Origin of the sequence: Streptomyces sp. NPDC048473, from assembly GCF_043200155.1 — a bacterium.
Taxonomy (GTDB): Bacteria; Actinomycetota; Actinomycetes; order Streptomycetales; family Streptomycetaceae; genus Streptomyces.
In genome coordinates this window covers 1-57,671 of the sequence record NZ_JBICXE010000026.1, presented here as the reverse complement: position 1 = coordinate 57,671, position 57,671 = coordinate 1, and the positions used below count along the sequence as shown (strand labels likewise).

37 protein-coding genes and 7 pseudogenes are annotated in these 57,671 nt (G+C 67.5%); 25 read left to right on the top strand and 19 right to left on the bottom strand.

Annotation, left to right across the window (positions count from 1 at the left end):
• Positions 1 to 939: 939 nt before the first annotated feature.
• From ACGFU7_RS32190 to ACGFU7_RS32175, 4 genes and pseudogenes are all read right to left on the bottom strand, one after another.
• Complete coding sequence (locus ACGFU7_RS32190) at positions 940 to 1,683, bottom strand: dienelactone hydrolase family protein (protein WP_393700497.1); 744 nt, start codon at positions 1,681 to 1,683, stop codon at positions 940 to 942.
• A gap of 79 nt (positions 1,684 to 1,762) precedes the next feature.
• Positions 1,763 to 2,091: pseudogene (locus tag ACGFU7_RS32185) on the bottom strand (CbrC family protein).
• A gap of 113 nt (positions 2,092 to 2,204) precedes the next feature.
• Positions 2,205 to 2,294 (bottom strand): annotated as a pseudogene (locus tag ACGFU7_RS32180) (CbrC family protein); the annotation flags it as partial.
• Positions 2,295 to 2,326: 32 nt separating this feature from the next.
• Positions 2,327 to 2,581, bottom strand: a complete 255-nt coding sequence (locus ACGFU7_RS32175; RefSeq protein ID WP_393700496.1) for a hypothetical protein — start codon at positions 2,579 to 2,581, stop codon at positions 2,327 to 2,329.
• A 164-nt stretch (positions 2,582 to 2,745) separates the two neighbouring features.
• On the opposite strand from ACGFU7_RS32175, the pseudogene ACGFU7_RS32170 reads away from it, so the two are divergent.
• The 4 genes and pseudogenes from ACGFU7_RS32170 to ACGFU7_RS32155 all read left to right on the top strand — a co-directional run bounded on the left by ACGFU7_RS32170 (position 2,746) and on the right by ACGFU7_RS32155 (position 6,335).
• Positions 2,746 to 3,167 (top strand): annotated as a pseudogene (locus ACGFU7_RS32170) (winged helix-turn-helix domain-containing protein).
• Positions 3,164 to 3,688, top strand: coding sequence for a transposase (locus ACGFU7_RS32165; protein ID WP_393700605.1), 525 nt, complete (start codon positions 3,164 to 3,166; stop codon positions 3,686 to 3,688). The pseudogene ACGFU7_RS32170 and the gene ACGFU7_RS32165 overlap by 4 nt, the downstream one beginning before the upstream one ends.
• 136 nt (positions 3,689 to 3,824) lie before the next feature.
• Entirely contained in the window at positions 3,825 to 5,093 is a 1,269-nt protein-coding gene (locus tag ACGFU7_RS32160) for a cytochrome P450 (RefSeq protein WP_393700494.1), read from the top strand.
• A 149-nt stretch (positions 5,094 to 5,242) separates the two neighbouring features.
• Positions 5,243 to 6,335, top strand: a pseudogene (locus tag ACGFU7_RS32155) (WD40/YVTN/BNR-like repeat-containing protein).
• 82 nt (positions 6,336 to 6,417) lie between these two features.
• Here ACGFU7_RS32155 and ACGFU7_RS32150 read toward each other — a convergent pair.
• Positions 6,418 to 6,594 carry a hypothetical protein gene (locus ACGFU7_RS32150; protein ID WP_393700492.1) on the bottom strand — a complete coding sequence of 59 codons (177 nt, stop codon included), beginning with the start codon at positions 6,592 to 6,594 and terminating at the stop codon, positions 6,418 to 6,420.
• A 236-nt stretch (positions 6,595 to 6,830) separates the two neighbouring features.
• Between ACGFU7_RS32150 and ACGFU7_RS32145 the strand changes: the two are divergent.
• The 6 genes and pseudogenes from ACGFU7_RS32145 to ACGFU7_RS32120 form a co-directional block, all read left to right on the top strand.
• Positions 6,831 to 7,832, top strand: a pseudogene (locus ACGFU7_RS32145) (AIPR family protein); the annotation flags it as partial.
• 930 nt (positions 7,833 to 8,762) lie between these two features.
• Positions 8,763 to 9,533, top strand: a complete 771-nt coding sequence (locus ACGFU7_RS32140) for a transposase family protein (RefSeq protein WP_393700603.1) — start codon at positions 8,763 to 8,765, stop codon at positions 9,531 to 9,533.
• A gap of 123 nt (positions 9,534 to 9,656) precedes the next feature.
• A complete protein-coding gene (locus tag ACGFU7_RS32135; protein ID WP_393700490.1) occupies positions 9,657 to 11,027 on the top strand; it encodes a serine/threonine-protein kinase in 1,371 nt (456 codons plus the stop codon).
• 1,592 nt (positions 11,028 to 12,619) lie between these two features.
• Complete coding sequence (locus ACGFU7_RS32130; RefSeq protein ID WP_393700601.1) at positions 12,620 to 13,213, top strand: ATP-dependent Clp protease proteolytic subunit; 594 nt, start codon at positions 12,620 to 12,622, stop codon at positions 13,211 to 13,213.
• Positions 13,214 to 13,277: 64 nt separating this feature from the next.
• Positions 13,278 to 13,934: an ATP-dependent Clp protease proteolytic subunit gene (locus tag ACGFU7_RS32125; RefSeq protein ID WP_393700488.1), complete on the top strand. Its 657-nt coding sequence runs from the start codon at positions 13,278 to 13,280 to the stop codon at positions 13,932 to 13,934.
• 544 nt (positions 13,935 to 14,478) lie between these two features.
• Positions 14,479 to 15,204 carry a dienelactone hydrolase family protein gene (locus tag ACGFU7_RS32120; RefSeq protein WP_393700487.1) on the top strand — a complete coding sequence of 242 codons (726 nt, stop codon included), beginning with the start codon at positions 14,479 to 14,481 and terminating at the stop codon, positions 15,202 to 15,204.
• 182 nt (positions 15,205 to 15,386) lie between these two features.
• Here the strand turns inward: ACGFU7_RS32120 and ACGFU7_RS32115 are convergent, their stop codons facing one another.
• Together ACGFU7_RS32115 and ACGFU7_RS32110 are read right to left on the bottom strand one after the other, a co-directional pair.
• A complete protein-coding gene (locus ACGFU7_RS32115) occupies positions 15,387 to 17,693 on the bottom strand; it encodes an Rv1355c family protein (RefSeq protein ID WP_393700485.1) in 2,307 nt (768 codons plus the stop codon).
• Between the two features lie 7 nt (positions 17,694 to 17,700).
• Positions 17,701 to 18,417 carry a hypothetical protein gene (locus tag ACGFU7_RS32110; protein WP_393700483.1) on the bottom strand — a complete coding sequence of 239 codons (717 nt, stop codon included), beginning with the start codon at positions 18,415 to 18,417 and terminating at the stop codon, positions 17,701 to 17,703.
• A 641-nt stretch (positions 18,418 to 19,058) separates the two neighbouring features.
• Between ACGFU7_RS32110 and ACGFU7_RS32105 the strand changes: the two genes are divergently transcribed.
• The 9 genes and pseudogenes from ACGFU7_RS32105 (at position 19,059) to ACGFU7_RS32065 (ending at position 33,018) form a co-directional block, all read left to right on the top strand.
• Positions 19,059 to 20,126, top strand: coding sequence for a methyltransferase (locus ACGFU7_RS32105; RefSeq protein ID WP_393700482.1), 1,068 nt, complete (start codon positions 19,059 to 19,061; stop codon positions 20,124 to 20,126).
• Positions 20,127 to 20,367: 241 nt separating this feature from the next.
• On the top strand, positions 20,368 to 21,114 hold the full coding sequence (locus ACGFU7_RS32100) for an SDR family NAD(P)-dependent oxidoreductase (RefSeq protein WP_393700480.1): 747 nt from the start codon (positions 20,368 to 20,370) through the stop codon (positions 21,112 to 21,114).
• Positions 21,115 to 21,184: 70 nt separating this feature from the next.
• Positions 21,185 to 22,285 (top strand): SIS domain-containing protein, encoded by a 1,101-nt coding sequence (locus ACGFU7_RS32095; RefSeq protein WP_393700478.1) that lies wholly within the window; start codon positions 21,185 to 21,187, stop codon positions 22,283 to 22,285.
• A 54-nt stretch (positions 22,286 to 22,339) separates the two neighbouring features.
• The gene (locus ACGFU7_RS32090) at positions 22,340 to 29,584 is read left to right on the top strand and encodes an amino acid adenylation domain-containing protein (protein WP_393700477.1); all 7,245 of its coding nucleotides are present in this window, start codon (positions 22,340 to 22,342) and stop codon (positions 29,582 to 29,584) included.
• Entirely contained in the window at positions 29,581 to 30,756 is a 1,176-nt protein-coding gene (locus ACGFU7_RS32085) for an FAD-dependent monooxygenase (RefSeq protein WP_393700476.1), read from the top strand. The genes ACGFU7_RS32090 and ACGFU7_RS32085 overlap by 4 nt, the downstream gene beginning before the upstream one ends.
• A gap of 96 nt (positions 30,757 to 30,852) precedes the next feature.
• Positions 30,853 to 31,194 (top strand): hypothetical protein, encoded by a 342-nt coding sequence (locus ACGFU7_RS32080; RefSeq protein WP_393700475.1) that lies wholly within the window; start codon positions 30,853 to 30,855, stop codon positions 31,192 to 31,194.
• Positions 31,187 to 32,257, top strand: coding sequence for a pyruvate dehydrogenase (acetyl-transferring) E1 component subunit alpha (pdhA, locus tag ACGFU7_RS32075; RefSeq protein ID WP_393700474.1), 1,071 nt, complete (start codon positions 31,187 to 31,189; stop codon positions 32,255 to 32,257). Before ACGFU7_RS32080 ends, pdhA begins: the two co-directional genes overlap by 8 nt.
• A 15-nt stretch (positions 32,258 to 32,272) precedes the next feature.
• Positions 32,273 to 32,617: pseudogene (locus tag ACGFU7_RS32070) on the top strand (alpha-ketoacid dehydrogenase subunit beta); the annotation flags it as partial.
• 191 nt (positions 32,618 to 32,808) lie between these two features.
• Positions 32,809 to 33,018, top strand: a complete 210-nt coding sequence (locus ACGFU7_RS32065; RefSeq protein ID WP_393700473.1) for a hypothetical protein — start codon at positions 32,809 to 32,811, stop codon at positions 33,016 to 33,018.
• 323 nt (positions 33,019 to 33,341) lie between these two features.
• Here ACGFU7_RS32065 and ACGFU7_RS32060 read toward each other — a convergent pair whose 3' ends face one another.
• The 7 genes from ACGFU7_RS32060 to ACGFU7_RS32030 all read right to left on the bottom strand — a co-directional run bounded on the left by ACGFU7_RS32060 (position 33,342) and on the right by ACGFU7_RS32030 (position 42,588).
• Complete coding sequence (locus ACGFU7_RS32060; protein ID WP_393700472.1) at positions 33,342 to 37,607, bottom strand: trypsin-like peptidase domain-containing protein; 4,266 nt, start codon at positions 37,605 to 37,607, stop codon at positions 33,342 to 33,344.
• 78 nt (positions 37,608 to 37,685) lie between these two features.
• A complete protein-coding gene (locus ACGFU7_RS32055) occupies positions 37,686 to 38,015 on the bottom strand; it encodes a CU044_2847 family protein (protein WP_393700471.1) in 330 nt (109 codons plus the stop codon).
• Positions 38,016 to 38,122: 107 nt separating this feature from the next.
• Entirely contained in the window at positions 38,123 to 38,599 is a 477-nt protein-coding gene (locus ACGFU7_RS32050) for a hypothetical protein (protein ID WP_393700470.1), read from the bottom strand.
• 554 nt (positions 38,600 to 39,153) lie between these two features.
• A complete protein-coding gene (locus tag ACGFU7_RS32045) occupies positions 39,154 to 40,311 on the bottom strand; it encodes an NUDIX domain-containing protein (RefSeq protein WP_393700469.1) in 1,158 nt (385 codons plus the stop codon).
• A 113-nt stretch (positions 40,312 to 40,424) separates the two neighbouring features.
• Positions 40,425 to 41,699, bottom strand: a complete 1,275-nt coding sequence (locus tag ACGFU7_RS32040; protein WP_393700467.1) for an MFS transporter — start codon at positions 41,697 to 41,699, stop codon at positions 40,425 to 40,427.
• The gene (locus tag ACGFU7_RS32035) at positions 41,696 to 41,923 is read right to left on the bottom strand and encodes a hypothetical protein (RefSeq protein ID WP_393700466.1); all 228 of its coding nucleotides are present in this window, start codon (positions 41,921 to 41,923) and stop codon (positions 41,696 to 41,698) included. The genes ACGFU7_RS32040 and ACGFU7_RS32035 overlap by 4 nt, the downstream gene beginning before the upstream one ends.
• A gap of 275 nt (positions 41,924 to 42,198) precedes the next feature.
• Entirely contained in the window at positions 42,199 to 42,588 is a 390-nt protein-coding gene (locus ACGFU7_RS32030; RefSeq protein WP_393700464.1) for a hypothetical protein, read from the bottom strand.
• A 936-nt stretch (positions 42,589 to 43,524) separates the two neighbouring features.
• On the opposite strand from ACGFU7_RS32030, the gene ACGFU7_RS32025 reads away from it, so the two are divergent.
• A complete protein-coding gene (locus ACGFU7_RS32025) occupies positions 43,525 to 43,995 on the top strand; it encodes a hypothetical protein (RefSeq protein WP_393700463.1) in 471 nt (156 codons plus the stop codon).
• The gene (locus tag ACGFU7_RS32020) at positions 43,992 to 46,784 is read left to right on the top strand and encodes a TIR domain-containing protein (RefSeq protein ID WP_393700461.1); all 2,793 of its coding nucleotides are present in this window, start codon (positions 43,992 to 43,994) and stop codon (positions 46,782 to 46,784) included. Before ACGFU7_RS32025 ends, ACGFU7_RS32020 begins: the two co-directional genes overlap by 4 nt.
• A gap of 10 nt (positions 46,785 to 46,794) precedes the next feature.
• On the opposite strand, the gene ACGFU7_RS32015 is transcribed toward ACGFU7_RS32020, so the two are convergent.
• The gene (locus ACGFU7_RS32015) at positions 46,795 to 47,475 is read right to left on the bottom strand and encodes a hypothetical protein (RefSeq protein ID WP_393700459.1); all 681 of its coding nucleotides are present in this window, start codon (positions 47,473 to 47,475) and stop codon (positions 46,795 to 46,797) included.
• 29 nt (positions 47,476 to 47,504) lie between these two features.
• Positions 47,505 to 50,312, bottom strand: coding sequence for a toll/interleukin-1 receptor domain-containing protein (locus tag ACGFU7_RS32010; protein ID WP_393700457.1), 2,808 nt, complete (start codon positions 50,310 to 50,312; stop codon positions 47,505 to 47,507).
• Between the two features lie 157 nt (positions 50,313 to 50,469).
• Here ACGFU7_RS32010 and ACGFU7_RS32005 point away from each other — a divergent pair, with 157 nt between their 5' ends.
• The 4 genes and pseudogenes from ACGFU7_RS32005 (at position 50,470) to ACGFU7_RS31990 (ending at position 53,554) form a co-directional block, all read left to right on the top strand.
• On the top strand, positions 50,470 to 51,342 hold the full coding sequence (locus ACGFU7_RS32005; protein WP_393700456.1) for a hypothetical protein: 873 nt from the start codon (positions 50,470 to 50,472) through the stop codon (positions 51,340 to 51,342).
• 117 nt (positions 51,343 to 51,459) lie between these two features.
• Positions 51,460 to 52,236 (top strand): hypothetical protein, encoded by a 777-nt coding sequence (locus ACGFU7_RS32000; protein WP_393700454.1) that lies wholly within the window; start codon positions 51,460 to 51,462, stop codon positions 52,234 to 52,236.
• 343 nt (positions 52,237 to 52,579) lie between these two features.
• Positions 52,580 to 53,306: pseudogene (locus ACGFU7_RS31995) on the top strand (IS5 family transposase); the annotation flags it as partial.
• A 17-nt stretch (positions 53,307 to 53,323) separates the two neighbouring features.
• On the top strand, positions 53,324 to 53,554 hold the full coding sequence (locus tag ACGFU7_RS31990) for a hypothetical protein (RefSeq protein ID WP_393700453.1): 231 nt from the start codon (positions 53,324 to 53,326) through the stop codon (positions 53,552 to 53,554).
• 179 nt (positions 53,555 to 53,733) lie between these two features.
• Here the strand turns inward: ACGFU7_RS31990 and ACGFU7_RS31985 are convergent, their stop codons facing one another.
• The 3 genes from ACGFU7_RS31985 to ACGFU7_RS31975 are packed head-to-tail and all read right to left on the bottom strand — an operon-like array spanning position 53,734 to position 57,577.
• Positions 53,734 to 54,297, bottom strand: a complete 564-nt coding sequence (locus tag ACGFU7_RS31985; RefSeq protein ID WP_393700451.1) for a DUF6262 family protein — start codon at positions 54,295 to 54,297, stop codon at positions 53,734 to 53,736.
• Positions 54,294 to 56,813: a tyrosine-type recombinase/integrase gene (locus ACGFU7_RS31980; protein WP_393700449.1), complete on the bottom strand. Its 2,520-nt coding sequence runs from the start codon at positions 56,811 to 56,813 to the stop codon at positions 54,294 to 54,296. Before ACGFU7_RS31980 ends, ACGFU7_RS31985 begins: the two co-directional genes overlap by 4 nt.
• Positions 56,810 to 57,577: a tyrosine-type recombinase/integrase gene (locus ACGFU7_RS31975; protein ID WP_393700447.1), complete on the bottom strand. Its 768-nt coding sequence runs from the start codon at positions 57,575 to 57,577 to the stop codon at positions 56,810 to 56,812. The genes ACGFU7_RS31980 and ACGFU7_RS31975 overlap by 4 nt, the downstream gene beginning before the upstream one ends.
• Between the last annotated feature and the right edge of the window lie 94 nt (positions 57,578 to 57,671).

Below are 57,671 nucleotides of genomic sequence, written 5' to 3'. Positions count from 1 at the left end.
CGGCCGTCCGGAAATACCCTTCGAGTAGGGGCACATGGTGGCGGTGGACCATCCATGATGCGGGGGATCGCCGGTTTGGCTAACCGGCGATGCCGGGCTATATTGCTCCGCTTCGAATCGCCAGAGATGCGGCGCCGTCGTTGGCCGGGGGAGCTTCCGTGTGGATGTCTTTGACCTGTTCGCGATGACTTCGCACGTTGAGTGTGTGGCGATTCTTGAACCGGCTGCAAAGGGTGTCTGACCTGGTGTTTCTTCAGGATTTCGTAGGTTTCGGCTGGGCTGGCCGATCTGTTTTCCAAAGTGCACCACGTGGAGCGCCTCGCAGGCCTTGAACGGCCCGCAGAGGGTGCCTGGCCTGCTAGTTCGAGAGATGTGGCTTTTGGGCGGTGTGGTCGTTACACGCGATACCGCCTTGCCGAAGTGATGTTCTGTCGCGAATGGTGACGCTCGTTTGACGCATATGCTGATGGGCCGTCAGGTGGATGGTCGCAGCGTGACTAGCGTGATCGTTGGGGTTGCGGCTGAGGGGATTGCTGCAGAGCCAGGCCGAACCGCCACCGAGTGTGGTCGACAGGCAACCTTTACGGTCGCAGGACACTGGCCTTGAGCTTCACTCCAAAGGAACGGCACCCAAAGCCGATCCGACCTGCACCTATCGGGACTCCGAGAAGGAACTCGTGATCCGGCACTTCGGCTCATTCTGCGAGACAAGGGCATCAGGCTGGAGGGCCAACGCGGCGTCTCGGGCTTCGGGGCCGACGCTTCACTCGACCGGGCGCTTCTTCGAGACGTCAACGGCGCTCACCGCATCCAGCACACAACAGGTGATGCCCACCCGTCCGCGATCGGGTACACCCCCACATCCGCGACAGAGCCCGAAATTTGTGCCAGACCCCAACTCAAACCGTTAGAGCCAAGAACGCTCACGACTCGGCTTACTCAGGTGCGGGGAGCGTGAAGGTGAGTGGCAAAAAAGGTCTCGATGCGCTGCCAGGCGTCCGCCGAAGCGTCCGGATCCGGACGGATGTTCATGACGCGGAACAGGGGGCGCAGCGGCCTGGGGCCGGCCTCGGCGTCGTTGAGAAAGGCGTGGCCTGCTTGCGGGTACTCCTTGACGTCGTGCACGACTCCATGATGTTCGAGGGCCGCGCTCAGCTTGCCGGCCGCCCCCTTCAGGGTGCGGTCCTTCCCGCCGAAGCTGGCGACGACGGGGCAGGCGTCGGCGAGGACATCCAGGTCCTTGGGAAGCTGTCCGTAGTTGGCGGACGCCGCGTCGTAGCCACCGCGTCCGGCCGTCATCAAAGCGAACGCGCCTCCCATACAGAAGCCGATGATGCCGACCGCGCCGGTGCAGTCACTCTGGGCCAGCAGATGGGAGCGGGCAGCCTCCAGGTCCTGGTAAGCACGCCCGGTCCCGGACATGGCCGCGCGGATCGTAGGGATCAGGCAGCGCCGTGCGCCGCCCTCGGTGAACAGGTCGGGCATCAGCGTGAGGTACCCGGCGCCGGCCAGGCGCTCGGCTTGGCGGAGCATGACGTCGTCAACGCCGAGTACCTCGTGTGCAATGACCACGCCCGGCCAGGGTCCTGGGCCTTCCGGTCGGATGAGATGCCCCTTCAGCCTCTGCGAGCCCCCGGCCGGGGCACTCAGGCTGCTCAGGTCAATGGCTTCAACAGCAGACATGGAGCTTCTCCCGATGCTAAGTGCGTTGGGTGCGGTTCTTTTGAAGGGATGATCAATTCGATCTCGCGAGCCGCCGAGCTCAGTGGTCGTTATGAGGCGTCGGCGTAGGTGAGATGGGTGTCGCAGTCGGTGCAGCGGAACAGCACCGCGGTGGCACCTTCAGGTGGGCGAGGAACTGCTCGAGTTGGGCGGCGTCGTGCCGGCCGTCGATGCGCAGGTCTTGCCTCAGTTGGTTGAGGGCCTCGGGATGGGCTGCCAGCTCGCTGTAGCTGACCTCGCCGATGAAGGCGGCCACGTCGTGGCAGTGGGCGAGCCAGGGGGGTCCTGCCAGGCGTGGAAGCCGGGAGTGCGGCGGGTGACCCTGTGCAGGATCTCCTTGCTGACGCCAGCGAGTCCATAGGAGTCCATGAACTCCCCCGTGAACCGTTCGGCCGAGCTGCCGTCGGTATGAGGGGCGGAAGCGTCCGTTGACCTCTTGGGCGGTGTAGAAGGTCGCGGTGTAAATCCACCGTGGCGCGATTGCAGCATGCGCAGGTCTCGGCGCTTTCACGGATGGACCCGCTGGCGAGCGGATCGGGGTGGTAGCGGAAGGTAGAAAGATTTGAGCTCACCGGTGCAGTCTGTTCGTAAAACAGCCTCGCGATCAAGCAGTTGGGATGAATCCCCGCTGGTCGGGTCCATCCCTGGTCGCCAGTGGGGCTACCGCCAGCACCCCCACTTTCTGCCGCTCGGCTCCGGCGTACGCAGATGACTCCTTGGTCTCGTCCGGCCCGACGGCTTCCGGCTCCGCATCCACTGCGGCAATTGCGTTCGCCGACACCTCAGCCATCACCTCGGACACCATCTCCCGAGCGATCCGCAACCGATCCAGATTTTCCCGAGCCTCTTCTACCGACATTCAAAGCGTGGTGTCGGCAGGGCTGACGAGTCGTGATCCCTGCGCTATGCCGGTTCATGAGGTATGCGCAGGGCGGCGGGCTGACCGATGAACGGTGCGTCTTCCGGGAGAAGTTGCGGATGGAGGCGGCCATAGGGTAGGGCCGGGGCGAGGAAAACGCGGTCATCGCCCATGACCTGCGGGTCAGTGTGCGCTCGGTCCAGCGGTGGCGCCGGGCCTGGTCCCAGGGCGGGCCCAGGTCGCTGGCCTCGAAGGGACCGGCGTCGCTTCCGCTGCTGAGCGATGAGCTGTTCGTCGTGCTGGAGATCGAGCTGTCCAAGGGGCCGATGGCACACGGCTGGCCGGACCAGACCTGGACGCTGTCACGGATCAAGAGGTTGATCGGGCGCCGAGCTTCACCGTGCAGGGAGTGGCGATGCTGCTCAAGCGGCACGGCTGGAGCTGCCAGATCCCAGCTCGTCGCGCGGTGGAACGGGACGAGGAAGCGGTGGCCGGCTGGATGAAGGAGACCTGGCCCCAGGTGGGAGGACGGTGGCGGCGCTCGGAGCCTGGCTCGTCTTCGAGGACGAGGACGGATTCTCGATGACGCCGCCTACCACCCGCACCTGGTCCCGCCGCAGACGCACCCCCGTGGTCCGCGTCCGGGGCCGCTCCCGCCGCCGTCTCTCGGTCGCGGCCCTGTCCTGCTCCAAGTCCGGACAACACTCACGCCTGATCTACCGGCCCTGCCCGGACGCCCGGCCCGACGGACGCAAGAGCTTCTCCTGGCAGGACTACCGAGACCCGCTCCAGGACGCCCACCACCAGCTCGGCGGGCCGATCGTGCTGGTCTGGGACAACCTCAACACCCATCTCGCCGCCGGAATGCGCCGCTACATCGCCGACCGGGACTGGCTCACCGTCTACCAGCTACCGCCCTACGCACCCGACCTCAACCCGGTCGAAGGCATCTGGTCCGTCCTGCGCCGCACCACCACTGCCAACCGGGCCTTCAAGACCCCATCCGACCTGATCACCGCGATCCGGCACAGCCTCCGCCAACTCCACTACCGACATGACGTCCTCGACGGCTGCCTCACCGGCACCAGACTCCTCGATTCACCGTGACGAGCGCACGCATTCAAGGTCAGTAGCAAGGGGAGCGGGTAGTTGTGCGGGTGGGGTAGCGGGATTAAAGTGACGGCCGTGCTCGGAGTGGTCGGCGGGGGCCGGTAACCCGGGCCTGAGGGAAGGGAATTCCGTCGTGACCGAGACCGAGAAAGCCGCCGCCGATCCCGCGATACCCGACAGAACCGACTGGCCCGACAGCCTCGGCGGGATCGAGGTGCTCGCCTCGCTCAGCCCCGACTTCGACGCCGACCCGTACACCGCCTTCGCGCGGCTGCGCGAGCGCGGTCCGGTGCACCAGGTAGTGGGGCCCGATAGGGGCCGGGTGTGGCTCGTGGTCGGGTACGAGGCCGCGCGCGAAGCCTTCACCTCCCCGCTGCTCAGCCGGGACTGGCAGCGCGAGTGGCGGCAGCCCGGCTGGAGCCCGCCGTACGCCCTTAACATGCTCGGCAACGCCAACATGCTGATGAGCGACCCGCCCCACCACACCCGGCTGCGGAAGCTGGTGGCGCGGGAGTTCACGGCCCGGCGGGTCGAGGGGATGCGGGGGCGCATCCAGGAGATCACCGACGAGCTGCTGGACCGCATGACGGCGGACGGAGCGCGCCGCACCGACCTCATCGAGGCGTTTGCCTCCCCGCTCCCCATGATCGTCATCTCCGAACTGCTCGGCGTCCCCGGCCTGGACCGCGCCTCCTTCCACGCCTGGTCCAACGAGACCCTCGCGCCCACCAGCCCCGAGGCGGAGAAGGAGGCGTACGAGCAGGTCATGCCGTATCTCACAGGGCTCATCGCCGCCAAGCGCGAGAGCCCCGGGGAGGACCTGCTCAGCGCCCTCGTCCACACGGTCGACGAGGGCGGCGACCAGCTCACCGAGGACGAGCTGGTCTCGTTGGCCTTCCTGCTGCTCGTCGCCGGGCACGAGACGACGGTCAACACGATCGGCAACGCGGTGCGCGCGCTCCTCGCGCACCCCGAGCAGCTGGCGGCCGTACGGGCCGATCCGGCGGGGCTGGCGGCGGGGCTGGTGGAGGAGACGCTGCGCTACGACGGGCCGGTGGCGACCACCACGCCGCGCATCGCCCTGGAGGAGACCGAGATCGGCGGCGTACGGGTGCCGCGCGGTGCCATCGTGCTGATCGCCATGGCCGGCGCGGACCGTGACCCGGCGCGCTTCCCCGATCCGGAACGCTTCGACGTACGGCGCGAGGAGGCCCGGGGCCATCTCTCCTTCGGACACGGGATCCACTTCTGCCTGGGCGCCCCCCTCGCCCGCCTCGAGGGCGAGGTGGCGCTGCGCGCGCTGCTGGAGCGCTGCCCGGATCTGACGGCGGACGGGGAGCCGGGGGAGTGGCTCCCGGGGATGCTGATCCGGGGGAGGCGGAGCCTGCCGGTGCGGTGGTGATACGCCCGCCGCGGGCGGGCTGACGGGCGGGTGAGCGGTCGCGGCACGCCGTTCGCGCAGGTCAGCGGGGACTGTCAGTGGCGGGGTCCACACTGTCCGCAGTGCTGCGACAGAGGCGTCACGCACCGGACAGGAGTGAGGCGATCGTCATGACCGCGACCCTGCTGCTGGCGAGCACCAGGAAGGGGCTCTTCCTCGCCCACCGGCGCGACGGGGCATGGGAGTTCGAGGAGCCGCACTTCCCCGACCAGGCCGTGTACGCCGAGGCCATCCACGCGCGGCACCCGGGCGGGCCCCGGCTGCTCGTCTCCGGGGACAGCGCGCACTGCGGCCCAGCGTCTTCCACTCCGACGACCTCGGCGCCAGCTGGCAGGAGCCCGAGCGGCCCGCCGTGCGCTTCCCGGAGGGGACCGGGGCCTCGCTCGAGCGGGTGTGGCAGCTGATCCCGGCGCCCGCCGAGGGGCCCGAGGTGGTGTATGCGGGGGCGGAGCCCGCCGCGCTGTTCCGTTCCGCGGACGGGGGCGAGACCTTCGAGCTCGTACGCGGCCTGTGGGACCACCCGCACCGCCCCCGGTGGGTGACGGGCGGCGGCGGGCTCGGACTGCACACCATCCTGCCCGCCCGCGAGAAGGAGGACGCGAGCGCGCTGACCGTCGCCATCTCGGCGGGCGGCACGTACTGCACGCACGACGCGGGCGCCAGCTGGCAGGCGTCCAACGAGGGCATTGAAGCGCGCTTCCTGCCGGAGTCGTATCCGGAGTACGGGCAGTGCGTGCACAAGATCGCGCGGGACGCGGACGATCCGGAGCGCTTCTCTCTCCAGAACCACTGGGGGTCTACCGGAGCGACGACGGCGGCGGGAGCTGGCAGGACATCGGCGCCGGGCTGCCGTCCACCTTCGGCTTCCCGGTCGCCGCGCACCCCCGGCGCGGCTCGGTGGCGTACGTCTTCCCGCTCAACGCGGACACCGACCGCGTCCCCGCAGAGCGCCGATGCCGCGTCTACCGCACGCGGGACGCGGGCGCCAGCTGGCAGCCGCTCACCCGCGGCCTGCCCGACGACGCGCACTTCGGCCCGGTGCTGCGGGACGCGCTGTGCACGGACGACGGCGACCCGGCGGGGATCTACTTCGGCACCCGCAACGGCGAGATCTACGCCAGCGCGGACGACGGCGACACGTGGACGGAGATCGCCCGCCACCTGCCGGACGTGCTGTGCGTACGGGCGGTGCGGATCGGATAGGTCGGATAGGGAGGCCCGGCGAGCGGGATCCGGGTGCGGGGCGCAGGATGGGAGGTATGTGCGACGACTTCTCCTAGGTCACCTACATCAAGGCCGCGCCGGAGCGGGTGTGGCGGGGGCTGACGGAGCCGGGGGAAACGGAGCGTACGCGGCGGGCGATAAGGACGAGGCAGGACGGATCGCCGTCGGACACCGCGCCGACCTCGCGGTCCTCGCCGCCGATCCGCTCACCCTGCCGCCACCGAACTGGCCGACGCACCGGTGCTGTTGACCGTTCTCGACGGCAACCCCACGCATCGCGCCGCGGGCCTGTGACACGACGGGAGGGCCGCTGACCACCGCCGGGCGAAAACGCGGGGACACGCGGTCAAGCCGCCGAGGTTGTCCCGGGACTTCCTCACCCGTGAGTACGCCGGGCTCATCGACCTCGGGGACACGCTGCAGCGGTCGGCCTTCGAGTCCGAACTGGTCTTCGCCTCCCGCGCGTTGGCCGCCATGTCGCTCCAACTGCTTACCGGTTGCTCGCCGGACGAGGCCGCGGCATCGGTCACCGACGGCCGGGACGACCAGGGGATCGATGCCATCGGGTACTCCTCGTCGGCACCCGGCCTGTGGCTCGTCCAGGCCAAGTGGAGTGGCAAGGGCACCGCGAGCTTCGGGGTGCTGCACGGTCTTCGGCAGCTGGACAACCGCGACTTCGACCGGTTCAACAACCGGGTGCAGCGGCACGCCGCCCGTGTCCGGGACATCCTCGAATCACCGGAGTGCCGTGTGCACCTGGTCGTGGCCGTCATGGGCGAACAGGCGACGAAGGAACAGGCCCGCCGGCTGATCGAGCAGGCCGCCGCGGACTTCGGCTCCGAGGTCGAGTGTCACGTCCTGGCGCTCCCCGATTTCCACGCCGCCGCCCACCGAAGTTCCCTGCCCCGGAGCATCGAACTCGTCGCCACCCTGATCGGCAGCTGGTTCGCGCGGGACTTCCCCCAGCGGACGGTCTACGGGCTGCTCGACGCCGGCGAGGTCGCGCTCTGGTACGAGGAGCACGGGGTCCGCCTGTTCGACCGGAACATCCGGAACCCCCTCGGCATGACCCCGCCCAACCTCGGGATCGTGGAAACGCTGCGGACCGCCCCCGAGAACTTCTCGTACTTCAACAACGGCATCACAGTGCTGTGTGACGCCATCGAGACCGAATTCTTCTCCCGCCCCGTCGAAGGCGCTCCCGTACGACTGCGGCTCACAGGAGCCACGGTCGTCAACGGCGCCCAGACCATCGCCTCCGTCTACTACGCACACCAGAAGCATCCCGAGAACGTCGTGCGGGCCGGTGTCCCGGTCAGGTTCATCTCCCTGGCGAACGCGCCCGAGGGATTCGCCCGGTCCGTCGGTGTCGCGACAAATACCCAACACCACACCGGGTCGCGGGACTTCGTCGCACTCGACGAAGTGCAGGGAAGTATCCGGGACGACTTTCGGACCAGCCTCGACAAGGAGTACGTGTTCAGGCGGGGAGAGTTGATCCCCACTCCTACCGCGGGCTGCTCGATGGAGGAGGCGGCCGTGGCGCTCGCCTGCGGCCCACCCCGACGCCCCCTCAGCGCCTTGGCCAATGCGTCGACGGAGCGCCTGTGGGAGGCGACGTCGGAGGGGCCCTACACCCGCCTGTTCGGACGGCAGCCGAGCGCGCTTCAGATCTGGCGCTCCGTCCTCCTGCTCCGCGCCGTCCGAGAAGCCCTCCACGAACTGAGACCCCGTCTGAACGGGCGCTCGGCTGCCATCGCGGAGCGCGGAACCCTGCCTGTCACCCATCTCGTGTTCCGGCTCCGCGGAGCCGAGGGGATCGACGATCCCGATGCCGATTGGGAGCAGCTCCTGGACGAGGTGCCCGGGCTCGTACGCCCGGTGCTGGCTGCTCTGATCCCGCTGGTGGACGACCTCTTTGGCAGCAACTCCTTCGTCGCCACGACCTTCGGGAGACCGGGCGGTGCCGCCAACTCGCAGAGGCGGCCCTGCACGCCCTCGCCGACGTGGAGCGGACCCCACAGCTTGTGGTCGCGTCCCCGCCGAAGCCACGGAGGAGGTCCGGATCCGCCCGGCTTCTCGTTGACCACCGGCGGATCCCTGATGGAACGCAGGTGTTGTACCAGCCGGGGGGAGTGGAAGAAGCGGCCATCGGCCACTGGCTCGACGAGGACCCTCTCCGCTACCTCGCGACCTGCAACAACGATGCCCGGCAGCCGCTGCGTTGGGCAGCGGACGGCGCCTGTACTCGATCAACGGACTGATCCGGCAAGTCTGGCAGCGTGCCGACTGGCGCGAGGCATGGAGCGCTGTCCAGGGTCCTCGCTATTGGGTGGTCCCCGGCGAAGGCAGTCTCTCCGACCTAAAGCGTGTTGCAGAAGGCTGCGGGGCGGGTATTTCTCTTGTATGGGTGGGGTGTTGCGGGCTGAGGCGTTGTGGGTGGAAACGTTCACTGGGCTGCGGATGCGGCAGTTCGACCGGCTGCTGAAGGTCGTGCGTGAACGAGGGGGGAACGGGCCTGGCGGGGGTCGGCCGTGGTGCCTGCCGCTGGCGGACCGAGTCCTGCTGGTGGCCGTCTACTACCGGACCAACCTCACGATGCGGCAGCTCGCCCCGCTGTTCGGCTGCTCTCCAGCCACGGTGTGCCGGGTCATCCAGCGGCTGCGGCCGCTCCTGGCGATCGAGCCGGCCACCCGCCCGGCTGATGCCGTGGAGCGGTTGTGGATTGTGGACGGCACCCTGATCCCGGTCCGGGACCGGAAGGTCGGCGCCTCCTCCCGCAACTACCGCTTCTCATCGAACGTGCAGGTCATCATCGACGCCGACACCAAACTCGTCATCGCGGCGGCCCGCCCCGTCCCCGGCAACACCGCGGACGCCAAAGCATGGCGGGACTCAGGACTCGCCGACATCTGCCACGGCGTGACCGTGCTCGGCGACGGCGCCTACACCAACACCGGGCTGGTCATCCCGCACCGCAAACGACCCGGCCGCCCCCTCCTGCCCGGCCAGGAAACGGACAACGCGGCCCACCGAAAAGTGCGGGCCCGCGTGGAACACGCCTTCGCCCGCATGAAACACTACAAGATCCTCCGCGACTGCCGGCAACGTGGCAATGGCCTCCACTACGCAGTCCAAGCCGTCGCCACACTCCACAACCACGCCCTAGCCGTATGATCCACAAGGCCACACAACCCGGCCTCGCCTGCCCAGCCGCAGCCTTCTGCAACACGCTTTAGCCGAAGCTCTCTGGGACTTCGAATCCCCCCAGGATGTCGAGGTTCCCCAGGACACGGGCGAGTGAGCGTGCCGGGGGTACGCCGTCGCTTGGGTCGCTGCGAACTCGGAGAACTCATCGGCAGGGGAGGGACGGGGCAGGTCTGGGCGGGACGCGACCCCGAACTGGGCCGGCACGTCGCCATCAAGCTCATTCACCCCCGGGAGGGCTCCACCCGCTCCGATGCCGGAGTCGCCCGTTTCCGCCGCGAGGCCCAGATCATGGCGCGGCTCGCCCACTCGGGCATCCCGCAGATCTACGACATCGTCACCGATCCCGCGGGCGGTGGGCGCCTCTACATCGTCATGCAGCGGCTGTTCGGATCACCGCTCAACGACATCTGCCGGGACTTCGGCCGACTGCCCATCCCGTGGGTGGCCTGCCTGGGGGCCCATCTGTGCTCGGTGCTGACGTACACCGGGAGTGTGCCGCTCGTCCACCGCGATCTGAAGCCCGCCAACATCATGGCCGCGGACAGCGGTCTCGCGATGGTGCTGGATTTCGGTGTCTCCGCGCTGCTCGAAGGCGACCACAACCCCTTGACCCCGGAGGGCTTTCCCGTCGGCACGCCCCGGTACATGTCCCCTGAGCAGGCGCGGGAGGCCGAGGTCACCCCACGGAGCGATCTCTACGCACTGGGCTGCATCCTCTACGAACTCCTCACCGGGCGAACACCGTTCAGTCAGGACAATGCGGCCGGTCTCCTCTACCACCATGTGCACGAGCCTCCTGTTCCCGTGCGGGAGCTGCGTCCGGAGGCCGGTCCCGAGCTGGACCGTCTGGTGCTGGACCTGCTCGCCAAGCGCCCGGAGGACCGGCCCGCGACTGCTCAGGAGGTCTTCGAGCGTCTTCTCCCGTTCTTCCCGAGGGGGGCACCGGTCGGTCGGCACAGGGGTTGCGGGAGGGGAGCCGTCCGGGCTCAGCCCTCTCGTACATCCGGAGCCCGCGTGGTTCGCCGTGCCTTCGGCCGGCAAGGGGGCGCCGGCTGTGGACGCGGACAGTCTTCGGGAGGCGGACGCCCTGTTCGAGGAGGAGGAATACGGTCGTGCGCTGCCGCTGTACCGCAAGTGCGCGGCCCCGCTCGCCGCCCGAGGGGCGGAGAACGGCACGGGAGGGCTGAAAGCCCGTGGTCAGATCGCCTATTGCCTGATGAAGCTGGGCGAGATGGCGCAAGCGCTGGAAGCGTTCGAAGCCGTACTGAAGGCGGCGGACGAGGCCTTCTCGCCCACCGACATGTTCGTCCTGACCACCCGTCGTCGGTACGGTCTGCGGCTGCACTCGGCCGGCCGGCCGGCTGTCGGAGGCGTTCAACGTACTGGTTGCCCTCTACCCCGACCTGCTCCGCACCCTGGGGACGGAATCCCCGGAGACGGTCCGCGTACGCGCGGCACTGAATCAGCTGCGCCGTCAGATGCGGGCCGGCTGAAACGACGGTCGGTCGCCGGGCCCGTCTGTACTGCCCCGACGCATCGCCGGGGCAGTACCGAGGCCGGTTGAAGGGCCCGCTTACGGCTGGTCGGAGAACTGCGGGTCGTTCTGATGGTTGTAGATCTCCTCGCCGTATGCGTTGAAGGCATGGACGTGGGGTCGAGGCCCGGATCGTCCTGGGCGGGGTTGTCGGCGGAGAGTTCCGCCGCGCAGACGAACGCGCCGTCCCGGTCCTCCGCGGAGACGGGTGCGCGGACCAGTCCGTACACAGTGCGGCATTCGCCGTCCGCGATCCGGAGCTGTGGGCGCTGCACTGCGCGGTCCGCCTCGGCGACGCGAGCCGGGCCACGGCACAGCGGCTCGCGGAACTGGCGGACGAGCTGGACAGTCCGGTCGGGCACGGTGCCGCCCGGCCCGCGGCGGCACTCTGCGCGGGCGACGGCGAAGCACTGTCCGCGGCCGCCGCCTTGGCCGAAACGGCGTCCCCGCCGCAGCAGCAGTCGCCCACGCCCAGGCCGCCGACGCCTTCCCACAAGCCCGCCGTGCGGGTTCCGCGAACACCACGGCCGCCGCCGACCGCCTCGCCACGGAATGTCAGGGCCTGCGCACCCCGGCCCTGCTCACCTGGGCCCGCCCACTGCCACTGACCCGCCGCGAACGCGAAAACGCACTCCTCACCGCAGCCGGTGGGAGCGAAGCGCCGGGGGCTGCGAGCCGGGAGGGCTCACCGACGAAGTGCCTGCCGCGAAGAATTCATGACGTGCTTCCTTTGCCAGGAGCAGAAACCCACGCGCAGGGTGGTCCTGTCCAGTTGCCCAGGGTACTCGCACACTACTGCGTCGGTGACGGGTCACCGCGCCGGATCGCCTGCTGGTGCAGGGCCACCCTGTCGCACGCCTCGGAGTGCATTGGCAGTCGCCAGCTACCGACCAAGCGGTCTACCCGCGCGTACAGCTCAAGCAGTTGGGCATCGCTGCTCACCTTCACAAGCGCCACCCCGTACACCTTCCAGCAAAGCAAGGCCATCACCCCGCTTTCACCAAACCGACAAAGATCTGTCAACAGAATTCGCTTACCAGAGCCACATGCGCGAGTGCGCCGGCAACGTGCCTGTGCGAACAAGCCAACTCCGTTCCTGTGCTTCGACGTGGGGTTCCGCCGCATCGTCTGCGCTGTCCACAGGAGGACAGGGCAGCCGCTTTGCACCTGGCCGGATTCAAGCGCCGATTATTTCCTTATGCACCATTTTTTACGGACGTCGTCTCGGTTCCGACGCTTTCCCGGCCACCCATGGGGCGGAACTCTGCCTGGTTTCCAGCCATTGGGGCTCAGTCGCATCCTCCGCTCTGAGCGAACGGCTTCTCAGCTCCCCCTGGATAGGGACGGAGTGCGTGTTAGCTTCGTTAAGCGCGAGGGGGCGAGTGGAGTGCTGCTTCCGGCTCTAATTGGTCGGATAGCAGCTGAACGGACTCGGTCCAGGCCCTTTAGCGGACACGCAACGACAGAGGAGTGGAATCGCATGAGCTCTCGGCAGTTGCCTCTCGAAGCAGGCCAGATGATGCCTTACGCCCGCGGCGGTGCCGGTGATGGGGTCAGCGTGGATGCGGTTTACAACCGTCTTCTCGAGGACCGCATCATTTTCCTCGGCAAGGAAGTTGACGATGACATCGCCAACCGCGTTACCGCGCAGATGCTGATGCTCGCCACGGATCCGACCCGTGACATTTACTTGTACATCCACTCACCGGGCGGCTCGGTTACCGCTGGCATGGCGGTCTACGACACCATGCAATACATCAAGAATGACGTCGTGACCATTGCGATGGGATTCTGTGCCTCCATGGGCCAGTTCCTTCTCACCGCCGGTGCGAAGGGAAAGCGGTTCGCATTGCCGCACACCAAGATCCTCATGCACCAGCCCTCGGCCGGTTTCGCCGGCTCGGCCTCGGACATCAAGATCTACGTGGACCAGTTGGTCCGCACCAAGCGGGAAATGGCTGAGCTCATCGGGCACCACTCCGGCCAGGACACCGAGACGATCACCCGTGACTCTGACCGGGATCGCTGGTTCACTGCCCAGGAGGCCAAGGAATACGGCCTGATCGACGAGGTGATGACCGCTGATCATCCGGGCCTTGGCGCTGTCGGCTAGTCCTCTGCCCCACGGACCAGCACATCCATCCACCTCGGGAGGACCACGCCCAGTGAGCACTTCTATGCCCACATCAGCCTCGCCCCCGTTCGGGTCCGGTCACTTGCGTCCGGAAAGCCGTTATGTCGTACCGCGTTTCGTGGAACGTACGTCGCAGGGCACCAGGGAGTACGATCCCTACGCGAAACTCTTCGAGGAGCGCGTCATCTTCCTCGGCACCCCGGTCGATGACGTCGTGGCGAACGACATCATGGCCCAGCTCTTGTGCCTCGAGTCGCAGGACCCTGACCGGGACATTTCTCTCTACATCAATTCGCCCGGCGGTGACCTCACTCCGCTCACCGCTGTCTACGACACCATGCAATTTGTGCGGCCCGATATCCAGACGGTCTGTCTCGGACAGGCCAGTTCGGTGGCCGCCGTGATCCTGGCGGCGGGCACCCCCGGGAAGCGTCTGGCTCTGCCGAGCGCTCGGATCCTCCTCCAGCAGCCGCACAGCGACGGCACCCAGGGCCAAGTGTCCGACCTGGAGATCCAGGGCCGTGAGGTCCAGCGTCAGCGGGAGTTGATCGAAGGGCTTCTCGCCAAGCACACCGGCCGGGACGTCGCACAGATCAACAAGGACGTCGACCGAGCCCAAGTCCTTACCGCCGATCAGGCACTGAAGTTCGGACTTGTCGACCAGGTGGTTGCTCCTCGCACCATCGCGGGTGTGCATTGACGCAGCAGGATGCAGCGGCCTGAGGTTCGACTGCGAAGGCAGGCCCAGGAGAGTACTGACGTCGAGGTGATCACCTTCCACAGGTGATTCTCCGCGGAAAATTCTCCAGGGCTTCCTGCCGCCGGAGAGGTGCTCTGTGCGGCGCTGATCTGTTGACGGGGTTGGTCATGGGCCTTCCTCCGCTGTGCGCGTTCTTTCCCTCCTCCTTGCTTCCCTTGTACACGGAGGCTGCGGCACATGCCGGGCCCGGTTGTCTGGATGGCCGTCGTCGGCGATCGTCACGATCTTGCCGACGACGGCCATTGTGCTGAACGAGCCCCTCTCATGTCCTGCAGTCATTGAGGTTGTCGGCGGACGGCGCGGCGAGTCGTGACGTCGACCGTTGCCGAGGTCAACAGCGGCCTGTACTCCATGCTGGTGACGTGCCGGGACCGAGATCGGCGACCTGCCGACCAATCAGCGCACTTCAGAGACGTTCCAGCGTTGTCCGGTCGGCCCTGTCGGTTCGATCGTCCTGGCCCGGAGGTCGCTACAGTTCGTTCCCATGATCACGGTTACCACACGCTCGGTCGCCTACCCGGCCGACGGTCTGACGATGGTCGGGCACCTGGCGCTCCCGGCCGGCGCCGACCGGCGGCCCGCAGTTCTGGTCGGGCCCGAGGGGACTGGACTGAACGACTTCCAGCGCAGCAGGGCCGACGCCCTGGCCGAGATGGGGTACGTGGCGTTCGCCTTCGACATCCATGGCGGGCGGTGGTTCACCGACCCCGAAGAGATGATGGCCCGAACAACTCCCCTGCTCGCAGATCCCGACCGGATGCGGGGGATCGGTCACGCGGCGCTCGACGTGTTGCGTGCCGAACCGCGGACCGATCCCGACCGGATCGCCGTCATCGGCTACGGCACCGGGGGCGCCATCGGGCTGGAACTCGGGCGGGACGGTGTCGACCTGCGTGCGATCGGGACAGTCAACGCCCTGACCACGGGCCGACCGGGTGAGGCGGCGCGCATCCGCTGTCCTGTGTGGGCAGGGGTCGGATCGGAAGACCCGATCATGCCGCCCGCGCAACGGGACGCTTTCGCCGCCGAAATACTGGCCGCGGGAGTCGACTGGCGTCTCGTGGTCTACGGCGGTGCCTTGCACGCCTTCCACCACCCTCCGGTGGACCAGCGCGTGCGCCCCGGAGTGGGCCACCACCCTCGACACGCGCGACGTGCCTGGAGTGACGTCGTCGGTCTGCTCGACGAGTGTCTGCCCGTAACGGAGTGATGCTTCCAGGAGTGCCGGTTGGGGGCTGCGAACCAGCAGGCGTCTTGTCCCGCGGCCGGGTCAACAAGGGCGAACCTCCTTATGACGCATCCGTTGTTGCGGACGCTCTCGGCATCACGCGCTGTCGAAACATGGCCGCCTGAAGACCACCAACAGCGTTCCGCGGCCGTGCCGGAGCCACGTCACGCCCTGCTCCGTGAAGGCGGCCCTCCGAATTGAAGCACCGAGTCGACGGTGCGGCGCAGCGAGCGGGTCGTTGGCGGCGACGCGTAGGAGAGCCGAAAGAGCATGAGTTCGGCCTCGTCCGGCTTGCTGGGGATGACGGCGGTGAACCTGGTGCGCAGAGTGCGTAGAACGTCGGTCTCGGTGGCATCGAGTCCCGTCTCGCTGCCACCTTCCACGCGGGCGAACAGGTAGAGCAGGGAGGTGTGGGGCTGCAATCCCAAGCCGAGGGAGGTGGCGGTGAGCCAGAGCCGTTGCAGGGCGCGGCCGCCGTTGACGAAGGCGTGAGTGCCCTTGCCCGGGATGGTGAGGCAGCCGACGGCCGAAGAGGCGGCAAGGGCCTTTCCGGCGCTCTCCTCGAAGGCTTTGCCGCCGCCGATCCGGCGAACGAAAGCCAGACCGGCCCATTGTCGTGCCAGACGGATGCCCGCGAGGTCGATGTCGTCGAACCCCAGCGTGGCGACGTCGATGCCGTCCCGCGTGCGCAGCGTCTCTTCGGGGTCCCAGCGCAACTCGTTCATCATTTCCCGATGCAGTTGCGGGTAAAGCATCCGCAGCCGGTCGCCCGCCCCCAGGACCCGGCCCATCTCGTCCAACTGATCGCGTTCGGTGACGAGGTGGAGTCGGGCGCCGCTCTCGGCGGCGCAGTCCGTCAGCGCTGCGGCGTGCGACTCGACGAGTGGGCGAACCGGGCCGGGACTGCGGTTGGTGGTGCGGTGCTCGATCCAGTCGAACAGTGCGGGGCGCGGGACGTCAGCCGCGCTGGAGAAGGTGAGTCGGCAGACCAGGCCGGGGTCGGCCGGGGTGGGGAAGTACTGCACATGGCATGCCCAGCCCGAGGCCCCGGCCGCGAGGTGAATGTTCTCCACCGCCGCGCCGATGGCCAGATGGGTGGCGCAGCCTTCGAAGTCGAGCAAGGTCTGCGGCTGTGCGGCGTCGATGCGGCAGTCCAACGCCTCGTCATGGGCTATGAACTGCCAGGGCTGGCTGTTGCCGCCGGACGGCGCCAGGATGCCGTGGGCGACCAGGCGGCGGATGCCTTCTTCACCCAGGGTGGCGCCGGCGTTGCTGGGCGGCGGCAGGAGGAGGGGAGGGGAGGCCACCTCCGCAGTGGGCTCGGACGTGGGCTCCGCTGGTGCCAAGGGGGTTTCCGCGCCCTCGCGGATCAGCGTGCCGGGATCAACGAAGTACCGTCCCGAGGCAGTGAATTGACCGAGCAGGAGGCGGCGAGCGGTATCTGTCACCAGCGCGGCGCCCAGGCTGACTCCCGAGGCGAGCTGTGGCCATGAGGAGATGGTCTTGCCTGTCTCGACGAGGGAGGAGACCAGACGCTCGGAGGGCTCGTCCTGACCGAGGATGCGGAGGAGGTGCGGGAGTTTTTCGCGGGTCGACATCGCCTTGACTCCGGCGGCCGCCACTCCCTGCAGAAGGCCGTGCAGGAGGGGACGTTCCGGTTCGAGGTCGAACCGCTCCACATCCAGCATGCCGCGCTCGTTGGTCTCCATCAGGACGGGGATGCCGAGCGCGCGGGCGCGTTCACGGACGTGGACCTTGAGATACATGTCGTCGCACTCCTCGACGAGGAGGTCGGTGCGGCCACCGCCCGCGAGGAAGGCGTCGGTGTTCTCCTCGGTCAGTCCCTCCGGCCAGACAGTGATGTCGAGGTAGGGGTCGATCTCGTACATCTGCCGTGCGGCGATGACGACTTTGGGCAGGCCGACATCGGCGACCGAGGCGCGGAGCCGGTTGAGGTTGGAGAGGGAGAGGAGGTCGAAGTCGGCGAGCCGGAAACGGTCGCCCACACCCTCCTGAGCGAGGGTGACCGCACTTGCGGCGCCCACGGAGAGGCCGACCACGGCCACGGTCTTCCGCGACAGGAGGTTCTGCTCCTCCGCGGTGATCTTGTAGCGGTTACGGGACTGACGGAGCTCGCGGTGCTCGGCCGGCGGTAGGACGTGGACGAGCTGCCGCGACCAGGCGTACCACGCCCATGTGCCGTACTCCGCCGGGGGCCTGCCGCCGAGGTGGTCAGTGACCGCAGAGGCCAACTCGTCGGCGTCCGGACGCCAGTCGGGGCGCCGAGCGGAGAGGAGCTCTGCCAGCTGGTCGGCGCACGTGTCGTGGACGGAGTCGACGACACCGCTTTCGAGGAGCTCTGTCAGGGCAGAACGTTGCTCGGGCTCAACCGGTGCGTACAGCCTCGGTCGCCATGGAGCCATGTTGCCGGCGGTCTGGGTGAGGGTGCCGAGATGCGCTTCCAAGTTCATTGATCTCCTAACGTGCGTTGTCTACGGATGCCGAGGAGGTGAAGTACCTGAGGCCGAGATTCTCGGCGACGGCGCGGGCCACGTCAGTGGGGATAAGGGGCGCTTCGTCCAGGGCGCGGTCCAGCAGCACCGCCGCATTGGTCAATCGCTCCTCGCGATGGCGGATGGCCTCGGCCCGGTTGATGAAGTAGTACGCCGTGATGCCCGGAAAGGGGCGGTCGTGCAGGGGGCGGTCATGCCGGAAACGGAGACCGCCCCGTTCGTATCCCTTGATTCGTTTAGTGGGGCCGCTGCCACAGATCACGGTTGCCCCCAGTCGCTGAGCCGCCACGGCGGAGGCGAAGCACAGCAGGGACGAGAGGTTGCGGCCCCTCCAGTCGTTTTCCGCCCAGGTGCCGCAGATCTCTGCCACCGACTCGCCGGCGGCGACTTCGTCCGCCAAGGCATCGTTGAAATCTTGGCTCGCGAGGTGGATCTCGGACGGCAGCTGGCCCGCTATTTTCCGGTGGATGCGGATACCGCCGACGAGCCTCTCGCCCTCGTCGCCTGCCGTCTCGTCGAAAACAGCAAGGTAACTCAACGGGTCGCGAGTAGTGCGCGGGTCCGTGCTTCCGTACTTCGTCACCGTCTCGTAGCCGGTCGCGGAGTAAGCGCGCTGCTGGGCTTCGAGATAGGCGTCGTAGGCGGGATCATTGAACTGTGCGTCGAGTAGCCGGAGGTACATCAAGAATCCTTGTGGGTTGGGTCGACTCCGGATCATGGATGTGGCTGCGGACGGCATCCAAAAGTACAGGACGCCCCATGGTCGGCCAAATACTTTTTGGTCATCTTCGACGCTTGCGCGTCTCGCAGACATATTCCGGAACGGGTCCTCGACTCTAAGCGTCGCGGTTCCGGCGCCCCTGTCCGTTTTGGAAAGATGATCCAGCTACCTGCCGCTCTATTCAATGGGTGATTTTCAGCCCCTTGATTGCTCGGGCCGGGGCCAGGATTGGGGCTCCTTCGGCCAAAAATGGAGGGGTGCAGAGGTGGAAGCGATCGATTCACGCCATCAACGAGGGGGGTGGGGCGTGAATGGTCTTGTGCGGTTTTCGGGTTTGGTGTTGCCTCGTGGTGCATCGCGACATGGACGATTCGTCATTCGGACAGGACGCGTCAACGGGGAGGAAATTTTCGATGATGCAGGTGAAGGCGGCGATCTAGCCCCGCCCACTTGGTGCCGCGTCCCCGGGACAGGGTGCGGCACGCTGCGGGGATCTCGCTTCCACTGTCTGTCTCAATGCCGCCAATCGGTTAAACCGGACGTTGTTGGATTTCGCCACGCCACGACACGGCCGAGGGTGCACGCCCGAGGCTCGTAGCACCGTGAAGGAGATCGTCATGACCAAACCGTCAGCGACCGCCCTGGACGAGCTGTGGAAGCTGGTTTATACCAGCTTTCGGTTCCCATTCCTGCACGCCGCACTGCGCCTGAAGTTGTTTGCTCTGCTCAAGGAGCGGCCCGGCAGTACTCTCGAAGAGATAACCCAGGCACTGGAGTTGGAGGAGCGCGCGGGTCACGTGCTGCTGCTGGGGTGTAGCACATTCGAGCTCGTGCGCAAGGAAGACGGTGGGTATCACAACACTGCCGCGACCGATATCCTCGCGGGCGATCCGGACGAATTCATGCCGGTCATTATCCGTTACACCCACGAGATGTTGTATCGCCCGATGGGTTGGCTCTACGAATCGCTGGTGGAGAACGACAACTTGGGGCTGGACCGTGAGCTGCTTGCCGGCTCGTCGGCGACCACGCTCTACGAGCTGCTTGGCGAGGACAAGAACCTCGAAAAGGTATTCACCGCCATGATGGAACATCAGAGCCGCTCGGTGGTCGAGGACTTCGTCAACTCCGTGGACTTCTCCTCCTACCAGCATGTACTGGACGTCGGCGGCGGCACTGGAACAAATGCCATCGCCTTCGCCCAGCGGTGGCCGCACCTCCAGGCGACCATCCTCGAACTCCCCAACGTGGCGAAGATGGCGGAAGAGCAGATCGCCGAGGCGGGTCTTGTCGACCGTGTTCACGCAGTCGGAGCCGACATCTGGCAGGAAGAGTTCCCCACTGCCCACGACTGCGTCGTATTCTCTCGATTCCTTGAGATTTGGTCGCCGGAGCAGGTTCGCGACCTTTTCGCGAAGACCTACCGGGCGCTGAAGCCGGGCGGACACCTGGTGATCGTCGCTTGCGCCCAGGACGACGACGAGACCGGTCCCGCCCACGCCGCGTTCATGTCGGCGTACGTGCACACGATTGCGTCGCCCGAGGGTCGCATCTACACGCCGCAGGAATTCGAGCAGTGGTACACCGAAGCGGGGTTCGAGCCGATGGACCGGCAGTATCCCGGGCGGTTCGACGTCATCCTGCGCGCCCGTAAGCCCGACGCCGGCTGAGTCGTCCCACAGCTGAGGGCAGTTGTCGCGTTGTTCGGTGGGGGCGTGCGTCAGGCCGTGCGGCGGATTCGCCGCACGGTCTCTGTCCGGCGCCATCCATTCGTCCTGCGACGGTCCCACCGGCGCGAGCCGCGGCAGCGCCCTGGCGGTCGGCGGTCGGTTCGGCGGGGTACGCCTCCCCGGCCGCTGTGATGTCGCCACGGCAGGGGAAAGAGTGAACAACCCACTATGCGGAGCTTGAATGAAATCTCCTGACAAACTGGCTATAGTTACCGGTGGAACCAAGGGAATCGGGCTCGAATTCAGCCGCAGGCTCACTCGGATGGGATATCGAGTAGTCGCAACTTTTCGCAGTGACGAGGATTCGGCGAACCGGGCTGCGCAGGAGATGAAGAAGGGTCTCTCGGTCATCCAGTCCGATGTGTCGGATCCCGATGACGTGGCGCGGCTGGCCGACCTGGTACGTACCGGTCACGGAACTCCCCAAGTGCTGGTCAACAATGCTGGACTGAACATAGACCGGCCGGTGCTTGAGATCTCTGACACGGACTGGCGCCAGGTGCTGGACACAAATCTTTCGGGGCCCTTCTACATGACCCGGGCATTTGCTCCGCACATGTTGGAGGCCGGCGGCGGTTCCATTGTCAACATCGGTGCGACCACGGCGATCCGCCCCCGGCTGAACGGTGCCAACTACTGTTCGAGCAAAGCGGGGCTGCTCCACCTGACCAAGTGCCTGGCCATGGAGCTGGCCCCCAGTATCCGGGTAAATTGCCTCATTCCGGGAATGATCGATACGGAGGAGATGCGGACTCGATTCCGCCTCGCCGAGCCGGAGCACATGAACTCGCTCCTGGATGAAATTCCGCAGCGGAGGATCGGCTCCACCGATGAGATGGCGGACGCTCTGGAATTTCTCGTGAGCACAGGAGCCACCTATGTAACGGGACAGAAGCTCATCGTGGACGGTGGCCAGTTCATGTGGTAGAGGCCTCGGCCGCCGACTGAAGATCGTGAATCAATCGCTGACATGAGAAACCATAGAGAAGGAGAAGCTCATGCGATCGCGCCTTGAACGCTATCAGGAATTCCTGGAGCAGGAGTACCGCTCCGGTTTCACGAAGTCGGACGAGTACGACATCTCCGGGATCTCGGAAGATCTCACGAAGAAGATATGGAGCGGTCATTTCACCCGCATCGTCTTCAGTGGCATGGGCTGCTCGGCCATCGTGTCGGACGTGATCAAGGTCTTCTTCAACTCGATCAGGAGCGACCTCGAAGTACATGTCTTCAACGACTACGACTTCGAGTACCTGATCCCGCGCTCAGTGATCGAGGACGACCGGACGCTCATCATCCTGAGTTCGTACAGCGGCCACTCCAACGAGCCGGTCCGGGCCTTCCACGCGCTGAGCCCGATGCACGACCGGGTTCTGCTGCTCACCTCGGGCGGCCGACTCGGCGAGCTGGGGGAGGAGCACGGTGTGTCCATCGCGCGCTGGACCCTGAGCAAGCCGGACCGTGAGTACCCGCTGTTCCACGTCGGCCAGTACTTCTCGATTCTGGTCGACATGTTCCTGAAGCTCGGGCTCCTGGACAAGGACCACGGTCCGGAAGTCCGCGCCCTGGCCCAGACCTTGGAGACCGACTTCACGCCTTCTCTGCGTGAGTTGGCGGCCGATGCCGCTGTCCGGAGCGAGAACTCCAACATCATCATGCTCGGCTCGCCCAAGTGGCACGAGAGCCTGTTGAAGCTCGCCAAAATGCACTTCAACGAAATCGCCATGGTGCCCGCGACGCGGAACTACTTCCACGAGTTCTGCCACAGCGAGGTGGCCACGCTCTCGGATCCCGTGCGTCGTCACAGCGTCCTCATCTTCTCCGACCCGGAGGAGGACGACTACACCCGCGCCAAGCGCAAGAACCTGGTGTCGTTGCTGACCGCGCCGATCCCGCAGAACGCGAACGTCACGGTGACCGAGGTCGAGCTCGACCAACCGACCTTCATGCGCCAGTACTTCACCGCTCTGGAATTCGTCCAGTATCTGACCCTGGACCTCGGAACGGCGCGGGAGACGGCGTCACGGAATCTCATTTCAGAGGCAGCGGGAAACCCCTGGTACCACGGCACCACGATTGACGCGGAGAACGCCGGCTGACGCATTTGCACAGCCCAGGGATCGAAAGCGACAGCCGAGGAAAATGGAGCGATCGTGAATTTCCGGGGGCGTAGCACTCTCACGGCCTATCAGCAGGACATCTGGGCGGCGAATTCTCTCTTCCCCGACCTCCCGCAGTTCAACTGTTTCATCGCTGACCGGTTCACCGGCGAGGTTGACGTCGATCTGCTCAAGGAGTGCTTACGCCGTGCGGTCGACCGCAATGATGCGTTCCAGCTCCGGATCGACCCCGAACTGGACGGGACTCCGAGCCAGTGGGTCGAGCGCGAGACGTTCGACATTCCGACGATCGACCTGTCCGGAACTGACGCGCCGCGTGCGGCCTGTGAGGCGTGGATCAAGGATGCGTTCGACGTCGCGTTCGAGGTTGAACGTCGTCGGTTGTTCACGATCGCAGTGCTCAAAGAGGGCGAGGGCACCGTCCATGCCTACGTCAAGGTGCATCACATCGTTGCGGACGCCTGGGGCCTGAACCTGTTCATGTCCCAGGTACGCGCTGAGTACGACCAGGTGCGGCGGACCGGGAGGTTCGACGACCGGCCCGTGCCGTCCTACCTGGACTTCGCCGAGGACGAGCGCCGCTACCGGGACTCGGCCGGCCACGAGGAGGACCGCGAGTTCTTCCAGGAGCAGTTGAAGGGCGTCGCACCGGCCTGCTTCCGCCGCACCGCACCGGCCGGGTCCCGCGGGAGCGCCCGCCACAGCTTCCTGATCGAGCGCTCTCTCATCGACCGCATACGTGAACGCGGGCATTCGGTCTTCGCGTTCGTCGCGAGCGCCTTCTCCGTCTATCTCTCCCGGATCCACGGCAGCGACGAGGTCGTTCTGGGCGTACCGCTGCTGAACCGGCCCACTGACGGGCAGAAGCGGACCGTCGGGCATTTCGCCAACACGCTGCCCCTGCGGGTGAACCCGCGCAAGGACCTCTCGATGGGCGAACTGGTCGCAGATGTGCAGTCCGCCACCCGGGCGCTCAAACCCCACGAGCGATTCTCCTTGGGCGACCTGTTGCGCGCGGTTCCGCTCCAGGACAGCGGCCGCAAGCGGCTGTTCGACACCACCATCGCTTACCTGCGCTGGCCGAGCCCGGCCGGTGTACAGGGCATGACGTATGAAACCGTCGTGCAGGCTCGGGCCCATGACGATGACGTGCTGGCGGTCGTCGTGAACGAGCTGGACGATGTCAGTGACGTCCTGGTCGACATGGACTACGCCGTCGACGTCTTCGACGCGGATTTTCCCATCGAGTCGGTGGCCGCCCACCTGGAGGCGATCCTCAAGGGCGCGCTCGACCGGCCGGACCGTCCCCTGTCGGAGATATCCATGGTCGGCGCCGCAGAGCGCGCCGCCCTGGTCGCAGTGGGCAGCGGTCCGGTGACCGACTACACGCGGGACTCCACGGTCCATGCTCTCTTCGAGAAGCAGGCGGCCAGGACGCCGAACGCGGTGGCCGTCATGGCGGAGGATCCCGCCGATTCGCTCACCTTCGCTCAGCTGGACGCCTGGGCGAACCACGTCGCACACCAGTTGCAGGGCGATGGCGTGGCCACTGGTGACCGGGTGGCCGTGGCGGTCGAGCGCGGCCCGCAACTGGTCGTTGCGGTGCTGGGGGCGCTCAAGGCGGGCGCCGCGTATGTACCGGTCGACCCGAGCCATCCCGCGGAACGGGTCAGGTTCCTGCTGACCGACAGTGGGGCCAAGTCTGTACTGCTGGGCACCACCGTGTCCGAGCGAGTGGTGGGCGACACCGTACCCGTGCGCCGCCTGGAAGCCGCCCCGAGCGCTGGGCCCGCGCCGCTCGTGCCTGCCGGCGGCCCGCACGATCTCGCGTACGTCATCTACACCTCGGGGTCCACGGGGCAGCCCAAGGGCGTGCAGGTCGAGCATCGGTCCGTGGTGAACCGGCTGGAGTGGATGCAGCGCGGCTATCCGGTCGGATCCGGCGACGTTCTGCTGCAGAAGACACCGGCGACCTTCGACGTTTCGGTGTGGGAGCTGTTCTGGTGGTCGATCACCGGTTCCGGACTCGCACTCCTCCCGCCCCGGGGCGAACGCGATCCCCGCGCCATCCTCACGACGATGCAGGCGCACCGGGTGAGCGTGGCCCACTTCGTGCCCTCGATGCTCGGTCCCTTTCTCGATCTGCTCGAAGAGGCCCCGGCGCTGCTGGACGGGATCACCTCCCTGCGCCTGGTCTTCTGCAGCGGTGAGGCGCTGACGCCCGCACACGTGCACCGGTTCAACCAGGTCTTCGCGGCTGCCGGCACCTCGGCGCCACAGCTCGTCAATCTCTATGGTCCGACCGAGGGGACGGTCGACGTCACGTACTACGACTGTCCGGCGGATCCGGCCGACGAACCGCGGCGCGTACCGATCGGACGGCCCATCGACAACATCCGGCTCTACGTGGTCGGTGCTCACGGCGACCTCCAGCCCACCGGAGTTCCCGGTGAGTTGTTCATCTCAGGCGTCGGCGTGGCACGCGGCTACCTGGGCCGGCCCGATCTGGACGCCGCAGCGTTCGTCGACGACCCGTTCACTCCGGGCGAGCGGATGTACCGTACCGGGGACCGCGCGCGGTGGCTCGCGGACGGCACCCTCGAGTACCTGGGCAGGCTCGACGACCAGGTCAAGATCCGCGGAAACCGGGTGGAACTCGGCGAGGTCCGCAACCACCTGACGGCCTTGGCCGGCGTCAGGGACGCAATCGTGGTGGACCGGACCACACCCTCCCGAGGTGCCCATCTGGTGGGCTACTACGTGGCGGACGAGGGAGTGCAGCTCACTGATCTGCGGCCCCAACTGCTGGACGCTTTGCCGGAGTTCATGGTTCCCGCATTCTTCGTGCGGATTGACTCGATACCCCTCACGGCGAACGGGAAGGCCGACCGCAGCAGGCTGCCCGCCCCCGCCGTCGAAGCGGATGCCGGAGCCGCAGCACCCGCCAACGAGATCGAGGCGAAGATTGCGGCGGCTTGGGCGGTGGTGCTGGGAACCGAGGAGATCGGCGTCGACCAGGACTACTACTCCCTGGGCGGCGACTCGATCCTGATGCTTCGCATCCAGGCCGAGGCACGCCGCGCGGGCATCCACTTCACACTGGCCGACATGGTCCGCAACCCCACCGTGGCGGCGCTCGCCGCCCGCGCGACCACTTCGTCACCGGACGTGCGGGACGCACCGCTGGAGCCGTTCGCGCTGGTGTCCGGAGTCGACCGCGCCCGACTGGCGGACTTGGCGGACGCCTACCCGGCGACCCGGCTGCACCTCGGCCTGCTCTACCACAGCCGGGAGCACGAGAGGACGGCCGTGTACCACGACGTCTTCCGCTACTCCCTCAAGACGGCCTGGAACGAGAAGGCGCTACGCAGTGCCTTCGACGACCTGGTTCGACGCCACCCTGTGATGCGCTCCGCGTTCGACCTCGGCGGATACTCCGAGCCCCTGCAACTCGTTCACCGGGAGGCCGTCGGTGGGCTGGAGATCGCAGATCTGCGGAACCTCGGTGACCAGGAGGCGCAGGCCGAGATCGCCCGGCACATCGAGGAGCGGAGGTATCACGCATACCGGCTGGACAGGCCGCCGCTCTACCTCTTCCGCGCGCACGTCCTGAACAACGACACCGTGGAGCTGGTGTTCAGCTTCCACCACGCGATACTGGACGGCTGGAGCGTCGCCACCCTCGTTCGCGAACTGCTGCAGGACTACCTCCACCACGCCGGCCGTCCTGTCGAAGCCGTCCCGTCCGGACAACTGCCGTCTCCCGCCCTCTACGTACGCGAGGAACGGCGGGCCCTCGCCTCCGACGAGACCAAGCGGTACTGGCAACGGCTGCTCACCGGCGTCGAACTGGCCCAGATCGACGGACTGAGGCCCCACGAGCCCGCAGGCAGCGAAGGCGTCATCCACCACCAGGTGGAACTGCCGGACGGCCTCGGCACAGAGCTGCGCCACCTGGCGCGCACCCACGGCCTGCCCGTCAAGTCCCTGCTGCTTGCTGCCCACTGCCTGACCCTGCGGCTGTTCTCCGACACACGGGACATCACCACCGGTCTCGTCACCGGCGGGCGGCCGGAGGAGGCCGACGCCGAGAGGATCACCGGGCTCTTCCTTGAGACGCTGCCGCTGCGCCTCGACACCCAGCCGCGCAGCTGGATCGACTCGGCGCGTGAGGTTTACCAGCAGGAGCAGGACAGCCACCCCCACCGTCACTACCCGCTCAGCGCGATCCAGGAGGACCGCGGTGGCGACGTCATCTTCGAGACGGCCTTCAACTACGTCAACCCGCACGTCCTCAGCTCGCTCTTCGAGGGCACCGACATGGAGCTGACCGACTTCAGGACGTGGGAGGAGACGAACTTCAAGATCCTGGTCAACGCGGTCACCGACCCGGTGGACGAACGCCTCTGGCTGCGCATGGACTGTGACGGGCGCACCTTCTCCGCGTCGCAGGTGGAGAGCATCGGTCAGACGTACCTGGCCATCCTCCGGCAGATGACCGAACACCCCGAGGAGCCGGCCGATTTCGCCTTCCTGTGCGTTTCGCCGACCGAGGCGGTACTGCGGACCGGCGCTGAGCCCCGCACCCCCGGGGAGCCTCCCAAGAACGTCGTGCGGCGCATCGACGAGCACGTCGCAGCCATCCCGGACGCGATCGCAGTCTCCTGTGGAACACGGCAGTGGACATACGCCCAGCTCGACGAGGCGGCGAATCGAATCGCCCAAGGCCTGATCGGCGCCGGAGCACGGCCCGGATCGACCGTCGGCATCGCCATGGACCGCTCTCCCGAGACACTGGCCACTGTCCTGGGCGTCGGGAAGGCAGGCGCCACCTGTGTCCCGCTCGACGTGAGCTATCCGCCGGCCAGGCTCGCGGCGATGGTCGCGCAGGCCGATCCGGTACGGATCCTCACGCACGAGGCGCACGCGCACCTCTTTGAGGAGTCCTCCCGGCTGTTGTACGTCGCCGACCTGCTCGCCGCAGAGCCGGCGCCCGGGGGCGAGCCGGAACTGCCGGACATCACCGGCGAGACCGTCGCCTACCTGCTCTTCACCTCCGGATCCAGCGGCGAACCCAAGGGAGTCGAACTCCCGCACCGCGTGCTCGCCAACTACCAGGAGTGGCAGATCCCCTCGGCCAGCGGAGCGGCCGGAGGCAAGACCCTGCAGTTCGCACCGCTCAGCTTCGACGTGGCGTTCCAGGAGATCTACTCCACGCTGTGCGGCGGCGGCACCCTGCAGCTGCTCGCCGAGGACGAGCGGAAGGACATGCCGGCCCTGCTGCGGCTTCTGGACCGCGAGGAGGTGGAGCGGGTCTTCATGCCCTACGTCGCGCTCCAGCAGCTCGCAGAGACGTCCCAGGCGCTGGGCATCCGCCCCGCTGCCCTGCGGGTGGTCATCTCCTCCGGAGAGCAGCTGAGGATCACCGACGAGATCCGCCAGTTCTGTGCGGCGCGGCCGGACACGGTCCTGGAGAACCAGTACGGACCCACCGAGACCCACCTGCTGACCCATCACACGATGACCGGTGACCCGGCCCTCTTCCCCGACCTGCCGCCCGTCGGAGTGCCCGTGGACGGCATCGAGCTGCACCTGCTCGACGGCCTGATGCGGCCGGTGCCGCCGGGCGCAAAGGGCGAGATCTACGTCGGAGGGGTATGCCTGGCCCACGGCTACCGCAACCGCCCCGACCTGACCGAGCAGCGGTTCGTACCGGACCCGTCCGGTGAGCCGGGCGCCCGTCTGTACCGCACGGGCGACCTGGCCAGGGTCATGCCCGACGGCAACCTCGTCTGGCTCGGCCGCGTCGACTCCCAGGTGAAGGTGCGCGGCTTCCGGGTCGAGCTGGCCGAGGTGGAACTCGCGATCGCCAAGCTCGCCGAGGAGCAGGCCGCGTCCGGTATCCGCGAGGTGGCGGTGGTGTCCCGGCGCCGGGAGAGCGGAGACGCGTTCCTCGCGGCGTTCCTCGTCGGCGACACCGACGTCGTGGACCTGGACGAGGTGCGTAGCCGACTGCGCGCGGTGTTGCCGGACTACATGATGCCCGCGCACCTGGAGTGGCTGGCGAGCCTGCCCCTGACGCCCAGCGGCAAGCGGGACGACGCGCTGCTGCGCCGCATGTCGCTGGCCGCGCCGTCGTCGGACGCCACCCCGCCCGCCGACGAGCACGAGAAGGCACTGGTGGGCATCCTGGCGGAACTGCTGGAACTGCCCACGGTGGGCGTGCGGGACAACTTCTTCGACGTCGGAGGCACCTCACTGACCGCGATGCGGCTGGTGATGACGATCGAGAAACGCTACGGCGTCAACGTCCCGCTCTCCGCGTTCGTCGCCGCCCCGACCGTCGCCGGTCTGGCACAGCACCTGCGGGGCAGCGGCTCCGCGGCCCGGTTCGACCCGGTCGTGCCGATCCGCACCGAGGGCGACAAGCCGCCGCTGTTCCTGGTCCACCCGCTGGGCGGCCATGTGCTGTGCTACGTACGCCTCGCCCGTCACCTGCCGCAGGACCAGCCGGTCTACGCGCTCCAGGCGTCGGGGACCGTGGCGGGCACCGAGCCCCTCAGCTCGATCCCCGAGATGGCGGCGGGCTACCTGGAAGCCGTGCGGCGCGTGTGCCCCGAAGGGCCCTACGTGATCGGAGGGTGGTCCTTCGGCGGCTTCATCGCCTTCGAGATGGCGCGACAGCTGCGGCGCAGCGACCCGGACGCCCTGCACGGCACCGTGCTGATCGACCCGATCGCCGTCAAGCAGGGGGAGCGGCCCGACGTCGCCGACCACTCGCTGCTGGAATGGTTCTTCTGGGAGCTGCTGTGGATGGAACGCGGCGGCACCGCACCGGTGGTCTCGCTGCCGGACGGCCTGGAGGAGGAGGCGAAGTTCGACTTCATCGTCGAACACGCCACACAGGCGGGCGTCCTGCCGGCGGGCAGCTCACGCACCACCGTGCGCCGCCTGTTCGAGATGTTCAGGGCGCACTGGCAGGCGATCCTCACCTACCAGCCCGAACCGGTCGACGGGGACGTGGTGCTGCTCCGTGCGACCTCGGAACTGCCGGAGATCCTCCAGCCGATGCACGGGGCCGCGCAGAGCCTGCACACGGACCCCACCAACGGCTGGGGCGACCTGACCACGGGACGGCTCCAGGTGGTCGACGTCCCCGGTGACCACCTGGTGCTCCTGGAGGAACCGCACGTGAACGTCGTCGCCGAGAAGGTGGCTCAGGTGATGACGGCCGGCCAACCGGGCCGGAGGCGGCCGTCGAAGAGGAGTGGGAAATGACGCAGCACCCCCCGCGCAAGGCTCTTGTCATCGGAGCGGGCATCGGCGGCCTCGCAGCCGCCGCGACACTGCGCCGCGCAGGCGTCGAGGTGCAGGTCTTCGAGCGGGCTCCCGAGCTGCGACCGGGCACCACGGCGGTGTCGTTGATGTGCAACGCAGTCCTGGCGCTGCGCACCCTCGACATCGACATCGCCCCGGGGCTCGACAAGCGCGGCGAGGTCTTCGACGAGCTCAAGTTCCTCACCCGGCGCGGCCGTCCGATCAGGACCCTTCCGTTCAGTGAGGTCTCGGACCGGCTGGGGGCCTCGAACTACGCCGTACACCGGGCCGACCTCCAGCAGACGCTGCTGGACGCGCTCGGGGACGAGAGCGTCATCGAATTCGGTGCCACGGCAACTGGGTTCGTCAGCGATGAGGACGGGATCGAGGTCACCTTCGAGGACGGCAGGACCGCCTCGGGCGACTTCCTGATCGGGGCGGACGGCTTCAACTCGGCGATTCGCAGGCAGGTGGCGGGCGCCGACGAACCGCGGCCCGGCAACTACGCGTGCTGGCTGGCCACGGTGCCCTTCACGCACCCGCGGATGAGCAAGGGCTACGCAGCGCACTACTGGGGGCGTGGACAGCGTTTCGGCCTCGCCGACATCGGCCGTGGCCGCGCCTACTGGTGGGCGACGAAGAACGTGCCCCCGGGTGCCTCCGGACACCTGCGGCGCGGCAAGGAAGGGCTCGCGGGCCTCTTCGCGGGCTGGGCCGACGAGGTGCGGGAGGCGATCCGCACCACCCCCGAGGAATCGATCGTCCGCATCACCGCCCAGGACCGCCCGTTTCTCCAGCGGTGGGGCACCGGGCGCACGACCCTGCTCGGCGACGCGGCCCACCCGATGCTCGTGAGTCTGGGCCAGGGGGCGGCGCTGGCCATCGAGGACGCCGTCGTCCTTGCCCAGCACCTGCGCGCGACAGCGGACCCGGTCGCGGCGCTGCGCGGCTACGAGGACGAGCGCAGGCCGCGGACGGAGGGACTGGTCGCCGCGGCCCGTGCGTTGAGCGAGACCGAGCAGCTGGAGGACCTCTTTCCCGCCCTGGCGCGCGACCTCTACTTTCGGTTCGCACCGCTGTCCAAGCTCACCGGTCAGAACGAAGCGGTCCTCACTTGGCCCCCACTGGGCTGACCACACCCCATGACCGCTGATGGCTGACTCGCGGGTGGGCACACACGCGCCCACCCGCGGGAGCACCCGTTTCCGCACTCCTCATAGGAGCACATCATGGACCTGTCCCGTCCGCTGTTCGCCCTCGACCCGTTCGCCGCCGACGCCCAAGCGGAAGCTGAGAGGCTGCTTGAGGCCGGCCCCGTCGTACCAGTCGACGTGATCGGTGTGCCCGTCTGGGCGGTCAGCCACCACGCTGTCGCCCAACGGATTTTTGAGGACCCGAGCTTCTCGATGAACAGCAGCAACATCGCGCTCCCGGCGTTCTTCGACCGCTTCGACGCCGTACTGGCCGTCCCCATGGACGAGATCGAACCGGTCGCCTCGCTGGCACTCAATGGAGTCCGTGCCCTTCCCGCCATCGTCCGGCCGCGCCAGAAGGCTGTGGCCGGTGGCTGACTTCGATCCGCGGCCGGTCGCTCTCATCACCCCTGAGGGCCTGCCGGTGGACCACCCGCAGTTCGACGTCACGCTGTCATCGGAGGAACTAACCGAACTGTACGAATGGATGGTCGTCACCCGCGCCGTGGACGCGGAGTTCGTCAACCTCCAGCGGCAGGGACAGCTGGCCCTGTACCCCTCGTGCAGGGGACAGGAAGCGGCCCAGGTCGGCTGCGCCGCCGCCCTGCGCCGCGACGACTGGCTTTTCCCGCAGTACCGCGAGCTCGGCCTGTTCCTGATGCGCGGGATTCCCGCCTCAGCGGTCGGTGCGGTGTGGCGCGGTACCTGGCACGGCGGCTGGGGCTTTCCCGAGCACGCCTGCGCGGCGATGTCCATCCCCATCGGTACGCACGCCCTGCACGCCGTCGGCGCGGCCATGGCGGCGCCCAGGCTCGGAGAGGACTCCCTGACCGTCGCTTTCATCGGGGACGGCGCGACGAGTGAGGGAGACGTGCACGAGGCGTTGAACTTCGCCGCCGTGAAGGCGGCGCCGTGTGTGTTCTACATCCAGAACAACCAGTGGGCGATCTCCGTGCCCCTCTCCGAGCAGACACGGGCCCCCTCCCTCGCGCACAAGGCCGTCGGTTACGGCATGCCGGGGGTACGGGTCGACGGAAACGACGTCCTCGCCTGCCGGGCGGTGACCGAACAGGCCGCCGCTCGGGCCAGGTCGGGCGGCGGACCGACCCTCATCGAGGCGGTCACCTACCGGCTCGCTCCGCACACCACTTCCGACGACCCGACCCGCTACCGCACGCAGGACGAGGTCGACCACTGGGAGCGGCTCGACCCCCTGCCCCGCTACCGGCGCTACCTCACCCACCGGGGCCTGTGGCACGAGGAGGTCGAGGACCGTGCACGGGACAGGGCGGCCCGGATGTGTGCCGAGCTGCGGGACGGCGTGTTCGACGCTCCCGACGTGCCGCCCGCCGAGTTGTTCGCCCACGTACTGCACGAGCCGACGAAGGACCTGCTGGAGCAGTCCGGACAGCTGCTCGCCGAATTGTCCCGGAAGGAGTGAGTCGTGGCCGCGACCATGGTGGAAGCGATCAACACGGCGCTGCGCGAGGCCATGGCCGAGGACGAGCGCGTTGTCGTCTTCGGCCAGGACGTGGCTCGCCAGGGCGGAGTTTTTCGGGTGACCGAGGGCCTCGCCAAGCGGTTCGGCCCCCAGCGCTGCTTCGACACACCGCTCGCTGAGTCGGCGATCGTCGGAGTGGCCCTGGGCATGGCGATGCGGGGACTGCGTCCGGTGCCTGAGATCCAGTTCGACGGGTTCACCTATCCCGCACTGGACCAGATCGTCAGCCACCTGGCCAAGTACCGCAACCGCACCCGCGGCCAGCTCTCGGTGCCCGTGACGCTGCGCGTCCCGTCCTTCGAACCGCGCTTCGGGCCGCAGCCGACCGCCTCCTGGCCGGCACACCCCTGCGCTCAGCCTCCGGGAAACTCACCGCCTCCGAGCTGCTGAGCGAGTCCGGCCTACGGCGCGATGTCGCCTACGGCGACCACAAGGACCTTGTCGAGGAGTTTCAGGCACGAGCGAGGGCGCAACACTGCACTCCCTCCGCGATGCAAAAACTCGCAGAAGAGAACGCTCAGCTGAAGGACCGGCTGGCCAGCGTTACCAAGGCACTGACCTACGAGCAGACAACCAGCGCCGCGTTCCGGCGGATCATTGCCGAGCTTGATCTGGAACTCCACCAGGCTCAGGGCACCCTGGAAAATGCAGGAAACGTCGACCGCCTTCCGGCTCCGCGACGATCAACACCACATCGATGAGCTGCCGGGGGACGACCAGCCTCATTATGCGGTCTGTCAAGCTGCCTCAGCCCAGTAATGTCTCAAGGGCCCACCGCTGCCTGGCCGCATGACAGAGGGGTGGAACGAAGCAACGAGCCGGGCGTCAGTGGAACGTATAAAGGGACCAAGCGGCAACGCCGCTTATCACTCTTCCAGAGCGATGTGCAGGCCATCTTCGAAGAATGGAACCCAGAAAGCGCGTGAATGTAGTTGAGGCGGGCTCATAAAGACAGGTCTCGTCCGCGATCTTCCTGATCATCTTCAAGACGGCGCCGCGCAGGCCCTCTCGTATGCAACTGTCGTCAGTTCCCTGTGGAACACACCCGTTGGTTCACTTCTCTCCGCGATGCCTCCAATTGACTCAGGGCGGGCATCGTCGGCTGGCCCGGGAGAAACTCTGCCTGTTCCCTTGTGGTGAGGTTCCGGCCGACTGCCTCACAAATCTTCTTGATCGCCTGCGTTTGGTCAGGCAGGTCTACGTCCCACAGCCGCACTGTGCCGTCATAGCTGCCAGTGGCCAGAGTGTGACCGTCCGGACTGAACGCCACCGACGACACATAGCGTGTGTGTCCGGTGAGGACTGTACGGATATGGCCGGTGCCCAGATCCCACAGCCGCACTGTGCCGTCATAGCTGCCAGTGGCCAGGGTGCGACCGTCCGGACCAAATGCCAGGGGCCCACCCAAGACGGGGTAGCCGCCGAGCGTCGCAAGGGTGGTGCGGATATCACCAGTTCCTACATCCCACAGCCGCACCGTGCCGCTATTGCTCCTCATGGCCAGAGTACGGCCGTCCGGACTGAACGCCACCGACACGCTGTCATAACCTGCGCGGCCGGTGAGGATGGTGCGGGCGTGGCCGGTGGCCACATCCCACAGCTTGACCGTGCCGCTGTTGCTACCAATGGCAAGGCTGCTGCCGTCTACGCTGAACGCCACCGAGGCTATAACGTCGTCGGCGGTGAAGGTGGTGCGGGAGCGGCCGGTGGCCACATCCCACAATTTCACCGTGTCGTAGGAGTCGCCCCCGCCGACCAGGGTGCGACTGTCCGGGCTGAATATCACTGGCACATTTGAGCTGCTAATGGCGGTAAGGGTAGTGCGGGTGCGGCCGGTGGCCACGTCCCACAGCTGCACCTTTCCGTCGATGTGCCTGTCCGCCAGAGTGCGACCGTCTGGGCTGAACGCCACCGACAACACGTAGTCCCGGTGTCCGGTCAGGGTGGTGCGGATGCGGCCAGTGGCCACATCCCACAGCAGCACGTTCTTGTCGCCACCGCCGGTGGCCAGGGTTCGACCGTCCGGGCTGAACGCCAACTCCCCGGCAGTTAGGCCCACAGCGGCGCCTGTGAGGGTGGCGCGGCTGCTGGCCACATCCCACACCGCTATGGAGCGGCCGCTGTGGGTGATGAGGGTGCTGCCGTCTGGGCTGAACGCCACCGAATGCGTACTCTGGTCGGTGAGAGTAACGCGGGAGAGGCCGGTGGCCACGTCCCACAGCCGCAGCTTTTCATTGGAGCCGCCGGTGGCCAGAGTGCGACCGTCTGGACTGAACGCCACATCGATGCTAGCGCCGATGAATCCTGTGAGGGTGGTGCGGGTGCGGCCAGCGGCCACGTCCCACAACCGCACCGTGCGGAAGTTGCCAATGGCGAGGGTGCGGCCGTCTGGGCTGAACGCCACCGACTCAATAAAAGCCTTGACTCCGGGGATGGTGGTGCGGGTATGGCCGGTGGCCACGTCCCACAAACGCACCTTCCCGTCCGTGCCCCCGGTGGCGAGGGTGCGGCTATCCGGGCTGAACGCCACCGACAGCACATCATCGGCATGCCCGACGAGGGGTGTAAGGGAATGGCCAGTGCTCGCGTCCCGCAGCTCTACGGTGCCGTCGTCGCCACGAGCGGCGATGATACGGCCGTTCGGGCTAAACGCCATCGATGACACGAAGGCGTCAGACGCGGCGGTGTGATGGGTAAGGAAAGCTCGCGTGGTTGCGCCAGTGGCCGCATCCCGCAGCTCTACGGTGCCGTCATCTCTACCGGTGGCCAAGATGCGGCCGTCCGGGCTGAACGCCAACGAGGACACGCCACCGTGTGGGTCGGTCTCGCTGGTGAAGGTGCGGCGGGCACTGCCGGTGGCCACGTCCCATCGCTCTACAGCACCGTCGTCACCGCCGGTGGCCACGGTGCGGCCGTCCGGACTGAGTGCCATCGCATCGTCAACACTGGTGGCACGTGTGGTCATCCGGCGTTTGAGGGGGAGGGCAGCGGCTGCGTAGAGGCTTTGGCTGGCTTCCTCTGTGTGGCTGGTGCGATAAGCCTCGATAGCGAGCAGGGAAGCCAGGTCGGGGTCGGCGCCGATGAGAGCGCTGGACTGGGCGGCAAGCTGTCGGGACAGAGCCCGTTGTTGTGCCTCGACGGCGGTCTGGCGTTGCCAGAAGGCCAGACCTGCGGCGATGAGGGCTCCAATGAGCGCGCCGACCAGGATGATGTTGAGGCGTCTGGTGCGGCGCAGGGCGGCTTGTTGGCTTAGTCGACTAGCATCGACGAACTCCGCGATATCGCTGGGTAGTCCGCGTTTCCGGGACCAGTCCAGTCCGTCGGCAAGGTCGGTGCCATGCAGTAGGTCGTCTGGATTGTGGTGTTGATGCCAACGGGTGTGTTGTCCCTCAGCGCGGTGGAGCCAGGTGTGGAACTTGCGGTCCAGGGCCACCCACTCGCGTAGATCGCCCCAGTCCCTGATGAGGATGTCGTGGATGAGTTCGGCGACCACACCGACGGGGGGAGGCCCGGGGTCGCGCGAGTGAGTGGTAATGATTCGGTGGCCAACGAGCGCGTCCAGTACTGCATCAGTAGTGTCGCCGGCGACTGGATCCGCCTGGTCGGTCGTATCGGTGGCTAGGTCGCGCAGCGTGTCGAGGGGAACCTGCTGACGAGTAGCAGGGACTTGCCGAGCGGGATCGGCAGGGCGTACCAGGGCAGTGAGGATGCGGCGGGCGGTGGCCCGCTGGCTTGAGGGCAGTTTATTGACGGCGTCGTTGGACCATCTGGTGAGGGCTCCGGTGATCTGACCGACGCGTTCGTAGGCGGCATGAGTGAGAAGACCATCAGTGCAGCGTTCGGGCTCACACAGCTGCTGCAGGGTCAGTTGCAGGGGCGTGAGCAGGGTGGCGGGCGCTGTTCCGGTGGCGGCCCGCGGATCGGCAGCCAGAACGTCGCGGATGATGCGCTCGGTCAGTCCTGCTTCGATCCGTAGGCCGACGGCTCGGGCGGGTCCGGTGATGATGGCGTGCAGGTCTTTTCTGCTCAACGTGGCGGGCACGTTGAGCAGGCCGGGAGCGGCGGCTTCAAGGAGTTCCGGGGCTCGGGCGGCGAGGTGCGGATAGAAGTCATCCCGCATGATCAGGATGACCGTGGCCGCCACCGGGGCCTTGACCAGTGACGCCAACTGCTCGAACACCGTCTCCGGGGTGTGGTCGGGCGAGTCCGTTTCGCCTTCCTGTCCTGTCTGCGTGGGCTGAGACGTTCCGGAGCGGGCGAGGAGCTCTTCGAATTGGTCGATGACGAGCAGGAGACGCTCACAGGTCGGGTTGGCCGCTAAGCGGTGCTGTACGGCGGCGACGAGGCCGTCAGTGGCGGCGCCGGCTAGGCCCTGCCGTTCCAGCTCGACCGCTAGGTCCTCTCCGGGGCGGGGAGCCAGGATGGTTTGCCATTGGTCGCTGCCCGGCAGCTCTGCGAGCTCAGGGAGTTCAGGCAGAACGCCAGCCTGGATCAGTGAGGACTTGCCCGAGCCTGACGGGCCCAGGAGCAGTAGGATGCGGCGCTGCCCGGCCAGCGAAGCCACTACGGCGTTCTTGGCGGTGTCGCGGCCGTGGAACCAGGCCGTGTGCTCGGCAGTGAGGGGCTCCAGGCCGCGGTACGGGCACACCTCGCGCACGGCCAGGTCAGGCCACACCCGACGCAGGATCTGCGTCGGAGTCGCGTAGGCGATGTCCTGCCCTCGTAGGTGCTCGTCGGGCGCGGTGATAGCGGTGACCATGCCGATCACCAGACCAGTGACGTCGTCGACGACCGGCCCACCGCTGAATCCCCGGGTTAGATCGTTGGCCGCGGTCAGCTGCAACAACAGTCTTTCACCGTTGTCATCAGCCACATCGTGATCGGCATGCTCGCCATCACCGCCCTTGGACAAGAGGTCGCCGGACACTGCGTAGCCGAAGTGTCCGGCGGGTGGGGCCTGGTTGGGAAACCCGAAGCAGCGCACCCGGTGCCCCTGACACCCGGCAGCGGACCCCAATCCCAGGCCATGCACCGCTGACGGTGTGTCCCGCAGTCGGATCACCGCGACATCATCGCCTTCCGGGGCCCGCCACGGCTCGGCCAGCACCTCTCCTTCGGCCTGCGGAGCCCCCACCGCCTGCGGAAACCTGAGCCGCATGACGTCGCCAGGCCCGAACCCGGCATCCCGCACCACATGCGCGCAGGTGAACACCACGCCTTCAGCGGTCAGGAATGCCGCTCCGGCCACCTCGCCCTTGGTCGACAACACCTGTGCAACCGCTGCCTGCATTTTGCGGCTGGGCTCATGGCTGGGACGTGAAGCTGCTATATCCGCCGACACCCCGCGAGTCCTCCTCGTTCCGCGGAATCAGCGGGCCTCGTCGTTGGACTCGCGCTGCCAAGCCACAGTCACCTTCAGGTGGCAACTCGCCTCACTTCGGGCAATCACCGCACCCGCCTGAGTTGCGATGTCCACCCCGAACTCGATTTCCACCGAGTCCGGTCCCGCCTCCCGCAACTGCTGCACCGCCGTCCGAGCCATCTCCGTGACCGGACGCAGGGCCGCCTGCATACTCAGCGGAAGCTCACGAATCGCGTCGCCGACTCGCCCAGCTTTCACCGGCCCCTCGGAGACGTCCGGCGCTTCGACCAAGATCGAGCTGCCATCTTCCAGCGCAAGACGCGCAAGACTGCGCACTAGCCCACCCTTCCCCGTCGAAATCCAGCTGGCCCAACGTTATCTGGTTGTACATCAGATAATGCGCGGTTTGGAACAACCTGCACGGCCCTTCCTACGACGCATAGTCACACCGTCGACGGCGGTGCGAACCGCAGGTGATGCACCAGATCAGAGGCAACGGAGGGATCAGAGCCAGCAGGACTGCGACGTTCTCTCCCAAATGACGCAGCCGTTCGAGGAGGCGGGCGTTGTGCGCCTCCAGTTTGGCGTTGCGCAAGGTCAGGTCCTGGATCTGGTTGGCGTAGGTGGCCACGGTGTCCTTCAGCTCCCGGATCCGGCAGCGTGCTCGCTGCGGAACTCACGTTCCGCCCTTCTTCAGCCGGGATACCTCCGCTCGCCAGTTCCTCCGGTTCCGGGCCGCGGGTCTGCGGCGCTTCCAGGAGATTCACGACCGTGATCTTGCCGTCGGTAAGCTCGGGCAGCCCGTGCATCAGCCGCTCGAACGCCTCCATCAGCGCGCGGTCGATGTCCGTGAGCGCTCTGCCGCCCGCGGAGAGCCGGTCGAAGGTGTGCCGGATGCGCAGCCGTGTCTCGTCGTTCACGCCGGCCTCGCGCCTCCCTTGGTGTCGTCCGTGATGAAGTCCCGGCAGGCCTGGTCGTGGACTCCGGCCAGTGCGTTCTCGACCTCGGACGTATCAAGTACTACAACGGCAGATCATGTGACTGGTGATCGGTTGTGTCGTTGAGCGGACATGCTGATGAGCGTGACCGAGGAGCAAGTCGGTGTGCCGGTCGAGGAGTTGGTGGCCTTGCTGGCGGGTTCGATCCCCTATTGGCGGGGCCTGAGCCGCGGGAGGTGTTCGCGGATCCAGTCGAGGGGCTGCTGCCGGATCTGCGGCGGAAAAACGCGTGGACGATGCCCGCCCGCGCGGGTACGTGGGCGAACACCCGGGCGATCCGGGCTCGTCGCCGGTGCTGGACGAGCCCCAGGTCCAGAAGAAGGAGACCAAGTCGGTCGCGGTCGCCTCGCAGGAAGTTCGCTTGACAACCGTAGATAACGATCCGGCGCTCGGTGTTCTTGCCCGGGCGCCCCGCCGCTGCGGGGGAAAGGGGCCGACGACCGATCCGACAACATCAATCCCGACAACTGGCTTGCCTAATGAACGGCCAGGAAATGCCACTCGTTCAGCGCGTACTTCGAGTTGGGGTGACGCAAGCCGAGGAGGATCCGGTCGTGCTCGTCCTGGAGGTAGAGGTGGACGCCGACGATGTGGAGCTCTGTCCCCGCCGGCGCCTCGTCGTGTGACAGATGGATGGTGTCCGGCGGGCCTTTGGCCGCAGGGTGCTCGGTGGCGTGACGGCGGACAAGGTCACCGAGGCCCGGACTCAGGCGCAGCCGGTCCAGCATGTCGGGGGTGAACCATCTGAGCAGCACGCCTTCTTGCAGGTCCACTGTGTCGGGATCACCGTTCCAGCGGCCCGCGTAGACCTGGATCGGAACGGCGAGCCCGTCCACGCTCGTAGCCTCTTCCACGGCGTACGGCGTCAGGTGCGGGACTTTCAGGCCGGGGGCTTCCTCGGCGAGCTCCCGCCGCAAGGTCGCCTCCAGGCAGGGGTCGCCCGTCTCGCGGCCGCCGCCCAGGAGGGCGAGCACCCCCGGCTCCCAGATGCCCTCGCGCTGATCCCTCAGATGAAGCAGATAGCGACCGCGGCCGTCGTGGATCAGTGCGGATGCGTTGACGGGTTCCGGCTGCCCGTCGAGGTCATGGTTCAGGAGCTTGGCGCGCAGCGTCGGGGACCTGACGTCGGCGAACGGCAGCCACTGGGCGCCGGAGACCTCCTCATCCTGTAGCGCGAGCAGCGGCGGTTGCCCTGTGACGAGGTAGAACGCGAAGCGGAAGTCGATGTGCTGGTGGGCGGGCTCGCCCTTGGTCGGGTTGGCGTCGCTGTCGTGGACGTCGATGTCGATCGGAGCACCGAGGACCTGTGGGGTCAGGCACAGGTCCGCGGGGCGGAGCCCGGTTTCCTCGCACACTTCCCGCAGGGCCGCAGCCAGAAGGGTCCGGTCATCCTCGACGTGGCCACCTGGAGCGAGTAGCTTCCGCGATGCTTTGTGGCCGATGTGCAGGACGCGTCGATCACGGTCGATCACCGCGGCGCTGCACGTGATGTGTCCGGGCAGCGTTGCGCGGCTGGTGGGTTCGGCCTCGGAGTCGAGCGCGGCGACGAGCGGCTCGAGTTGCTCCCGTTCTGCGGGGTGGTGCTCCAGGTATTCCTTGAGGAGGTTGCGGATGTCGGATCGGGCGGGCGGCATGGCGGCACCTTTCATGTGGCGGATGCAGGCTCCGACGGGCTCGGTGGGAGACGGGCGGTGGGGGTCGCTGCGCGGAATGGCGATTGTGATGCGATCTGATGCTGGGCGGGGCATCAGGCGGCGCCTCGGACGGCGTCGGGTGCGCGGGCGCCGGCGGTGTGCAGGACACGCACCGGTGAGCACCACAGGATCACGAACGGTGCGCAGAGCAGGCAGGTGATCGCGCCGAGGGTGGGGCGCAGTCCGACGAGGGTGCCGAATGCCCCGGCGAGGAGCGCGGCGAGGGGGCGCAGGCCGAAGGCGAGCCATGCACCGGTTGCCTGGGCGCGTCCCTGCAGATGGTCGGGGCAGAGCTCTTGGCGGACGCTGCGCTGCAGTCCGCCGTGTGCAACGGCGGCACAGGTCTGGACGAGCATTCCGGCGCCGATGGCGATCTGTCCGGTGGCGCCGGGGCCGACGATGAGCAGGGGGATCTGGGCGGCTGGGTTGAGGGCCAGGGCGGTGAGCATGACGGGCCCGGCTCCCCAGCGTCGCTCCAGGGGTCTCCACAGGACGGCACCGAGGAACCCGCCGACCCCGCCGACCCCCATGACGATGCCGAGCACAGCGGGACTCCAGCCCAATTCACGCAAAAGGTACAGGGACCAGAGTGCTGAGCTGGCGGCGAGGGCGAAGGACGTGGTGGCGTTGGACAGGACGATGGACCGCACGAGGGGTGCTTTGAGGGTGTAGTCGAGGCCTTCGCGGATCTCTGTCCACTGGCTGGTGCCCGCGGGCCGGGGCTCCGGTTCGGGTTCACGGTGGCGGATGCGGAGCAGGCAGAAGGCGCAGATCAGGTAGGAGACCGCGTCCAGTGCGATCGCGCGGGCGGCGCCCAGCAGGGTGACCAGGAGGCCGCCCAGGTTGTTCCCGGCCAGGTCGGCGAGCGAGTTGGTCGCGCCGAGCTTGGAGTTCCCTTCCTTGAGCTGCTCCCCGCGCAGCAGGATCGGGAGGTAGCTGATCGAGGCGTTGCTGCCGATCACCTGGAGTGCGGAGACGAGGAACGCGACCGCGTACAGCTGTCCCAGGGTGATCTCGGCCATCAGCTGAGCGAGGGGGATGCTGGCCAGGGAGACGGCGCACAGGACATCGCAGCTGATAATGATCGGCCGCTTGCGGCAGCGGTCGGCGAGGACGCCGGCGTGGAGGGAAAGCAGCAGCGGGGGCAGCTTTCCTGCGACGGCGATCAGTGCCACGTGCATGGTCGAGGCGTGCAGGTCCACCACGGCGATGACCGAGATGCCGATGGTGGTGATCCCGAAACCGGCAACGGTGACGGCCTGCCCGCCCCAGTAGCGTCGGAAGTCCGCGTGCCGCCACAGACTGGCAGCGGGCGCAGCGGCGTTCACTGCGGGCCGCCCTTCACCGGGTTCGGTGCCGGGGCGTGCCCGTGCTGCGCGGGAACGGCAGGCGCGGTGGCCCCGTATTGGGCGGCCTGGGCGGTGAACATCGACTGGTAGATGCCGTCAGGCCGGGCCATGAGCTGCTCGTGGGTGCCTTCCTCGGCTACTCGGCCCTGGTCGAGGACGTAAATGCGGTCGGCGTTGGCCGTGGCCGCGAGGCGGTGTGTCACGAGTACGACCGCGTGGCCTTCTTCCGCGAGTGACCACAGGCCTTCGAACGCGGCGATCTCCGCGTGCGGGTCCAGCGTTATCTATAGCTGTCAAGTGTCGGTCGCAGTTGGACTTCGAGCTTGTCTTCAGGTACGTAAGGCATGTTCCCGGCTGTGCGAGATCCACAGTCGGAAAGTCATGATCTTCCTCAGGTGGGTCGTGGAGTCCGCGGAGCGGGCACTGCCCTAGATGATCAATCTCAAGGGGTGCCTGCGGAGGGTGTACGGATGGGCAGTCAGGCGCCGGGGTCGACTTCGGGGTGCGTGAACCGCAGGGGCTTGCCCAGCGACCGGGCGTAGGTAATTTCGGCTCGGGTGCTGTCTCCGATGTAGTCGCCGACTACGAGCACCTCATCAGCGAGCCGGATCTTCGCGCGGTGCAGCTCGTCGAGTCGAACCTTCAGCGCCTTGGCCTCGATGGGATCGGACCAGAGTTCGTGTGGCGAGTTCATGTCGAAACCCGGCTTGACGACAATCTTTCCGGCTTTGGTCTCCCGCAGATCGGCCTCGGTCATCTTCGTCATGAAACGGGTGGAGCCGCAGATCACGACGATACGCGGGAGGCTCAGCTGCTTCTTCGCGTCGGCGAGTTTGTCCTCGGGGGAGAGCGGTTGCGGGTACGACACTGGTTCCTCCTGGTGGTGTGGTCCAAGGGGTGCCTGCGGAGACGAGAACGAGGGTGTCCAAGATCGTCTTATGGCGAACGTGGTAGACGCCCTCTCGGAGGGCGTTATGAGGCTGGATTTCCGTTACCGGCTTGTTGTTTCGTGAGTGGGCGTTAAATCCGATCCTTCTCGGTTCGTGATCGCTCGATCGTGGTACTGATCGCGGTGCGGGCCGCCTGCTGGTCACCTCCATGTTGAAGTGCGGGACGTGAAGAGAGAGCCGGCCCGGTCGGCGACCGGCGATCCCGGGTCCTGCGGGAGGTCGTGAACGCGATCTTCTATCAGAACCGGACGGCTGCCAGTGGCCCCTCCTTCCGCATGACTTCCCGGCCTGGTCGGCGGTGTTGTACTACTTCGGGCTGTGACGCGAGGTCGGGCTTGACCAGCGGATTCAGGGGGCTTCTGCGCTGTCAGGTGCGGGAGAGAACCGGCCACTTGGAGGGCCCTTCCCTCGTGAACCTCGATACCCAGTCCGTGCGTGCGGCCGCCGGTGTCCCGAAGACCACCGTGACCACAGCCGAGTTGAGGCCACAGTAGTCGTCCATCGTCTACGGTCATCAAAAACTTCCCGTCATCCTGGCAATGCCCGCCCGTACGCCGAGCGCACCTGGGTAAAATCCCGATTCACCGTCCAGCCGACCGACCTCACTCGGACACAGGGGGCATACCATGTCTGCCAGCGTTTCCCGCTCTTCGCAGAATTTACGTCGGCAGCTTCCAGGGTGCGCATTCGCCTCGACAAAGGCTCGGCTGGCCGTGCCTGTCCTGGCTCTTATGGTGATTTTCGCAAGCGGGTGCGCAGGTGGCACGAGCACGCCGGTCCACTCACCGGCACCGGCTCCCCCACACGCCTCGTTCCCGGCCAAGCCACCCACCTCCGCGAAGTGTTCAGGAAAGGTGCTGGATCACCGGGACATCAAACATCCCGACCTCGGAGAGGTCCGCGCATTCCTGGTCAGGCGAGCCGTCGCCCTGGACCCGAAAGGGTGCGTCGCAGCCGTCACCGGTAACGGTCACGCACTCAAGACAATCGACGTGGACATCTACAAGAACGAACTGCACTTCGCCACACCCGAATCCGATACCACCAAGAACACCTTCGTGATCTACAACCCGGGCCGCTACGACGGGGTCCTGGTCCTGGTGCCGAACAAGGAAGGGTTCGAGGACATCGGCTGGTCGAGCCCTGAGGATCACTACAGGAGCGCGAAGCTCGCCTACTACAACGCGCGGCTCGTCGGCCCTGGTGGAGACGGCCGGTACACGATCGTCAAGTCCGGGAATTCCTGCGTCCCCAGCTGCGCCGAAGGCTCCACGACAAACGTCACGCTGCACTGGAACGGCCACGAATACCTGCCGGCCGCATGACGTTCGCCTGGCTGCGGTCACGGGTTGTCCGCCAGGGACGGATCAGGACCGAACTCGGGTACGGCGTCTTTCTCTCGTACAGCGGGGATCGCGACCGGCAATGGCTGCCGCACCTGCAACGGACCATCGAAAGGCAGTCCCGCCCCTGGTACAAGCCGCCTCGGATCAGAGTGTTCCTCGATGACAGCGGAGTATCGATCGGACCGCAGCTCTGGGGGAAGATCGAGGCCGGTCTTTCCCGCTCCGAATGGCTCGTGGTCATGGCGTCGCCGGAGGCGAAAGCATCGGCATGGGTCGACCGGGAAATAGAGTGGTGGCTGGAGAACCGGTCGGTCGACAGCATCCTTCTCGTCGTGTCCGACGGACAATTGGTGTGGGACGAGCAACGCGGCGACTGGAAACCGGAGTTGTCGACGGCACTCCCCACCCGATTGTCCGGACGGTTCGAGCAGCAACCGGTCTGGAAGACCGTGGACCTGCGCCACCCCGACGACGGCGCGGATCTGCTGCCCGATGTAGACGGCGTCGCCCTCGGCATCGCATCCGTCGTGCGTGGCCTTCCCGAGGACGACCTCAAGTCGGAAGGCATGCGCGACACCCGGCGCAACCTGCGAACGGCCAGGATCACCGCCGCGATCTTGGGGTTACTCCTCCTGATCACGAGCACGGTGTCGGTGATCGCGCTCGTCCAACGCGCCGAGGCCACCCGCCAGCGCGACCATGCCGTCGCACAGCAGCTGATCAGCCAGAGTTCCTTCCTCGCGACCCGTGACCCGTTCGGCGCCCGGCTGAAAGCGCTGGCGGCCTGGCGGATCGACCCCACTCCGGAATCCCATCTCGCGGTTCTCAACGCCGCCGTCAACCCGGAAACAGGTTTGCTCGCGCACTCCTGGCCCGTGGGATCGGTGGCCTACAGCCCGGACGGCAAGACCATCGCCTCCGGAGGCGGAGACGGCATCGTGCGGCTCTGGGACGCGGCCACACAGCAGAAGGTCGGTGCCCCGTTCATCGGGCACAACCAAGGCATTTCGTCGTTGGCCTTCGGACCGGGCGGGCGGACCCTGGCCAGCGCGAGCGCGGACGGCACTGTCCGGCTCTGGAACGTCGCCGACCGCAGACAGATCGGTGACGCGCTCAACCCCCGTTCCGGGGCGCTCAATTCGGTGGCCTTCAGCCCTGACGGCGGGACTCTTGTCACCACCGGCGACCACGACTCCGGGGCGGCCGTACGCATGTGGGACGTGGCAGCACATCGCCAGATCGGCAAGCCACTCGGCGGTCGGGACTCCTTCGTCGACGGGGTGGCCTTCAGTCCCGACGGCAGAACGTTCGCCACCGCAGACGCTGACGGCGTACAACTCTGGGACGCCCGCTCCCGTGTGCCCCTCAGCAAGAAGATGGGCGTACACGGCATCAGCGTCACGTCGGTCGCCTTCAGCAAAGACGGCAGGACCATCGCCGCCTCCGATTACGACGGCAGCGTCCGGCTCTGGAACACCTCGACCCGAAAACCAGCTGGGAAGCCGTTCACGGCCAATGGCTGGTCGGCCGATTCGGTGGCCTTCAGCCCCGACGGCACGATGTTCGCCGCCGCCTACAGCAACGGCAGCGTGCAACTCTGGAACGTCGCCCAGCACAGTCCGGTGGGAGCACCCTTCACCGGCCACACGGGTCCGATCGAGGACATGACCTTCAGCCCGGACGGATCGACCCTGGCAACTGCCAGTAACGACACCACAGTTCGGCTGTGGAATATCCGCGCACAACGGCAGACCGGACCGTCGATCGATACGGGGGAGCTCAGTAAGACGGTTGTCAGCCCGGACGGGCGGACCCTGGCCGTTACTCGTTCCGACGACGTCGTGCGCTTCTGGAACGTCGCCACACGCCGCCAGATCGGCGGCCCCTTGGACTTGGGCCGGACGCCCACGGACCCCACGATCGCTTTCAGCCCCGACAGCAGGGTGATCGCGACCGCCAACACGTATGGAACAGAGTCCGGGGTGAGGCTCTGGGACCTCAAAACCCGACGTCAGACGGGCAAGTTGCCAAACGACGGCCGCACCAGTGCCGATTACGCCCTGGCCTTCAGTCCCGATGGCAAAACCCTTGCCACCTCCACCAGGGACTCCATACGCATATGGAATCTGGCGACACATCGTCAGATCGGAACGGTGCCCGGTGTCACCGGATGGACGCTCACGTTCAGCCCTGACGGTCACACCATCGCCGCCAACACCCAAGACGACACAGTGGCGCTCTGGGACGTCGCCACACGTCGCCGCATCGGCGAGACGGCGCCCGGCCACACGGCAGACATCATGGCCGTGGCGTTCAGCCCCGACGGCAAGGTGATCGCCACCGCGAGCCGCGACAACACCGTCCGGCTCTGGAGCGCGGCCACGCGCAAACAGGTCGGGGAACCGTTGACCGGACATCTCAGCGGCGTGAACTCCGTGGCGTTCAGCCCCAACGGGAAAGTGCTGGTCAGCGGCAGTATGGATCAGACGGTCAGGCTCTGGGACGTAGGTACCCGGCGCCAGATCGGCGAGCCGCTTCAAGGGCACAGCGGTGCCGTCGCCGGCGCGGTCTTCGATCCCAGTGGCAGGACGGTCATCAGTTGGGGCGAGGACAAGACGGCGCGGCTATGGGGTGTCGACGCGACGGTGGATCCGGTGCGCACGCTGTGCTCATGGGCACGGGGTGCGTTCACCGCCGGCCGGTGGCGCGCCTACGTACCCACAGGCCCCGCCTACCGGCCGTTCTGTCCGAAGTCCGGAGCAAAGTGAAGTGGCGCCCTCACGAGGTGACGTGAGTGGTGCCTGGCGTCAGCCGGTCGCCGTGGCGGTACCAGACCGTGGTGGCGTCGCCGGTCGGGCAGCAGTGCGGGTCGTTCGCGCGGTACCACTTCTCGTGGGCCACGATCCGGCCCGTCGCGAAGTCCAGTCCCACGAGTGCCGTGCCGTACGCCGCGGACCTCCTGCGCGGGGTGATCGTGCCGATCACGGCGAGGTTCTTGCCCACGTGCGTGTAGACCGCGTACGCCGCCAGGATCTGGCCGTTCTGGGTGACGCCGTCACCGCAGCCGAGGTATACGGCGGCCTCGTCACGGTGGTCGCCGTCGGTGTCGCCGTACAGGACCGTTCGTCCGCGCATGAGGCTCACCTTTCCCCAGACGGTGGACTTGGCCGTGGCCTGCCCTTGCGCGTCGAATCGGACGAGGTCCGGCACACCGCAGAACGCGCCCGGGGCGGGCGTCTTCGTCCAGTCGACGTCGTGCAGGTCGGACGGCGCCGGTCCGACGATCGTGACCGAGGCCGCCGCGCCGGACGATGCGGAGGCGTCCGGCGCGTGTGAGTCCGCCGAGTTCTTCGACGACTTGACGGGCGGCGCGGGACTCGGTGTGTCGCAGGCGCTGGTCGTCAGCGCGAGGACGAGTAACGCGGTGAGCGGGACGATGCGCTGCAGGCGGGTTGCCACGGGTCGGTCCTCCGTCTCGGCGTGGGGGGTCAGGCGCAGGGCGGGTCGTAGGGCCGTCCTGGGAGGTACTGCTGCCACTGGTCTCGGGTGATACGGGGTGACTGGGCGCACAGGTCGCGCAGGATGGCGGTCCGGTCCACGGTCCACAGCCGGGTTCCCGCGTCGCCGGCGACCGCCAGAACTCGCCCGTCCGGGCTGAATCCCACGGCTGCGGAGGGGAAAAGACCGCCGCTGGTCAGCGAGGCGACCTCGACCGGCTGGGACGGGTTCGCTATGTCCCAGAGCAGGATGTGGCCGTCCAGTCCGGCGGTGGCCGCGAGTTTGCCGCTCGGGTGGACGGCCAGTCCGGTGACGGCGCCGGTGTGCCGGGTCGACGCGCCTTGCCGCACGGGCCGGTCGGGGTGGGTGACGTCCCACATGGTGATCCTCCCGGACTTATCGCCTACCAGCAGGGTCCGGTGATGCGGGGCGAAGGCGAGCGAGGTGGTATTCCGCTGGGATGCCGTGACGTCTCCCACGGCCACGGGCCGACTGTGTCGCGCGACGCGCCAGAGCCGTACGCCGCCGTCACCGGTCGGCGCCGCGAGCAGCGCGCCGTCAGAACTGAACGCCAGGCCCTGACGCTCCGGGGCAGCGCCGGCGAGCGTGCCGAGCAGTGCGGGCCGCTTCCGGTCGCCGATGTCCCACAGCTGAACCGTATTCTGCAGCAGTATCCCTACGGCCAGCAGGGGTCGTACGGGGTTCACGCTGATGCTCTCCGCGCCGCTCGTGCGGACCGTCGCCGGGGAGAGGTCACGCGGGTGCGCCGGGTCGCTCGTGTCCCAGGCCTTCACCGGCAGTCCCGAGAACACGGTGTGTCCGGCGGCACCGAAGGCCACGGCCTGGCCGGGGTTGTAGAACGACTCCAGTGCCCCGGCCGGCCGGGGCGCCCAGGTGTCGTCCACCCGCCACAGGGTGGTGGGTGCTCCGCCGGCGGCGAGCAGGCGGCTGTCCGGGCTGAAGGCCGGCGGGAATTCCCCCTCGGAGGGCAGGGTGGCGGACGCGGAGGTCTGGTCGCTGCCCGCCACCGACCACAGCCGCACCGTGCCGGATTCGTGGTCGTCTCCTTCGGCAGCGGCCACGGTCTGGCCGTCCGGGCCGAAGGACACGGCGCGCACCGGGGTTTCGAGGCTGTTGAGGCGGGCGCCCGCGCGGGGCCGCAGCGGGTCGGAGACGTCCCATAGGGAGACCACCCCGTCACTGTCCCCGGTGGCTAGGGTGGCCCCGTCCGGAGCGAATGCGACCGCCTGGATGCCCGTGCGGCTCTGTGTGTACAGCTCGGGCCGGGCAACCGGACGAGCGGGGTCCGAGACGTCCCACATCCGCACGTTGTCCTCGCCTGCGACGGCGATCGCCTGGCCGTCCCGGCTGAACGCCACGCGCTGCGGTGTTCCGGGAGTGCCGGGTGGCGCGGTGAGGGGGGCCGCCCGTCGGAGTCGCGCGGATTGGGACACGGTCCACAGCCGCAGCGTCGTTCTGTCCTCTTCCTGACGGTCCTCAGTGGCGATCAGGTCGCCGTGGGGGCTCGCCGCGATCGGGGCGCCGGTGAAGGTTCCGACCGTCCGCGGCCGCTGTACGTCCGAGACGTCCAGGACGGCGCCTCCCCTGTCCGTCATGGCGACCAGCCGCCCACCGGAGGCGAGGACGAGGGCGAGGATCCCCCGGTGGCCTGCCGCCGCGGTCGACACGGCCAGGGTGTGGGCCCGCCCGCCGTCCGTCACGTCCAGCAGCCGTACGGTGCCGTTCTCGCCGCCGAGCGCCAGCTCCCGGCCGTCCGGGCTGAAGGCGACGGCCGTCACCCGGCTCTGTCCGTGGGCCACGACGACCGGCTCGGCCGTGTCGTCGGCGGAGTTGAGCAGGCGGACGCGGTCGTCGGCCACGGCGAGAAGGCCCCGGCTGCTGAAGGCGGCGGCCTGCACTGGACCGCGCCCCGGGACGACGCGGGACATCGAGTGACTCTCGACGAGCGCTCCCACCGCCTCGGCCGTCGGCGCAAGGCGGTAGGCCTGCACCAGGAGCTGCCGCGCCAGATCCGGCTGACTGTCCCTCATGGACGTCGCCTCGGCGACGAGTTGCCGGGACTGCGCGACCAGGGTCTGGGCGCGCGCGTTGTTGCGCTGCTGATACGCGGTGATCCCGCCGGCCACGGCGAGGAGGAGCAGCGCGGTGAGCACGGCGACGGTGGCCTGCACCACGTGGCGGGTGCGGCGGCGCCGGCGTACGTGGGCGCCGATCAGTTCGTCCTTCGAGCGGCCGGTCAGCGGGGCGACGAACTCCGCGACGCACTCGATCAGACGCGGGTCCGAACCAGCCTGTTCCGGGCTGCGCAGCCAGCGCAGGTCGACCCAGCGGGGCTCCTGCTCGAAGGCCTGGGCTATCTCTTCTCGCGGCAGGGCGTCGGTCCGCAACCAGTCGAACGACGACTGCTCCGCGTTCCAGGCCAGCGTGCCGTCGGTCCAGCCGACGAGGAGGGTGTCCGCCGACCGGTGGGTGAGCCACCAGCGGATCTCCTGGCGCACCCACACGGACTCCGCGGCGGCGGGGCTCGCCATCACGACGAGCCACCGAGAACCGGTCAGTCCCTGCTCGATCTCCCGCCACAGGTGGGGACTTGCCCCGAGGTTCGTCTCATCGCGGAAGAGCTTCAGGCTCCTGGGCCGGTACCAGGGACGGTCGAATCCCTGCAGCACGTGTTGGAAGGCCTTCGCGATGTCCTTGTCCCAGGCGTGGCTGTAGGAGAGGAAGGCGTCGTAGGCGAACTCCCCGCTCCCGCTTGCCCTTCGCAGCCCGGGACTCACCTCCCCGCCCGTCCCATCAGCTCCCCCGCGTCCTTTCCGGATGGCGACCCGCCTTGTGGCGTAGGTATCGTGCCCAGGACAGGATGAGGAAAACGTCGCACGGATGGCGGGGCACGGGCCCGGCTCGCGCACGACGCCACGAGAACGGAGGACACCCGTGACCACTGCACTGCCGGCGGATGCCCTGGAGGGAACACGGATCGGCGTCTCCGTCGGAACGAGTGCTGACCTGCCCTCACTTGGCCTGGACGAGGCGCGGTTCCGCACGACCCTGGGCGAGCTGGTACGGCTCCTGCTCTCGGCGGGCGCCAGTCTGGCCTACGGCGGCAACCTGCGTCAGGACGGCTACACCGGCCTGCTCCTCAACCAGGTGCGCGAGGTAGCCCCGGCGTCCCGCCCTCTGCTTCACTGCCTCGCTTGGTACGAGCACAGGGCGGCACCGTTGTCCGAACTCGCCGCCCGGCTCAAGGAGTTCGCCCGCCACGGCGAACTGGTCTGCCTCAGCGTCGACGGCGAGCCGGTCGATCCCGCCGAAGGCCGGGGCGAGGAACCGGTGCCGGAATCCGACCCCGCGACCAGGGCTCGCGCACTCACCGGCATGCGCCGCCACCTGACAGGCCGGGTCGACGGTCAACTGCTGCTGGGCGGCAAGCGCGACGGGTTCCTCGGGTCCCTGCCGGGCCTGCTGGAGGAGGCGCTGCTGGCCCTGGAGGCGGGCCGACCCTGCTACCTCGCGGCCGGCTTCGGAGGAGTGACCGCCGACATCGCGAGGACGCTCGGCGTCGAGGCCGCCCCCGACGCGCCCCGAGCGCCGGACACCGCCTCACCCCACCTCGACCCGCGCCTCGTCGACGGACTGCGACGACTGCGGGCGCTCGTGGACGAGCCCGGACGGGCTGGCCACCTCCCCAGAGGTCTGACCAACGGCCTGACCGCACAGGAGAATCGCGTACTCACTGGCACCCGGTCGCCCCTGGAGATCGCCTCTCTGACAGCCGTTGGGGTCGAGCGACTGCGAGGGCGCGTCTGAACCGATAGGTTCCCCACTGACACAGTGTCCGGCGCGCGGTGTGGTGATCCCGGTGAGCAGGGATCCGACAACTCGAATCCCGTCTGACCGGGGGCGACGGCAAGGGGGAGCGGAAAAGTGACGTTACGTGGAGGGCGGCGGTCCTTCGCCACGGGGTTGCGCACGGTGGGGCGGACCGTGCTGGCCGTGGCGGGCGGCGGAGTCGCGGGCGTGGCCGCGTACTCGATCAGCCGGACGGGCGGTCAGTCGCTCTGCGTCGCGGTCGGCGGCATCGTCGGCCTCGTCGTGATCCTGGGTACCGATGTGTACCGCAGATCGGTCCAGCTGACCGAGGTACGGCTCGTCCTGCCGGGCAGCGAGATGACGTTCAAAGCGAACACGGACATGCGCAAGGCGGCTCTGCGCATGTTCTTCCAGGCCGCGACGCGCGTGGCGACGCGCCCGCTGGAGGACGGAAGCGGCAATCTGCGGGAGGCGCTCACGTCCCTGAAGACGCTGTTCGACATGTACCGCGAACCGCTGGAGTCGGGCAGCGCTCCACCGCCCCCGCACGAGGGCGACTCCGTCCACGAACTCGTCCTGGACATCCTCAACTTCGAGCTCGCGCCGTTCCTGGCGACCTGGCATCCCCGGCTGCATGCCTTCGAGGAGGCCAACCCCGGCGAGAGCGAGTCGGCGTGGCCGGACAACGCGGAGTTCCGGCAGGCCCTGCGTGAACTCCAGAGCAGCATGCGCCCCTACATCGTGGGCCTCGGCGAGATCGCGGGCATTCGCAACCCCGAGCACCACCTTCGCCGCTCCGGCTGGCCCACGACCCGCCGCGCGAACACGGTCCCCGGCCAGGGCACGCCGGCGAACCAGGGCACGCCCCCGAGCCCGACCAGCACCGCCTGACCGACCGGCATCCCGGCGCCCGAGGTCAGCGCCGCATGAGCAGGAACAGCCCGCAGCCTCCCCGTCGAACGTCCGGGTGCGACGCAGGAGGAACATCCTGGCCAGCAATTCTCACCCGTCTCTGACCTTCACCACGGCCGCTGCCTACATCCGTCCGCAAGCGTGACGGCCCCACCGGCAACCGACGGACGCCACGCAGCCACCATGTACGCCCCCGCACGCCCGAGGAGTGAGTACAGCTTGCGTACGAGTGGGCGTTGAATCCGATCTTGCTCGGTTCGTGATCACTCGATCGTGGTACTGATCGCGGTGCGGGCCACCTGCCGGTCATGTCCATGTCGAGATGCGGGGCGTGAAGAGAGAGCCGTACCTCAGCGACTTATCGGACGAGCAGTGGTTGTTGATCGAGCCGGTGATCACGGCCTGGAAGCAGGACCGGGTGGCCCGGTCGGCGACCGGCGATCCCGGGTCCTGCGACCTGCGGGAGGTCGTGAACGCGATCTTCTATCAGAACCGGACGGCTGCCTGTGGCGCCTCCTTCCGCATGACTTCCCGGCCTGGTCGGCGGTCTTGTACCACTTCGGGCTGTGGCGCGAGGACGGGCTTGACCAGAGGATTCAGGAGTGCGGGAGAGGGCTCGCCGCTTAGAGGACCCTTCCCTCGTGATCCTCGACACCCAGTCCGTGCGTGCGGCCGCCGGTGTCCCGAAGACCACGACGGGACTGGACGCCAACAAGAAGGTCTCGGGCCGCAAGCGGAGACTGGCCGTGGACGTACTGGGGTTGATCATCGGTGTCGTGGTGCTGGCCGCCTCCGCCCACGACAACACGGCCGGCGTCGCTCTGTTCGACCAGGCGGCCGAGCGGTGCGGGAACCGGATGGAGAAGGCCCTGGTGGACCAGGGCTTCAAGGACCAAGTTGTCATCCACGGCGCCCTGTTGGATATCGACTTCGAGGTCGTCCCCCGCAACCCCGCCGACCAGGGAAAAGGCTTCGTCCCGCAGCCGAAGCGGTGGATCGTGGAGCAGACCAACGGCACGTTGATGTTGCACCGGCGTCTCCGGCCCGACACTCTCGAGCTTGCCACGTGAACGTCATCGAGCTCCTGGCCGACCTTAAGGCCCAGCACGCCGAGACCGAGGCCAGAGCCGGTGAACTACGCGACCAGATCGAGCGCCTGACCGCCACTCTGGACGAGACCGAGGCAAGGCTCACGGATCTGGCCACCACCGCCAAGGCCATCGCCGAACTCGCGCCAGATGGAGGCGGCGAACCCGAACCCGCCGAGAAGTCCACCGCCTACCAGGCCACATCGTGAATGCCTTCAACCAGCACCCCGACCAGGAATTCCGAGCCCGTGAGCTGCACGAACTTCTCGGCATGCCCACCGACGAGGCATCGGTCAACGTCACCCGCGCTCGTCTCGGACGCCTCCTCCGCCAAGGCTTCCTAACCCAGCCCGCCGAGGACGCTACCAGGAACGGACTTAACGCCCACTCAGGTGTTCTCGGTTCGGATCATGCGCCGGAGACTTGCCCGGGAGGCGATGAGGTCGTCGTTGGTTTCGGCGAGTCCCCGCTCGAGATCTCGTTTTTCGTGTTGGAGCAGGGTGAGCTTGCTGTTCAGTTCCTGGTTTTCGGCTGTCAGCTCACCGATCCGTTTCGTGAGGTCAGTGGCCTGTAGCTGGTCGAGTTGTCGGCCGAGCTGGCGCTGCAAGACGTCCTTGAGGTCGGCGACCTGGCCGCGGAGTCGTTGGTTGTCGGCGCGAAGAACTTCCAGGTCAGTGCGGGTATTGAGAGCGCCGCCCGTCGATCGGGATCCGTCGCCTCTGGTTGCGGTGCGGGCCTGTTGGGTGCGGGCGGCTTCGATGTGCTCGCGGACGCCGGGCGCATAGACGAGCCAGTTCGAGACCCCTGCCGCCTTGGCGACTGCGGTGAAGGTGACCGGTTCGCCGCGGGTCAGGAGGGCATCGAGCGTGTGCAGGACCCGGGCACGTTTGTCACGGCTGTCTTTGCGGCGGGCCTCTCGAAGCACCTGGCCAGGGCTTCGTGTACTGGTCATGAGACGCCCTCGTCGCGGTTGATCACGGTGAGCGGGAGCAGAGTGCGGCCGTCGGCGGCGCGGGCCTTGCGTAGGATCCGTGCGGCTTCGTCGATCTCGGTCTGCTGGTCAGTGGGGAGCTCGGCGAGCTGCTTGTTCATCTTCTCGGCGACTTCGGTGTAGGCGTCGATCTGGTCGGTGAGGTTGCGGGTGACGAAGCCAGCCGCGTCCAGCGCGTGAGCGGTCTCCCGGTCGGTGCGCAGCTGGTGGAGGTGTTCTTCGATGGCGGGCAGGTAGGAGGGGTCGGGGCGATAGAAGCCGCAGCCAGCGCACTGGAAGCGCAACGGGCAGCTCTTGCCGCCGGCTTTGATGTTGGTCGGCTCGGTGCAGTTGCCGTAGGGCACGGCCACGGAGCGTGCCTGGTAGGCGGTCGACGAGGCCATGGGAGTTGGCTGTCCGGAGCGATCGACCACGTGCAGGCGCATGGTGGCCACGGCGGCGCGTTTTCGCTCCAGGGAGACCTTGTAGTAGCCCATGGTCGTGTCCACTGAACGGTGGTCCATCAAATCGCGGAGCACGTCGGGACGTACCCCCGCATCGGCGTGTCGTTGGGCGTACGAGTGCCGGAACGCGTACGGAAAGATGTCCTCAGTATCGAAGGGCAGCGGGGCACCGTCGCGATCGAGGCTTCCGGAGAGAAGCCTGGGCAGCGCGTCGACCCAGGCGCGGGTCGCCCGGGCCAGGTTTCCAGAGATCAGGTGGGGAACGCCCGTGTCGGCGGAGATCGCCGGGAACAGGTAGGTGCGGCTGTTCGGTGGGAGATTCAGCTGATCGCGACGCTGCGTCCAGCGCTGGATCGCGCCGGCGGTGTCGGTGGTGATCGGCAGGCGGCGTCGGTAGCGCTTCTTCTTATGGTTGTCCCAGATCAGAGTGACATCGTCGCCGTCGATCTCCAGGCAATTGGTCTTGAGTGAGCAGACCTCGATGGGCCGGCGTCCGGTGTCGCGGAGCACCACATACGTGGTCTGGAACATCAGCTGCACGTCGGCCGGCGCCATCTGGCCGTAAGAGAAGCCGGCACCAAGGGAGTTCACCTGCGCGTCGAGCTGGGCGATGACCGGTTCGGGGACGGCCTTGCCGGCCTCGTCGTCATCGCGTTCCTCTGCGGGGATCATGTGGGACGGGTGGCGGGCGAACCCGCCGGCCAGTTCCTCCAGCAGCCCGGCCTTGCGGCCGAAGTCCAACAGATGGAAGAACTTCGTCAGTTGGTAGCGGCGATGAGTGTCGGCGTAGCGTTCGCCGTCCGGTTTGCGGGCGTCTTTGAACGCCTCGACCACTGCGTCCATGTCGGCGAACGTCAGGGCGGCCGGGTTATGCCCGCCGCCTGGGCGCGACTGCAGCGCCACCGAGGCCCGCAAGCAGGAGTCCAGGGTGCGGCGCAGTAGGAACGTGTCCGGGTCCATGGCCCGCGCCCACCCCAACGCCGCGCGACGCAACCACGGCTGGGTGATCTTCGTGAAGTCGATCGTGCCCTGGTTGTAGCGAAGTCCGGAGCGGCTATATCGCGAGGCCAGCTTGGCACTGACCGCGTCCCACACCTCGCCGTCGCGCGGGCCGCGTCCGAGTGCTTGCTCGTATCCGGCGCGGGCGTGCCGAAAGAACTCCTTCACGTGCGCACGGGTGTTGTTCGACGCCCGCTCCACGAGCACCAAGGCGTCCGCCCGGTCAATGAGCAGCAGGCTCGTAGCACCAGTGAAAGTCCGCATCATGTGACGCACACATTGGGTGTCCAGCTTCGCGCCGCGCGCGTCCCGCTGCTGCAGGGCGTAGAGGAACTCCAAGCGCATCAACTCGCCCAAAGGGCGCAGCGAGAACTGGTGCTGCAACAGAAACGGGATCTGTTCATGCGCCCAAGAGGCCGCATCGGCCCCTGCCTCTCCGCGCTTGGTGGCCGCGGTTCGAGCCCGGCGGTGGTACGCGCACAGAACCCGCCGCGGGGCCACCGCGCTGACACACCCCGGCACTGCACAGTCGGGCACCTGGTCCTCGATATGAACTCCGGACGCCGCTACCCAAGCCGTCAACTCTGCGACGGAGAAGGCCGGTCGCCCGGAGTGCTCGCGCCAGCCCCCGTAGTGATCGATGCAAAGTCCCCGCGCGGAGGCCGGGTAGCCGCAACGTCGCTCCGCGTGCTGGACCGCGCAGCGGGCGGGACCCTGCCCGCTGGCAACCGCCAGGCGCGGCGGAACATAGCTTGCGGCGAACGCCTCGGCCGAGCAGCCGTCGGCCTTCATCTGCTTGATGCACTTGGCACAAAAGCTGTTGGTGTGCACCACCGTGGAACAGGCCAGGGTCTTGCAGGAATATGCGCGGGTACGCGGGTTGTCCACATCTCCGGTGAACAGCAGCGTCTGCCCGTCCCACTCGCCAGGCCGCCAGTCGGCCTCAATGACGGTGCCCAGCCAGCTTTTCCACGCCTGCAGGTCGATGCCCTCCGGACCGGTTGCGCCCGGCTCCGGGACGACGGCCAGCGTCATGCGTGAACCTCCCGCCCGGCTGCGACCCGAGTGACGGCTTCCCGAAGCTCGTCATCACCGGCGTGCAGATACACATCCAGCGACGACGCCGAAGCATGACCCAGCAACCGCTGCACCACATCGCGGTCGATGCCCGCACGGATCCAGCGCGTGGCCGCGGAGTGCCGCAGCATGTGCGGACGAGCCTCAAACCCCACTCTCCGCGCAAGCCGGTCGAACATGTCCTTCGCGGCCACATACGTCATCGGCTGGCCCCGCCGTCCCGCATACAGGTTCACGAACACGCCGTCGCTGTCTATCTGGCCCGGCAACTGCGCGGCCCTCTCATGCAGGTACTCCGCATACCCGTCGACCAGGTCGTCGGTCACCGGAATCCACCGTGAGAACCGTGACTTGGCCAGGGCCCCGTTCGCGTTCAGCCTGCGCCGCACGTGCACGTGCGGTCCTGCCACCTGGCAGCCCAGCAACTCGGAGTTCGATAGCAGGTGCATGTCCTGCCGGTGCAACCCCAACGCCTCACCGATCCGCATCCCGGTGCAGGCCAGCAGAGACACCAAGAAGCGGTCCCGGCCCCGAATGGCGGCCGCCCGAAGCTGCTCGATCTGCTCGTCGGACAACCACCGCGGAGCTTCCACCGAGGCGGAGTACTTCAGCATCCGTGCCCGGACGTTGCGGAACTGGCCCTGTTCTCCTGGGTCGAATCCCGATGGCAGATATGCCAGATACCGCGGCTCCGTCAACGACGCCGCCACCTCGGCTGGCACCCAGGGTCATTGCATGATCGAGATCTGTCTGGGTTCGTCACGTGAGACCGAGGGCTCGTAGGGGCCGGTGGTAGTCGCGGCCGGTGTGGCGGAG

Excerpts from the sequence above, each read along its gene's own strand:
- ACGFU7_RS32190 (WP_393700497.1), bottom strand. The coding sequence starts at position 1,683 with ATGTCTGCTGTTGAAGCCATTGACCTGAGCAGCCTGAGTGCCCCGGCC.
- ACGFU7_RS32175 (WP_393700496.1), bottom strand. The coding sequence starts at position 2,581 with ATGTCGGTAGAAGAGGCTCGGGAAAATCTGGATCGGTTGCGGATCGCT.
- ACGFU7_RS32165 (WP_393700605.1), top strand. The coding sequence starts at position 3,164 with ATGACGCCGCCTACCACCCGCACCTGGTCCCGCCGCAGACGCACCCCC.
- ACGFU7_RS32140 (WP_393700603.1), top strand. The coding sequence starts at position 8,763 with ATGGGTGGGGTGTTGCGGGCTGAGGCGTTGTGGGTGGAAACGTTCACT.
- ACGFU7_RS32130 (WP_393700601.1), top strand. The coding sequence starts at position 12,620 with ATGCCTTACGCCCGCGGCGGTGCCGGTGATGGGGTCAGCGTGGATGCG.
- ACGFU7_RS32125 (WP_393700488.1), top strand. The coding sequence starts at position 13,278 with ATGCCCACATCAGCCTCGCCCCCGTTCGGGTCCGGTCACTTGCGTCCG.
- ACGFU7_RS32120 (WP_393700487.1), top strand. The coding sequence starts at position 14,479 with ATGATCACGGTTACCACACGCTCGGTCGCCTACCCGGCCGACGGTCTG.
- ACGFU7_RS32115 (WP_393700485.1), bottom strand. The coding sequence starts at position 17,693 with ATGAACTTGGAAGCGCATCTCGGCACCCTCACCCAGACCGCCGGCAAC.
- ACGFU7_RS32110 (WP_393700483.1), bottom strand. The coding sequence starts at position 18,417 with ATGTACCTCCGGCTACTCGACGCACAGTTCAATGATCCCGCCTACGAC.
- ACGFU7_RS32100 (WP_393700480.1), top strand. The coding sequence starts at position 20,368 with ATGAAATCTCCTGACAAACTGGCTATAGTTACCGGTGGAACCAAGGGA.
- ACGFU7_RS32095 (WP_393700478.1), top strand. The coding sequence starts at position 21,185 with ATGCGATCGCGCCTTGAACGCTATCAGGAATTCCTGGAGCAGGAGTAC.
- ACGFU7_RS32085 (WP_393700476.1), top strand. The coding sequence starts at position 29,581 with ATGACGCAGCACCCCCCGCGCAAGGCTCTTGTCATCGGAGCGGGCATC.
- ACGFU7_RS32080 (WP_393700475.1), top strand. The coding sequence starts at position 30,853 with ATGGACCTGTCCCGTCCGCTGTTCGCCCTCGACCCGTTCGCCGCCGAC.
- ACGFU7_RS32065 (WP_393700473.1), top strand. The coding sequence starts at position 32,809 with ATGCAAAAACTCGCAGAAGAGAACGCTCAGCTGAAGGACCGGCTGGCC.
- ACGFU7_RS32060 (WP_393700472.1), bottom strand. The coding sequence starts at position 37,607 with ATGCAGGCAGCGGTTGCACAGGTGTTGTCGACCAAGGGCGAGGTGGCC.
- ACGFU7_RS32045 (WP_393700469.1), bottom strand. The coding sequence starts at position 40,311 with ATGCCGCCCGCCCGATCCGACATCCGCAACCTCCTCAAGGAATACCTG.
- ACGFU7_RS32020 (WP_393700461.1), top strand. The coding sequence starts at position 43,992 with ATGACGTTCGCCTGGCTGCGGTCACGGGTTGTCCGCCAGGGACGGATC.
- ACGFU7_RS31985 (WP_393700451.1), bottom strand. The coding sequence starts at position 54,297 with ATGACCAGTACACGAAGCCCTGGCCAGGTGCTTCGAGAGGCCCGCCGC.
- ACGFU7_RS31980 (WP_393700449.1), bottom strand. The coding sequence starts at position 56,813 with ATGACGCTGGCCGTCGTCCCGGAGCCGGGCGCAACCGGTCCGGAGGGC.